Origin of the sequence: Abyssicoccus albus (assembly GCF_003815035.1) — a bacterium.
Taxonomy (GTDB): Bacteria; Bacillota; Bacilli; order Staphylococcales; family Abyssicoccaceae; genus Abyssicoccus; species Abyssicoccus albus.
Genome location: NZ_RKRK01000002.1, coordinates 958482 through 1016152, shown reverse-complemented (window position 1 = coordinate 1016152; position 57671 = coordinate 958482). Strand labels below are relative to the sequence as shown.

Sequence of the window (57671 nt, the reverse complement as noted above, 5' to 3'; positions counted from 1 at the left end):
TTAAATGTGATGTAAGGTGGGTGATAATATGTCAGAGATCAATCTGAATAATAAAGAATATTACAATAATAGAGAATTAAGTTGGTTAGACTTCAACTATCGTGTATTACAAGAAGCAGATGATGAATCTAATCCGTTACTTGAAAGATTAAAATTTATCGCAATAACAAGTTCTAACTTAGATGAATTCTTTATGGTTCGTGTTGCAGGATTGCAGGACCAAGTAAAAGCAGGATTTAATGAGCCAGAAAATAAAGCTCAAATGACACCTACTGAGCAACTTGAACAAATCACAATTCGAAACCAAAGAAACTGTTCTTATCAATATGAATTGTATGATCAGTTAATGGAAGAATTGAAGAGCTATCAGGTTGAAATCAAACGTCCGGATGAATTGTCTGAAGCTCAATTGGAAGAATTGAAGCAATATTTCTTAAATGAAATATTGCCAACATTAACACCACTTGGAATTGACGCTTATCGACCATTCCCAAAACTACAAAACAAAAAGATTAATATCTTTGTCAATTTAGTCCAAGATGGTTTTGAAAAAGAAGCAATCGTCCAAGTGCCGACTGTTTTAAATCGATTTATTAGCGTGAATGATGAGGAAAAGAAAATTTTTGTACTACTTGAAGATACAATTCGCCATTTCATCACGTATTTATTTAGAGGATATGATATTGATAGAACGTTTGCATTTAGAATTACTCGAAATGCTGATTTATCAATACACGAAGAAGGTGCTCAAGACTTATTGATTGAAGTTGAGAGATTCCTTAAAGAGCGTAAAAGTGGTGCTGCGGTTAGACTAGAGATTGATATCCGTGATAACCCGACGATAAATGGTTCGTTCTTAATGAACGAATTAGAAATTCATGAAGGTGATGTGTATCGTTTAAACGGTCCACTTGATTTAACAATGTTATTTGGTTTTACAGGAATGTTATCAAAAGAATTACCTCAATTGACATTCGAACCATTTACGCCATCTGAACCAGAATCATTAAAGGGTCACAATATTTTTGAGAAAGCATTAAAAGAAGACTTATTCTTCCATCACCCATATGAATCATTTAAGCCAATAGTCCAATTCATTCAAGAAGCAGCTAAAGATAAAGAAACGATGGCTATTAAACAAACATTGTATCGTGTAAGTGATGAATCACCGATTATTCAAGCGTTAAAAGAAGCAGCTGAAGCGGGTAAACAAGTCACGGTACTCGTAGAGTTAAAGGCGAGATTCGATGAAGAAAACAATGTTCAATGGGCGAAGACACTAGAAGATGCTGGATGTCATGTGATATACGGTATGAACAATTTAAAGACGCATAGTAAGATTACCTTAGTTGTTAAACGTGTGAACAATAAGTTAGTTCGTTTCATTCATTTAGGTACTGGAAATTATAATGATTCTACAGCTAAACTTTATACTGATATGGGATTAATTACGACACATCCAGGCATTGGTGAAGATGCGATGAATTTCTTTAACTATTTAAGTGGATATTCAACGCGTCCTGATTACAACCATTTATACGTTGCACCATTTGAAATTCGTGATGCATTCGGAGAATTGATTGATCAAGAGATCGAATATCAAAAACAACATGGTAATGGTCGCATCATTGCAAAGATGAATTCATTGACAGATAAGAAGATTATTATGAAGTTGTATGAAGCAAGTCAAGCAGGTGTTAAAGTTGACCTTGTTGTTCGAGGGATATGTTGTTTAAGACCAGGTATTGAAGGCGTTAGTGAGAATATTCGCGTATTAAGTATTGTTGGAAGATTTTTAGAGCATAGTCGAATTTATTACTTCCATCAAAATGGTGAGGGGAATATGTATTTATCAAGTGCAGATATGATGACACGTAATATGATTAAACGTGTTGAAATCTTATTCCCAATCTATGATGAAAGCATTAAATCAAGATTATTAGATATTATGGATATTGAATTAAATGACAATAAGAAAGCGCGAATCCAACAATCAAACGGTGAGTATGTATACGTTGATAATGATCAAGAACCATTATCATCACAACAAGCCTTAATGGATCGTGCTAGACAAGCAAACATCAAAATGAATCCTTATAAAGATTCATTGCTGACTAAAATTAAAGATCGTTTCCGTAAATAATTACTGAAAGAAAAAAACAGGAAGCCCTTACGGGCTTCCTGTTTTTTCAATCGAAAACTAGACATCATATGACTAGTTTAGTCATTCAAGAAATCAATATCTTCTAATGGAATTTCGACAGAAATTAGATCTTCTGTATAAGGGTGAACGAATTCTATTTTATAAGCACACAATGCTAGATTTCTTAAATGAGACTCTGAATACAGTGGATCTCCAATAATCGAATGACCTATCGCTTCTAAATGCACACGAATTTGATGTTGGCGGCCTGTATCTAACTTCAAAATAGGGAACTTACCATTATTATAATCAATGAAATCTACTATATGAGTAATTGCTTGTTGGCCGCGATTAGAAATCCGGCGTTTGTTAGCATGTGTTGAATCTTTCCCGATAGGTAAATCAATCGTTTGTGCTGACAATGATTCGTTGTTATGAACATTGGCAATATAAAATCTAGAAATTAATCGTTGATCTAACATCGTATCAAAAGTGGATTTTACATAAGGATGCTTACACAATATTAATAAACCTTTTGTTTCTTGGTCCAATCGGTGAATCGGTTCTAAGTAGTCGCTATCTATTGTGTTCATCGCATGATTCATTAACGTATTCAGTTCATGTTGTTCGTTTGGATGTGTTTTGACACCACGTTGTTTGACGACTATTGCAACATAATCATCTTCATATACAACATCACAGAAACGAACACTTCTTGCATAATCACTCGATGCATCTATCACGTCTGGTAAAATGAGTTCGCCAGTTTGGTCTATTTTATAGTTAAGTCTAATTGGCTCTCCGTTCAATGTAATTTGTTTGTTCATTCGTAGTAAATGAAGCACTTTTTTTGAGAAGAATTTCGATTGAAGTACTTCGTCAATCGTTTGAGATTGCCAAGATTCTAATAAATTAATTTTAAGCATTTTTAGCCTCTTCTTTAGCTTCTTTTAAGAATTTTTCAAAGTTTTCAACAGAACCTAGATTTCCTGACACACGTTTAACTTCTTTTCCATCTTTGAAGTAGATTAACGTAGGTGTTGCTTCTATTTGATATGTTTGTGCAAACTTTTGGTATTCTAATAAGTTAAACTGCTTGTACTCCATGTCCAAATTATCAATCGCCTTATTCAATACAGGTGTTGCAGCACGACAATATGAACACGTTGGGCTAAAGAAATAAACAAGACCCTCACCATTTTTATAGTTCTCTAAGTCTTTAGGGATAATGATATCTTGATAATTCTCATCTGTGAGTAAATCTTTCGATGGCCCACTTAAATCTTCCTTAGCAATTCCATCATATGGATAATAATCCGTTGATTTTTGATTTATTTGAAAGAAAATAACAACGCCTACAAATGCTACAATAATTAATCCAATAATGCCGTAAAATATTTTGTTACTCATTGTGTTTCTCTCCTTTAATATAAATGATTGAACTTACAAAAATAATAATGAATGCAATTAGTGCAAGAAATGGAATTGTAATAAATCCACCCCATTGAATAAATTGTACAGTACAATCTCCAATTTTGCATTCATGACTACCGCTTAATCCAGGAATATTTTGTAGTGCATAGTGATATGATGATACCAAAATACCTAGGCATGATAAAATAACAGTAGGGTATATTAATGATTTACTGTTCGAGATTATGTGAGACAAACTAATGATGATGATTGGATACATTAGAATTCTTTGATACCAACAAAGCTCACAAGGCAAGTACCCTCTAATCTCAGAGAAATATAGAGAACCAAGCGTCGCAATAAGACTCGTAATAAATATGATTTGAGCCATGAGTTTAGAATTTTGCAAATGATCACCTCAAAAATTTATAATATGTTCTATTATATCATTTAAATTCGAGATAATAAGTATGAAACGAGATGATTTTATGAACGAAATGAATGAATTGAACTTATTAAAGACCATCGCAGAAATGCATAATAATGAAGTCGATATTCATAGAATGTTTTATAAAACGATTAAATTACTCGTTGATCATTCTACATTCGAAACAGCATGGATATTTCTGATTAATGACTCGGGACACCACGAAATGATCACAGAATATAAGTTGCCACAATCACTCAAATGTTTGAGCTGTGATTATATGAATGAAGGTAGTTGTTGGTGTGTTAGGAAGTTTCATAGTGGTGAACTGATGAAAGCAAGTAATATCATTGTTTGTAGTAGAATTGAATTAGCGAATCATGAGCAACGAAATGCAAGTGACGGTATAACGCATCATGCAACCGTCCCTCTCGTTGCTAAAGATCATAATTATGGTGTGTTAAATGTTGCTATACGACATAGGACTGAGTATACACAAGATGAGTTATCATTGCTTGAATCGATTGCATATCAAATCGGTTCAACAATTCAACGTATTCGATTAACTGAGCAGCAAATAGAACATACAAGGCAACAGGAACGCAATCGTCTTGCAAGAGATTTACATGATTCAGTGAAGCAGATGCTTTTTTCGATACATATGATGTCTCATGCGATGAAAAACTCGACAGACATGATAAAAATGCAAGATGCGTTCAAAAATATAGAAGCATCAAGCGAAACAGCTCAAGATGAAATGAAATCATTACTTACGCAATTAAGACCTTCTGTATTAGAGAATGGGCTCATTGAAGCGTGGAGATCATATGGCCAATTATTAAATATTACGATTCGTGTACATGTTGATGGAATTATCCATTTAGATGAATCGGTTGAAATGGAAATGTTAAAAATTGGACAAGAAGTGATCAACAATGTATACAAGCATGCATACGTTGACGTGATGGATATCTTCATAGAACAACAATCAAATCAATTGAACGTGAAGTTTATTGACTCTGGTGTAGGATTTGACACGACGCATGTGTTAAACCATCATTATGGTTTAACGAATATGAAAGAACGTATTCATAAATTGAACGGTAAAATTAATATTGTTTCACAACAGGATGTAGGAACATCAATAAATATAGAAGTTCCAATCTAACATTTGAAAGTATAAAGAAAGAGGGAAAGATATGAATATCGTGATTATTGATGACCATTCAATCGTCAGGCAAGGATTGAAATACTTAATCGAATCTACTGAGAATATGGAAGTCATTGCAGAGTTTTCAAATGGTGAAGAGGCAATAAATTATTTACAATCTACTGTTGAGACAGTTGATGTTATCATTGTCGATCTCGTATTACCAGAGATGAATGGGATACAGATTACACAACAAATCAAATCAACGAACGCTCAAATGAAAGTCATTATATTGACAAGTTATTTAGAGGAGAAGTATATCATTCCAGCGTACCAATCGGGTGCTGATGGTTTTCTATTAAAGGATATTGCACCCAAAAATCTAATCAAAAATATTATCGAGGTCTATAAAGGGGTCAATGTAGTCAGTCAAGAAATTAAAGGGATGGTCAGTGATATTGATGAGTTACCTCATTTGAAAAATCCTTTATCTAACAGAGAGCTCGAAGTGCTTGCGGCGATGAGTCTAGGATTAAACAATCGTGAAATTGGAGAAAAATTATATGTTTCTGAAAAAACGGTCAAAACACATATATCGAATATACTTAGAAAGCTAGATGTATACGATAGAACGCAAGCTGTACTTTATAATCAAAAGTACAGCTTAACGATGAAATAATTAATATTCTGGCTCAATATGAACGATCGTTTCAGCGTTTTGATAATAATCGATCAGTATTGTTTCGATTTGTTCCGTGATGTAATGACTCTCAGTGACATTCAGATGGGGATCTACAGTCACTGTAACATCAATAAAAGTGACCATACCGTGACTTCTCGCTTTAATATCTTTAACATGATATACATCTTTGTGACTATCAACGAGTTGATGCATTTTTTGCAGTTCATCATGGTCAAATCCATCAGTTAATGTTATGGTAGATTCCTTAAATATACCTAAACTCGTTTTCATAATAATAAGACCGATGACCAGCGCTGCAATCGTGTCTAATATGTTGAATCCCAGTGATACACCTATAATACCAATCGCTGCACCAAAGGACACGAGAGCATCACTTAAATTATCGTAACTTGCAGCCTTTAAAGCTGTACTCGATGTTTTTTTCGCAATACGACGATTGATAAAACTTACAATGAGCATGATAATACCAGAAATCAATGCGATAATACTTGCGTTTATATTCGGTACTTGATGCGTGTCATTAATAAAGCTTGTAATGCCATCTATAAGTACTTGAACACTGACCGCAAACATAATGAAGCTTGCGAGTAAACTTGCAACAAACTCTGCACGATAATGGCCATAATTATGTATTTTGTCAGCAGGTTTAATTGAGATGGATAGTCCAATTAAAATTGCAATAGAGGATATTATATCAGTAGAATTATTCAATCCATCAGCAATCAATGCGTTGGAATGAAAAATGTAACCATATATTAATTTGAACACGGTTAAGATTAAATAAGTAAATATACTTAAATAAGCACCAAACTTAGCGTGTTTCACTTTATCTTGAATAGATTCCATACAGCACAATCACCTCAAACAGTATCATAACGTATTTAATCAGGTCGCACAATTTAAAGGAGTAAGATAATGAAAATAATATTAATTATAATATTTATGGCATGTGTCGGTGGTCTGATCGGTGGCGTAACGAATATGATTGCAATTAAAATGCTCTTTAGGCCGTATAAACCAATCTATATTTTTAATAAGAAATTACCATTTACACCTGGTGTCATCCCATCCAGAAGGAATCATTTATCGCAACAACTAGGAGAAATGGTGTCTAGTCATTTATTAACTAAGGATGTATTTCAGTCTAAGTTAAATGCACCATCAACGATTCATTGGATTAGTGAATGGATTGATTCGCAACTCGAAAGATTATTATTATCTGAACGTAGTATTCATGATATTTTGTTAAACTTCCATCCAAAGCCAGATGAATGGTTTAACACGCATATTTTACAAACGATTGATAAACATTTTGTAAAATTGCTAACTGATTATGAAGATAAACCGTTAAAGAATGTCATCCCAACACTATTTAAAGTACGTATAGATGATGGTGTAAGTGAAATAAATCCGTTGATTAGACAGAAGTTAATCGATTATTTAAAATCAAGTCGGGCATTAGATGACTTTACAATGATGATTGACAAGTTCATTCAGACGAAAGGACGATTGGCTCGTAGTATTTATCTCGTCATGACAAAAGAAGATCTTGCAAAAAAAGTCATTTTAGAACTCATAAAGTTAATTAATGATGATGACTTTATTCAAAAGTTAGATGATCAAATTCAATTAACATATAATGAACTACTTGATCACCCGATTGGATATTATGCTGATAAACTTAATTTGTATGATATTTTTAAAGAGGGAAGTGAACATTTATTACATAGTGATCGCGTTCAGTCAATATATCACAAACCACTTAAGGATGTGTCTCAATCATTTGTTTCAACGATAAGAAATGCAGGGACTGACAATATATCAAAACGTATTGTTATCACTGCTTCAACACATTTACCGACGATTGTCGACAATATGGATATAAAGCAAATGGTTAAAGATCAAATCGATAGCTTTGACTTGAATTATATCGAAACGCTTGTGATGGACGTCGCTCGAAATGAACTTAAAATGATTACACGATTAGGATTTATACTCGGGTGTTTTATTGGGATAATTCAAGGGTTAATCGCAATAATGGTATAAAAGACTTAGATATGTTAATGTGTTATTAGACTAATTAATAAAGGAGAATGTCACTATGTCAAACAATATTCATGATAAAGCACATGAAATGAGCAAAATCATTCGCGAGAGTGAGGAGTTCAATAATATTAAAGAAGCGTATAACAATGTAAACGCTGATCCTGAAACGAAAAAAACTTTTGATGATTTCCGTAATATTCAAATGACGTTACAACAAAAACAAATGCAAGGTGAAGAAATCACTGAAGAAGAAGTTCAACAAGCACAAGCTTCTGCTGAACAAATTGAACAAAATGAAACAATTAAAGGATTAATGGAAGCAGAACAACGCATGAGCGTATTAATCCAAGATGTAAACAAAATCATTATGGAACCAATTGAAGAATTATATGGTCTTCAACAAGATGAAGAATAATATATTGGTATAGAACCGTAAGGAGTATAGCATAGGCTATACTCCTTTTTTTCTTGAAAATACGATATAATAAAGTGATAATATATATGTAGATTTTGAAAATTGGAGTGGTTTCATGATTTCGTTTATACATTGTGCAGACTTGCACTTGGATAGTCCATTTAAATCAAAGCATCATTTACCTGAAACAATTTTGAATAAAGTGATGCAAAGTGGCTATGAAAGCTTTCGTAAAATTGTTCAACATGCAATTGATAAAGAAGTTGACTTCATCATTATATCTGGGGATGTATTCGATCAGTTAAATAGAACATTAAAAGCTGAAGTATTCATCCGTGATATGTTCGAACAACTTCAGGACCATGATATATTCGTTTATATGATTCATGGAAATCATGATCCATTAAATGATGGGGTTAAAACAACGCTTCCTGAAAATGTTGTTGTTTTTGATAAAGACGTTGGAAGTTATGAGTTGATTACGAAAAGAAATGAACATGTATTTATTCACGGATTTAGCTATCAAAAAGACATGAGCTATGAAAATAAATTAGATGAATACCCGACGAATCATGAAAACAAAGGGATACATATCGGGATTTTACATGGTACGTACTCTAAAGCAATGGATGTTAAAGAAAGATATACGGAATTCACACTCGAACAGTTAAATGAAAAGCTATATCACTATTGGGCATTAGGCCACATTCATAAACGACAAATGTTGAGTGACTTACCTGAAATTCATTATCCTGGGAATATTCAAGGAAGGCACATTAATGAATCGGGTGAAAAAGGATTTTTATACGTTCAAGGAGATAAAGCAAAGTTAAAAACACGCTTTATCCCTACACAATCAATAGTATGGAACAGAATAACGATCGAAACCGAAGCTGAAACAACTCAACAATTATTCGATGAAATTAAATCATACAAAGATAACCATAGAGAACATTATAGCCAAATGATTTATTTGGAATTAGACCATAAAACAAAAGATGTAGATAATATAGATTTACTTGAAATTAGACAACTCTTGAATGAGAATGAGCTCAGAGAAAAGAATTTTATATGGTTAGAAGATTTAACTTGGAATCATTCGACGAGAATGCATGATATGTTAATCCAAGAGTTTAGATCTACATTTTTAGAGCGTGATGATTTGGTTCAAGAAGCGACACAAGACTTATATCTAAATCCGAAAGCGAATCGTTATTTAAAACAATTAAACGACGTTGATAATGAACAACTGTTGTTAGACGGTGAAGCATACTTAAATTCATTAATGAGAAGGTCATAATCTATGAGAATTAAACAATTAGAAGTATACGGATACGGTAAACTGGAAAGCAAAAGATTTAATATTGATGATGGATTTATACAAATTTATGGTGAAAATGAGGCTGGAAAGTCTACATTACAAAATTTCATCCATTCTATTTTGTTTGGTTTTCCTGCTAAAAATGAAGTGGAGCCTAGAATGGAACCTAGACTTGCTAATAAGTATGGCGGTAAACTAATTGTGGATATAGACGGTCAGACGGTTGAAATTGAACGTGTGAAAGGGAAGTCTCAAGGCGATGTTGTCATCTATTTAGAAGATGGAACGACGCGTGATGAAGCATGGCTCAATAAAAAAATGAATTTTATTAATAAGAGAACGTTCCAAGGCATATTCAGCTTTAATGTTTTAGGTTTACAAGATATTCATAAAAATATGTCAGAAGAACGTCTGCAAAATTATTTATTACAAGCTGGAGCATTAGGTTCTACAGAATATAGTGTCATGTTAGATAAACTTCAACAAGAAAAAGATCGTTTATACAAAAAACAGGGCGTTAAACCGATTTTGAATCAACAAATCGAGGAACTTCAAGAAATGGAAAGTACGGTTAGACAACTTGAAAGTAGTGAATCCGATTATCATCAGTACATTTATGAACGAGATCGCTTAAATAAGCAACTGAGCGAACAACGTGAAATTTATAACCAGATGGATCAATTATATAAACATAAACTTCACGAGAAACAATATCACAAAGAAATTAAAGAGTGGTCAGAACTTGAGACGTTGTTGGATATTGAACCGATAACATTCCCAGAAAAGGGGATAGAGCGATATGAATTATCTAAGCAACAATTGACGCAAGCAAAAAAAGACCGTGAAATGCGTCAAAGTAAGTTAAATGTATTAGAACAAGAATTCAACAGAATTGAACTGGATGACGATGATTATATTCAAAGCGCACGAAGCGTTGTCAAAAATGAAGGAGAAGTCTTGACGTTAGAAGCAGATTATCGACATTTGAAATCTCAAATTAAAGAAAATCAAAAACATTTGAATCGACTCATGATGGATGTTGGATGGAATTCTGTTCCAGAGGATATTGATGATTCAAATATGATGCGTGAAAGAATTATTCAATTGTTACAACAACGTAAATCTAGCATGCAGGAGATTAATTTAATTGAACGTGATATGAAGAGTTTGGAAGAAGATAATGAATTACTAAAGTCTCAATATGACAAGATTACTTCAGATATTGTTTCGGATGAAGCATTACAGAAAGCATATGAATTAAAAGACAAACATATCGAAATGAATGAAAAGAAGAATATGTTTAATGTCATTAAAGCAGAGTATGAAGAAGGTATTGAAAACCAACGTAAATCAAGAAAAAAATACAATATCACGATGATCATATTTACAGTTGTATTTTTAGCATTATCGATTTACTTCTTTACAATACCTAACTTCATGTTCGCCATCATCTTTTTGGTTATTGCTATTCTGCCAATCGTGATGCTCATTTTAAATCGATCTGACGAAGATAGTAAATTTACCGAAGAGTATGAACAACAAATCGAAAGATTGAAACAAGAAATTGATGAGATGATTGAAAAGTATGGTCTTACGTTTGACTTATTCGAAGAAGAAGCAAAAAGAGATAATCTTAAAAGAATATCAGAACAACAATCATCGAATGAGCGTAAATACCGACTATTGGAACAAGAAGAACAAAAAATTGACGCTGCATTAGATCAAACAAATCAATCTTTGTTCGAAATTAAAGATGCGTTAAAGATTGATGATGCAGCTGAAATAGATCAACTTGATGGACTAATCGATGAAATTAGATCGATACGTTTTGTGAATGAAGAAATCAAAGATTTAAATGAAGAACTCACACTGATGAAGCAAAAGATGGCTGGGTTTTATGAAGAAGCGAATAAGCTTTTGCAATCCAATGTATATACTGAATCAAAGTATATGTTCAAAGATTTAAATGAACGCATTCAACGTCAAGAAGTTGGCAAACATCAACAGCAACAACTGTCAGATCAACTAGAACTGTTACAAAGCGAAATAAAAACATTAGAGCACCAAATCGATGAATCCAATGAGCATATCGAATCATTATTTGATTATGTTGATGCTGACGACGAAGAGGAATATTATTCATTGTATAATGCATATAACACATATGAGCAACGAAAATCTAAATATAAATCATTGTCAGAGCAATTGGATAATGAAAACTTTGATTATTATACGAGAAAACATTTAACGACAATTTCTGATCATGATATGAATGAAGAAATTGCTCATTTGGAATTACAACGTAATGAAGTGATGCAGATGATAGAAGATATTCAAATGGATTTATCAGATGTCAAAGCAACAATTAAGAAATATGAAGAAAACGGTGAGCTTTCAAAGTTAAGACATCAATTCGAAATTAAGAAAGCGAAATTCCAATCGCTTGCCCATGACTACATGTCATTAAGTTACTTACAAACACTAATTGACACGCATATTCAACAAATTAAAGATGAACGATTACCACATGTGATTGGGGACGCTACAGAAATTTTCAAAACATTGACAGAGCATCGCTATACAAACGTGTATTACAACGAAGAAGGTATTAGCGTTAAGCATGAGAATGGACAACAGTTCCATCCAATTGAAGTATCACAATCAACGAAAGAGTTATTATATATTGCTTTAAGATTTGCTTTAATTAAATCATTAAAAAATTATTATAACTTTCCAGTTATTATCGATGATGCCTTTGTTCATTTTGATAAGCATCGTAAGAAACTAATTATGAGATATTTACTCAATGAACCATTCGAACAAATATTGTACTTTACGTGCAATCAAGATCTCACGATACCGAAATCACAAACAATTGTATTAGAATCTTAAAATAGGAGGAATTAAATGACACTCATTAAAGATTTGCAACCGACAGACCATGTTGAAGCGTTTTATTTAGTTCATCGTGTTGTCCTTGGTGTTACGAATCAAGGGAAAGAATATATGACGCTATATTTACGTGACAAAACAGGGGAAATCGATGCGAAACTATGGACGATTGAAGCGTCTGATAAAGAGCAGCTACAACCACAAAATATTATCAAAGTGAAAGCTGATATTATTGATTATCGTGGAAAGAAACAAATGAAAATTATACAATATCGGTTAAGTACAACAGAGGATCATCTTTCGTTATCACAATTTGTTGAGACAGCACCGATGTCGCCTGAAGAAATAGAACAAGAAATTATGGACTATATCATAGAAATACAGAATGCACCACTTCAACGCATTACAAGAACATTATTAAGTAAGCATCGTGAAGCATTTTATAAATATCCAGCAGCAAGTAGTTTTCACCATGATTTTGCTGGAGGTCTTAGTTATCACGTTGTGACAATGTTACGCATTGCGAAGTCTTTAAGTGAAATATATCCGAAGTTAAATAAAGGATTACTCTATTCGGGGATTATTTTACATGATATGGGTAAGATTAGAGAATTAACAGGAGCAGTCGCGACACAATATACGCTAGAAGGAAACCTACTAGGACATATTTCAATCATGCATGATGAAATATCGCAAACAGCGTTAGAGTTAGGTTTAGAAGATACTGAAGAAGTATTACTATTAAAGCATATTATCTTAAGTCATCACGGTAAGCTTGAATATGGTTCACCTAAATTGCCTTTAATTCAAGAAGCAGAGATTATACATTTCATAGATAATATTGATGCAAGAATGCAGATGTTTGATAAACATCTTATGAAAGTCAGTGAAGGAGAGTACACTGAACGTATTTTCGGTTTGGAGAACCGTTCATTTTATAAACCAAATATTAGCTCAATCAATTTTGAATAAACATTAAGAAAAACCGAAGACACTTCTTTACGTCTTCGGTTTTTTATAGTTGCCATATTGAAGAGAAGAGAGTGAAACTGGCAACTAATAGCGTTCAATACTTTAAAAAGCGATCAGCACCATGTGGTGTTGATCGCTTTAATGTTAAAATTATTTAGATTCTTCAGCTGAAGGTGCAGCCGGTTGTTGTTCTTGATCAGCTAATATTTTTTCTTCGACAAATTTTTTAATGTCTTCGTTTTTATAATCCACTTTATATTCATCTAACAATTTTTTATAAATATCTTTAACTTTGTTAGGTTCTTCTTGTAACAGTGATTGTCTTAATTGATTTTTCAATTGATCTTTTTGTTTATCGAAGTCATCTTCTTTATCATGCTTAATAATATGATAACCAAAGTCTGTTTTAACTAGTTCATCGTGAATCTTACCTTCTTCAGTATTAAATAAAACTTTTTCAAACTCTTCTACAGTTTGACCTTTAGTCACATATCCTAAACTACCATCTTTTTCTTTAGTTCCAGCATCCATTGTATGTTTCTTAGCTAATTCACCGAATTTTTTAGGGTCTTCCTTCACTTGTTTTAACAAATCTTCAGCTTTCTTTTTAGCTTCTTTATCTGATAAAGCTTCCTTATCTTCAGGTTGCCCTTCAGGTTTTTTCTCATCAGATTTCACTTTGATTAAAATATGTGAAGCTTTTTGAGTTTTTTCTTTGAGTTCTTTATCACTAATTTCAAATTCTTCATCGAAAAGTTGTTGTTGGTATGCTTGTTGTACTTTTTGTGATTTAAAACTATCAACTGTCATTCCTGGGTTTTGTTGTTGCATTAACTGTTCGAATGACTCTTTACCACCGTATTTTTCGATTTCTTTGTCTGCTTCTTCTTCAAGCTCCTTTTTGTCTACTTTGTCTTTATATTTATCTTCTAAAATATCAGATATCGTAATTTGGAATGCTTGTTGAGCCATAGCATCAGAACCCATTTCATCTAAAATGTCTCCTGTAGTTGTTTTACCAGCTTTTGACTCAATGAGTACTTCACCTTTATCGGCTTGTTTACCATCTTTAGAATCACCAGAATCGTTATTACATGCAGCAAGTGTCAATGCACTAGCAGTGATTAAGATGGGTAATGTGCGTCTTTTCATAATGATCGCTCCTTTAAATTGTTATCAAAATTCAATATACCATACTGCCTTATGATGGACAAACAATTCTATATACTTGCAAGAATAATTGTTAATTGAATTTTTGCTTCATTAAAATTTCTAAACCGTGTTTACGTTCATCGATATGTGTTGCATAAGGACAATTAATAATGTGTGCAACATAGATAAAGTCAATCAATGAAATACCTAAATTAATTGAAGCAATAATGATAAAGTAATGCGCAAACATTGGGAATGGAATAATCAACAATATAACCGCAACGGTAAGTATCAAAAAAGGTGTAATCAAAGCCAAAATATATTCAAAAATTAATACTGGACGTTTTACACGAACATTCATAAAGTTGAATAATGATTTTTTGTTATTGAAAGAGATATTTAAATATTTATAATGACGCAATAATGGGAGCGTATGCAATAATTTGTGCAACGGATATATTGCAATGAGTGATATAAAGAAAATTAATGCATTACGATCTGTTAATGGTTCATCAGACAAGAGTAGGAACCCTTCATATAAAACACAAAAGGATAAGAAGGTTAATAGCAAACTAAACAACGTCATTCTTACAAATCCAATTTTGCGTCTTAAGTTTATTGATTGTTCACAAATAAACATTTAAACACCTCCTAAGCCATTTATGTATCACATTATGCGCCGCCTATTACAATAAGTCAATGCTATAATGGTTAATCTTTTTTGAAACAAATAAAAGCTTGAAACCATGTGGTTTCAAGCTTTGATAAAATTTATTTCTTTTTAATATTTGTCATGTCACTCACTTCTTTTTGAATCGTTTCTCCATTTTGTTGAAGACCTTCGACATCTTTTTTAATGTTATTGATATTAGGTTCGATATCTTGCTTAAAATTTTCAATCATTGTTTTAATTTCATCGCCTAATGATTGGAATGTTTCAACTGATTCTTCTTTCGATTGCATGAATGAATCTTTGATACTCAATGCATTGTACTTAATATCATCGATATTTTTCACTGATTTAGTCTTCGTGTTTTTAAGAGACTGTATTGTGTCTTCGCCTGATTTTGGTGCATTCAATATTGATATGGCAGCACCACCCGCAGCACCAATTACAACACCAAGTAGAACGTTAGTCATTTTCATATTATATTCCTCCGTATTCATGTTTAATTGTATATAACTACTACATACCCAATTCTTTCCTAATTAATCTTGAATCATTAACTTTTGGTGTATCTCATCTGATAACAATGGATCTGTATCGGACGGTGTTTCAAATTGTGGGTCGAAACCATCAAATTGTTCAGAATACCTCGGAATCAAATGGAAATGTACATGGAAAACAGATTGCAATGCATACTCACCATTGTTTTGTAATATATTTAATCCATCACAATTTAACGTTTCTTTCAGATGTTTTGCCACTTTAGGGATGGATTGACTAAAGTTTTTCATATCTTCAGCAGATAGGTCATAAATCGTTTCTGCATGAACCTTTGGAATAATTAGTGTGTGACCTAAACTAACAGGTTCAATATCTAGAAATGCATAAGTATACTCATCTTCATAAATTTTTTTAGATGGAATTTCACCATTAATAATTTGACAAAAAATACACATTGTAAAACCACCTTTCATGTTAATCTTATTATGAGTGAAATCATTTCGTATGACAAATGTTTCGGTTATACTTGAAATTATATATTAACTATAAAAGAGGTGTCACAATGAGTTTGTTAAATGTTGAACAATTATCAGGTGGATACAATAGAAAGAAAATTATAGAAGGACTTAATTTCACCATTGAGCGCGGTGACGTTGTTGGACTTATTGGGTTGAATGGTGCAGGGAAGTCCACAACGATAAAACATATTTTAGGTATTTTAACACCGATAGAAGGAACGATTACACTGAATGACCTATCGATTTCAAAAGATTTAAGTGAATATAGAAGTCGCCTCAGCTACATACCAGAAGCACCCGTGTTATATGACGAATTGACGTTAAAAGAACATATTGAAATGACGTGTATGGCGTATAGTATCCCTGTTGATATCGGCATGGAAAGAGCGCAACCACTACTTAAAGTGTTTCGGTTAAGTGATAAGATAGATGTATTGCCGATTCATTTTTCTAAAGGTATGAAGCAGAAAGTGATGATTATCTGTGCATTCATCGTTGAACCTGATATTTACATTATCGATGAACCTTTTATAGGATTAGATCCGTTAGCGATACAAGATTTATTGGATTTGATTAAGAGAGAAAGAGGAATAGATCGTGCAGTACTGATGAGTACTCATATTCTTGCAACGGCTGAGTCTTATTGTAATAAGTTTTTAATTTTACACGAAGGACGACAAGTCGCTTTTGGGACAATCGATGAATTAAGAGCACAATTAAATTTAGCAGGGTATTCTCTTGAAGCAATGTATGCTCATATTGCAAGTGGAGTGGGTCAGTCGTGACAAGTCGTAATTTATATCAACTGCGTAAAAAACAATTTAATAATCAAGCGATGCAATATAATAAATATATTTTCAATAGTCACTTTTTATTGTTCTTATTTATTAGTTTTGGTGCATTTTTATTATGGTATCAACAACTAATACAGAATGGTGAACCTCATCTATATCAACGAATTGCTGTAAGTTTAATCATTGGACTTGTTTCTGTACAATCGATCAGAATGTATTTGAAACGTGCTGACATGTTATATCTACTACCCTATGAACAACATATGTCTGATTATTTCAATAATGCGATCGTCGATTCTATCAAGAAATTAATCGTTAGAAAGATAATCGTTGCACTCATTTTATCTCCGCTCGCGATGTTAGAAGGGTTAACGGGTTATCAGTTTATACTGCTCATAATACTAATCATAATACTGACTACTTTGATGCTCTTAATGAAAGCATTGTTAATTATATCGGGTCATTACAGTGTCGTATTTGACTTGGTTCAAGTGATTGTTGTTAGTACAATTGTATTAAGTTCATTTTATAACACGTTGATATCTATCGTGTTCATTAGCGTGTGTATCATGATATGTTCTACTTTAGTGTATTGGATTAAACATAAAAAGCTGCTCGTTAATTGGGGAGCATTGATTGATTATGAGATGAAGCTTGAAGAATCTTATTATAAGTTTATCAATATGTTTGTCGACGTACCTCATTTAGGTCTCCGTGTTAAAAGAAGACAGTGGTTGGACCCAATCGTTTCGTTATTAACGCCTAGCAATAAGGGCCCTTTGACTATTTTCGAATATGTGTATGTTAGAAGTTTGGTAAGGGGTAAAGAATTACTCTTTATTTGTATTAGATTGATCGTGTTAGCTGTTATTGTAATGTATTTAGTGCGTAATGTTCATGTCGACACGTTAGTTGTGACGCTTTGTGTATATTTAATTGCATTACAACTCATTCAACTGTTTATGCAGCATCGTTACGGTCAATGGATTGAAATATGGCCAATCGATGAAAGAGATCAGATTAGACAATTTAAACGTTTTTATTTTAAAATCATGATGGCAGTTATCATTATCTTATTAGTCGCTTTTGTTATTTTCCATCCTAGTCAGTTTTATTACATCCTCATTCCAATTGGGATTCTAGTGTACACGTATTATGTGACAACGAAGAAACTAGTCGCTCAATATTATGAGCTTTCTGATTAACGAAATAAGACCACTCAATCGAGTGGTCTTATATTTATGATTCAAGATGTTCTTCTTGATTTGGTTTTAATACTTCAACATGTTGACTCATATGGAACAAGTCTGTTCCTTTGAAACGTTTTGCATGGTCATGGTTGAAATACTCATTGAAGAATGCACTTTCTTCGAAAGGCTTCACAAGCTCATCTGATGAAAATGATACTAGAATAATATATGCATCATCATCTAACACTTTAGCAATACGGTAAGCATTCGTTGATTCAATTGTGTCTATATCTTGTTGAACATTTTCCTTAAATGCTGACTCATGATCTGTAGAAACAGGTAAGTAATTGTAATAAATAAAATCTTGATCAGATAAATGACCGTTAGAATGGATCACTTCAGCCGAAGTTGGTGATGTGAATATTGATTCACCATCATTCTCTTGAATTAAACGTGTTCTACCTGTTGCTAGATAAAGCAAAACATCTTCATGCTGTTCCGCAATTTTTGATAAGTATGGGTAAGTCCCACTTGTCAAGTGTAGTTTCATTTTTACGCCTCCAATATATATTGTAATATTCATTATAAATTATGAACATTTTTGTGACTTTTGGCAAATAGAAAACAACTCATTCTATTTAATATGTTAAAATAATAGAGATAAATAGAATGAAGCATGGAGGATTTATGGTGCAAAACTTTAACGATACAATATTAAAAGCAATACGAAATGAACAAACAACGCATACACCATTATGGTTTATGAGACAAGCAGGGAGAAGTCAACCTGAATACCGTGAGATTAAAAAAAAATACTCACTGTTTGAAATTACTCAACAACCTGAATTATGTGCATACGTGACACAATTACCTGTAGAGCAGTACAATACAGATGCGGCCATTCTATATAAAGATATTATGTCCCCGTTAGAAGGTATTGGGGTGGATGTTGAAATTAAATCAGGGATTGGTCCTGTCATCGATCAGCCGATTCAGTCGTTATCGGATGTAGAGAAATTGACACCGTTTAATCCATATGAAGCGGTTCCTTATGTGCTTGATACAATTAAAATTTTGACGACTGAGAAATTGAATGTACCTCTTATCGGATTTGCAGGTGCACCGTTTACACTTGCGAGCTATATGATTGAAGGTGGGCCGTCTAAAAATTATAACAAGACGAAAGGGTTTATGTATAAAGATCCAAAAGCATGGAACTTACTCATGACGAAGTTAAGTGATATGACGATTACTTATTTACGAGCTCAAATTGATGCAGGTGCTAAACTCATTCAATTATTCGATAGTTGGGTCGGTGCGTTAAATGTTCAAGATTATCAGGCATTTATTCAGCCACACATGAAGCGTATCGTATCAGAAGTGAAGGCGACACACCCAGTACCAATCATTATGTTTGGTGTTGGTGCGAGTCATCAAATGATTGAATGGCAAGAGACAGGTATTGATGTTGTCGGTTTAGACTGGAGAACAACAATCGATGAAGCGCGAAATCGTGGTATCGTTCAAACGGTTCAAGGAAATCTAGACCCAGCCATTTTATTAGCACCATGGGATGTCATTGAAGAACGTACGAGAGCCATTTTAGATCAAGGGTTGAAATCGAATCAATACATCTTTAATCTCGGTCATGGGGTATTCCCTGAAGTACAACCAGCTACATTAAAGCGTGTCAGTCAATTCGTTCATGATTATTCTGCACACGTTAAATCAACACAACAATAATTAGACAAGGTAGGTAAACATTATGACTAAAAAAGCACTCCTAGTGATGGCGTATGGTACGCCGTATACAGAAGAAGATATAGAACCATATTACACGCATATTCGTCACGGGCGTAAGCCAAGTGAAGAAGCATTACAAGATTTAAAAGATCGTTACGAAGCAATTGGTGGTATTTCTCCACTGGCGAAAACGACAGAAAATCAAGCACAAGCTTTAGTTGAAGCATTAAATCAACGTACTGGTGAAGAGTATGCATTGTATATTGGGTTAAAGCATATTACGCCGTTCATTGAAGATGCGGTAAAACAAATGCATGAAGATGGCATTGAAGAAGCAGTTTCCATTGTTTTAGCCCCTCATTATTCTAATTTTAGTGTTGGCTCATACAATAAACGTGCGAAAGAAGAGTGTGATCAATACGGTATTCAGTTAAAGTCAGTGGAAAGCTTTTATGAACAACCGAAGTTCAAGCAATATTGGATTGATATCATTAATGAAACGTTACAAAACATTCCAGAAAGTGAGCATGATGAGACAGCATTAATTGTAAGTGCCCATTCATTACCAGAAAAAATTAAGGAACATAATGATCCATATCCAGATCAATTAGAGCAAAATATGCAATATTTACACGAAGAAACAAATAGCCAACATACTCATCTAGGATGGCAATCAGAAGGCAATACGCCAGATCCTTGGTTAGGGCCAGATGTTCAAGATTTAACGAAAGACTTACATGCGTCTCATGGCTACAAGCATTTTATATATGCACCTGTTGGATTTGTGTGTGAACATTTAGAAGTATTATATGATAACGATTATGAGTGTAAGGTTGTCTGTGATGAAGTCGGTGCAACATATCACCGTCCAACAATGCCAAATACGGATGAAAGATTTATTGATGCAATGGTTGATGCAATCATAGCGTTAAAATAACTTATAGAAAGAAGAATGTTTTATGACACGTGTCGCCATTATTGGTGGTGGAATTACAGGGTTGTCAACGGCATATTACTTAAAGCAGTTAGATTCTAATGTTGAAGTTGATTTATACGAAGCATCTGATCGTTTTGGTGGCAAAGTGAAGACATATCGCGATGAAGATTATACGCTTGAACTTGGTCCAGAATCATATTTAGGACGTAAAGTGGTCATGACAGAACTCGCTAAATCATTAGGTTTAGAGAATGAACTTGTCAGAAACCAAGTTGGCCAATCATATATTTATGCGAATAATCGATTACACCCAATGCCAGGGGGATCTATTTTAGGTATCCCAACAGAGATTGTCCCCTTCATGAAGACTGGGTTACTATCACCACAAGCGAAGGTGCGTGCTGGGATGGAGTTGTTCATTCCGAAGACGACTGACCGAGTGGATATATCGTTAGGACAATTTTTTAGACAGAGACTAGGTAATGGTGTGTTAGATAACATTATCGAGCCATTGCTATCAGGTATTTATGGTGGAAACATTGATCGTTTGAGCCTAGAATCAACATTCCCAATGTTTCGTGATCAAGTGATTCAACAAGGAAGCTTGATAAAAGGGATGAAAGAAACGAAGAAAGCACGTCGTGGTCAATCATCTACAGACGGTGGTCAATTCTTACAATTTAAGAGTGGATTAGAATCAATGATTGACGCGCTCGTTGAAGCGGTTGAAGAGATGGGCGTTAATACGCATCTGAACAGTAAAGTTGACTATAATTATGACGGGCAACATCAAGTAATAGTGAACGGTGACGTTGTAGCATACGACAACGTTGTCATCACAACACCGCACCAAGTCTTTAAAAGATGGTTTTCAGATGATGTGATGTTTACTTGGTTTAATCAAATGCCATCAACATCTGTTGCAACAGTGTTATTAGTCTTTGATGAATCACAAGTGCATAATGAACACGAAGGAACAGGCTTTGTCGTTGCGCGAAATAGCGATGTTCACATTACAGCATGCACGTGGACGAATAAGAAATGGCCTCATACGACACCAGAAGGTAAAGTTGTCTTAAGAGCATATATTGGCAAACCAGATGATCCGATTGTTGAACATGCAACAGATGATGAATTAGTTAACATAGCGTTAAGTGATTTGAATGAAGTGATGACAATCGATGGACGTCCAGAACGAAGTTTTGTGACAAAACTTGTCCGAAGCATGCCGCAATATGAAGTTGGACACAAGAGATACATGGACATACTTAAGTCACATATCAATCAGCAATACCCAGGTTTGATTATTACTGGCGCAAGTATTGATGCGGTTGGTTTACCCGATTGCGTAGGATTCGGAAAAGCGAGTGCAGAACAAATATTAACTTAATGTTAAAATATTGTAAAATTTCCATCGGAGTTAACAAATTGTTAACTCCGTGTTGTATTATTAAAGTATACAAAGGAGGAATGTTTTATGATGTTTAACTACACAATTAATTTCAACACGATGTGTGTCATTCCAGCAACGCAAGGTAATATTACGAGACTATGCACTGTCCATGAATTAAATGGAGAGAAAGTAACTGTCGCTGCAACAACTCAAGAGGTCATTCATCACGCATGCGAACATTACAGTTATTCTTATGATGCAAGAAAGCATTTCTCAACCCATTTAATTGATGTGACACATAAACCTCCATTATTAATAGATTTATACGGTAAATTATTATTTTTTCCAACATTATCAGATCGTAATAAGGAAGTTGCATGGTTCAACTTATCCTACATTGAGTCATATCATGAAACATATAACGATACAGTGCTTGTGAAGTTTAAGAATGGTGAAAAAGTAGAATTACCATTGTCTTTACATATTTTTAATAAGCAATATTTACTGGCAACAAAGTTATATTTTAAGTTTAATCAGTACATTAAAAATTTAGATGAATCCTACCAATCCAATTCAGGTCATGATATATCCAAGGCAGGCAATCCTTTTTACCAATTACATCATGACAACTACATGAACTTTTTAGCAGAACGAGATAATCAACGACAATTTCAACTGAAATAATTTTTTGGCTGTTATCCCTTGCAAAATTATATAGAATTGTTATAATAAATATTGTCGTTAAAATAAATAAATAAATAAATTAATCCACAGTAGCTCAGTGGTAGAGCTATCGGCTGTTAACCGATCGGTCGTAGGTTCAAGTCCTACCTGTGGAGCCATGGAGTAGTACTCAAGAGGCTGAAGAGGCGCCCCTGCTAAGGGTGTAGGTCGCTAACGCGGCGCGAGGGTTCAAATCCCTCCTACTCCGTTTTGACTGAATACCGTTATATTACATTTACTTAAAATGTTGATATGACGGTATTTTTAATTGTATTTAATTCTATTTATTTTACCTAGTCACACCTTTTTCACACCTTTTGAGGGTAGGTAGGTTGCAAAATATCACACCTCAACATTCTGAAATTATTATATGTTAGTTTGAAGAGAATATTGCGAAACTACCCACTAATTCACTCAGATAGTGGGTAGAATGAAAGGCAAGTGAAGAAACTACCAACTAAAATGCTAAATTAGTGGGTAGAATGAAAGACAAGTGAAGAAACTACCAACTAAAATGCTAAATTAGTGGGTAGAATGAAAGGCAAGAGAAGAAACTACCAACTAAAACGCTAAATTAGTGGGTAGAATGAAATAAAAGAGAAGAAACTACCAACTAACTCCCTTAGTAATTGATTGAAAGTGATGATTATTCTTTCAGAGTATAAGTACTATTGCGTTTTAACGCATTTGAATTAAAATGTTTCTTTAAGACATTGTAAATTAAATCCTTTGATACAGTAGGGCACCAATTTAATGCTTCTTTAAGGGTGATACCTTTTTGATAAATATAAATCCAATCTTCGATATTGAATTTAACTAGATTTTGAGCTGAAATTTTTAAATTACAGTGAGTACACGTGACATATTTATATCGTCTTCTAATTTTTTCTGATAAATCATTCTTACAATGTGGACAGAGTAATCCAGGCTGTATGGTAAAGTCATCACAACGAATAGGTGGATCAAAGTGTTTTCCTGAGACTTGATTTTGCATAAGCTTTTGAATGTTTAAGGATTCATCTTTACGGTGATTGAATTGTGACAAATCAAAGAGAAGTCGTGATTTTTCATAAGGCATGTATACATGTGGGAGCTGTATAGGACGATGCGGTTTGAAGTCATTATCAACAAAAACCATCCATATATGTAAATAGTTAGGGTTAATGACCTTAGTCAAGATGGATTGGGTTCTAGAAATGTGCAGTATAGGATTATCAATTGTGACGAATTCATTGCTCCATGAAGTATCTGATATTTTGTAATGACCTTTGTAATTTTTTGCATCGATGATAATCACATGGTGACCAATAAAAAGAACAGTGTCTAACTGAATTGTATCTTTATCGATTGTCAAATAAAGATCGTCGTATTTAATGTACGGAGTATCATTTAGCCATTGATCCAATTTACATTCACCGATAAAGCCACGGTGTTTGATACGGTATTCTTTAGTTAAGGAGTCGTCTAATATAGATCGATTTTTTAAAGCATGCAATTACCTTAATTTATCGGACATGCGTCGCATAAAATCACCTCTAAAATGATTATACAAACTAAATGTTAATTGTTTGTTAACTTTTTAAAATACTATACAAATGAATTTAAATGGACTATAATAATAAATGACAAAAACATACCTTGCAAAAGGGGAGTAACTTTAACACTTATGTCGTCATTTCGTAGTGATTTCACTACCGGGATAAGTGAGTATTATACTTAGTGAGACCTTTGCCTGTTGACTATAAATCGCAGGCAAAGGTCTCTTGTTTTTTGTTATAATATAAAATAAGGAGAATGAGTAAAATGCCAGTAGATATTTTGATGCAATATGGTTGGGTATTATTAGTCTTAATTGGTTTAGAAGGGTTACTTGCAGCAGATAATGCCATTGTGTTAGCAATTATGGTAAAGCACTTGCCACCAAAGCAACGTAAGAAAGCGTTATTCTATGGATTGCTAGGTGCATTTATCTTTAGATTTATTTCGCTATTTTTGATTGCGATATTAGTTCATGCGTGGTACATTCAAGCATTAGGAGCATTGTATTTATTATATATTTCAGTGACACATTTATATCACTTCTTTAAAGACGGTGATAAAGAAGATACAACGGATAAAGAAGCTCATGCTAACGAACAAAATAAAGGCTCTGGATTCTGGATGACAGTCCTTAAAATTGAACTTGCAGATATTGCTTTTGCGATTGATTCGATGCTTGCTGCAGTTGCGATCGCAATGACATTACCAGAATTCGGTCCTGAAATGAATGTAAACTTATTTGGATTGTCATTACACGGTATGAATACTGGTCAATTTACAGTGATGTTACTTGGTGGATTAATAGGTGTAGTTATTATGAGATTTGCTGCGAACTGGTTTGTTAAAGTGTTAGCGAAATACCCAGGCCTAGAAGCAGCGGCATTCGCTATTGTTGGATGGGTTGGAATTAAATTAGTGGTACTGACCCTTGCACATAAAGATGTTGGCATTCTACCAGAACAATTCCCACATTCATTACCATGGGAAATCACATTCTGGAGTGTCTTAATTGGATTAATCGTGATCGGTTATCTTACAAGCAAAAAACAAAACAACTAGAAAGAGGCTATGTCTATGAAGTTTGATAAAACAGAAAAAATCATCATCCCTAGAGAAGGTTATAAAAGAAATAAGCGCCTATTCTATGATGAAAATGAACAACTCATAGGCAAACCGCGTCCAACAGAGAAGCAACCAGAAGAACAAGAAAAACAGACAGTTGAAAAACCTCAAAAACAACCATCTGTTAAAAAATCAAAACCTAACAAGAATGTACCGAAGTGGTTATATCTACTCATTCCGTTACTAGGTTTGTTACTGATCGGTGCATTATTGTGGTCACTTTCGAATCCAACATCAACAGATGAGCAACCGAAAGAACAGACAGAAAAGACAACGACTACAGAAGAACCATCAAATAACGTGAAACAATCGTCTGATGACCTGGAAGAAGCTATTCAACACGCTTCGAAGTCGGTTGTATCAGTCATTAACGTTGAGAAACAACAAGAGACGTTCGGTGATGAAGCGAAATCAGCACCTCAAGCAAATCCTGAAAAAGCAGGTGTTGGAAGTGGTGTCATTTACAAGAAAGATGAGCATCACGCATTCATCGTGACAAACCGTCATGTCATTCAAGGTGCAGAAAACTTAGAAGTGACGATATCCAATGGTAAGCGTCATAAAGCAACGTTGAAAGGCCAAGATGAATGGACAGATCTTGCGGTATTAACAATCGATGCTAATGCGATCGATTCCACAATTAAGATGCGTAATAGTGATGAAATTAATGTTGGAGAAACTGCAATTGCAATTGGCTCTCCTCTCGGACAAGCATTCCAGGGTAGTGTGTCGAGAGGGATTGTGTCAGGACTGAACCGAACAGTCCCTGTTGATACGAATAACGATGGTTCGGATGATTGGGAAGCTAACGTATTGCAAACAGATGCTGCAATCAATCCAGGGAACTCTGGAGGTGCGTTAATTGATGAATCAGGTAAACTCATCGGTATTAGCTCTATGAAGATCTCGATGGATAATGTTGAAGGGATGAACTTCGCCATTCCTTCAAATGAAGTACAAAAAGTGGTCGAGCAACTCGAAGAAAACGGAAAGCTTGAACGTATGTACTTAGGTGTTATGTCATCAGACTTATCACATATTCCTGAAGGGACACTTCGTGAAGTGTTGAAATTACCTGAAGATTTAAGAGAAGGAGTACTCGTATCATATGTTGAAGAGTCATCTCATGCCAGTCGAGCAGGATTAAAAGCAAAAGATGTCATTACAGCATTGAACGATGAGCCAATGAAATCTGTACTCCAATTCAAAAAATACCTTTATTATGAAGCGAATCCAAAGGATAAGTTAACGATTACGTATTATCGAGATGGTAAGAAAAATACCGTTACAGTTGATCCGACAGAAGATGAATAAAGTAACGCACTCATTTATTATGAGTGCGTATTTTTTATACATAAAATGTGATAGAATAATTGTATTATCAGTAAGGGGTGAATATTGTTGCGATATATACAGAAGTTATTTAAAGTGTTAACACCTCAGCAAGGTATATTTCTATATTATGCTGTCGCAATGTTCATCGCATTTATGCTACTTAAAAACCCATATATATATGAGAAAGATATACATATCTCTAATATTGATACGCTATTTGTTGCTGTCAGTGCACTGAGTGTGACAGGATTAACACCTGTGAATATCGTTGACACTTATAACCAGTACGGTTATGTAGTGATTATGATTATTATGAATCTTGGTGCTGTTGGGGTCATGAGTATCGGAACGATTGTTTGGCTCATTTTTGGGAAGAAAATCAGTTACAAAGAACGGAAACTCATTATGGTTGACCACAATCAAACCCAAATCTCTGGTGTTGTAAACATGATCATCGAAATTATACAAGTGATACTCATTATTGAGCTTGTTGGTGCCATTATTTTTACAGTGTATTTTTATAATGATACGTACGATATTAGACATTCATTATTACAAGGTATTTTCGCCTCTATTTCAGCGACGACAAACGGTGGATTAGATATTACAGGTCAATCTTTAATACCGTATCAAGATGATTATTTCATACAGTTTGTGACCATGATCTTGATCACAATGGGCGCGATTGGATATCCAGTATTATTAGAAGCGAAACAATTTTTATCGAATAACGATCCGCTTGAACGGTTTAGTTTGAACAGTAAGATTTCAGTCATTACTTATTTTGCGTTGCTACTGATTGGAACGATTGGAATCTTTTTATTGGAGATGTTTCATAGTCAGAAGTTAATGAGTTGGCATGGCAGACTGGTTAATAGTCTGTTCCAAAGTGTAACGACACGAAGTGGTGGACTGACGACAATTGATACGAGCTTACTCAATGAAGCAACACAACTATTTATGAGTGGTCTCATGTTTATCGGTGCATCACCATCGAGTGCAGGGGGAGGAATTCGTACGACGACTTTTGCGCTAATGATTCTATTCATTATTCAATTTAGCCGAGGAAGACAAGCGATTAAAGTATTCAACCGTGAAATTGATCCACAAGATATTCAACGAGCTTTTGCGGTATTGGTTCTTGCAGGAACGATTGTATTTACTTCATTGCTGTTCTGTATTTTATTTGAGAACGGACGTCATGACTTAATTGATTTAATTTTCGAAGTGGCAAGTGCTTTTGGAACATGTGGTTTATCGACAGGTATTACTGGTGAGTTAACGGATGGGACGAAAATCATTATTATGATGATGATGTTTATCGGTCGGGTAGGCTTTATATCATTTATCATTACACTCGGTGGTAAGCAATCTACTGATAAGGTACGATATCCTAAAGAACGTATATTAATTGGATAGGAGTGTTATTTAATGGCTAAAGATGCATTGCAAGCGTTACAATTTAGCATTGTGACGAAGTTCCATGATGTCGATCAATACAATACACTCGCACGAAAAATAAACTGCTTAAATGATAAATTACGAACACTATATGATTATGTCGATGATATTAACTTGATTAATGGGGGTCAGGCCTTTATTAATCCGACATGTTTTGATTTAAAATTTGATTTTAGCCAACTAGAACGTGACCCTCAAATTGAATTGTTAAATCAATTACCTTTCATCTTTCATACGATGGATACAACGGTAATAAGGATGCAGCATGACTATTTAGCGCGAATGATCTCGATGTCAAAGGCACCTTGGCTTCTTGCGAATATTGTACATTGTCGTACGAAAGAAGCATATTATCACTCACCTTATGTGGTTCAAGAAATTGATGGTGTCAAAATTGCATTCATCGGAATTGTCAGTGATATTGCGAAAGGTCCATTGACTGAAAGTGAAGATGATGTGAGAGAAGCAATTGATTCAAAATATGCCATTCAAAAGTGGGTACGTTTTATTCATGAGAGTGAGCAAGTGGACTACCTTGTCGTTATTTATCCGAATCAATTATTCGAAAGCGATTTGACGTATTTAAGTGAAGGTGTTGATCTAATCATTGCGCATGATGAATACTTCGAAGAGCGTTCTATTTCTTCTTCACAAATATTATATAAATTGCCGCAAGATCAAGAATTACATCATTTCAAGTTGAAGTTTAAGAAACATCCGACAACGTATGAATTACTGTCGATTGATGTCGATCATTTTAATATAGAAGAAGGTTAGGTCGAAAGTGACCTAACCTTCTTTCATTTATTCTATAATTTCATAGTTTTTATGATTGACAACAGTCTTTTCGAACATTTCATTTTCGTCGAAATCTTCATTGATTGTAATATCTACAATTACTGAATTATCATTAATCTTTTCGACTTTACCTTTCATACCTTTAAATTTTACAATTTGTCCAACTTCTGCGATGTCTAATTCCTCTTCTATTTGCTCTTTATCCTTCTCTGTCACAATGATCATCCTCTCTTAGCGTACGTTATTCAAGATTATATCAAAATTTGTACTGAATTCAAAGGGGTTTGAGTTTAAGACGTGCATTTTGTCGATATCCTTTAATTGAGGATTCACTTTTATTCATCAACTGACTCATCTGTTGAACAGATAGTCCTTGCAATGCATAGTTTAGCCATGTGTATTCATATTCATTGAGCAGATGATGCGCATCTATCAACCAAAGGGAATCGTCGTCTTCTTTGGAGATTTCTATATGTTTATCTGATAACATATGACGCTCATAATATTTAACAGTTTTGCGTGTATAATCAATCGCCTTAAAATTCAATTGGTATTTAATATATTGATCGAAATCTTTAGTGTCATCATATTTTAATGTGAGTAAATATAAGTCAATAGACAACTGTTGATAGGCATCCTCTGCATCATAATATAATTTATACTTATGAATTAAGTAATGAATATAACGATCATACTGCATTAACACTTCCTCAAAAGGTTTCATATTATAACCTTTCTAAAGAGCGCTCTTTCGTTGTATTCCCATGGGTGATGTAAGCATACTAGAATACAATATAAGACGCATATGACATGTCGTGTTAAATATTACGATAAAATGATGTTATGTAAATTTATTGTAAAAAATAGATATCAACACTAGACATAACATTTATTTAACATATAATTAACTTGTGAAATTCATTTGAATTTAAAGGAGGAGTATGTTTCTTGAACTATCCATTTAGTCCAACATCGATGTATTTAATGACGAATCGAGATATACAGTATAAGACGAAGATTGTTGATGTGATGAATACTGAACACTATACGGAACAATCACCCTATGAGTTGTTAAATCAAATGTTGTTAATTCTTGGGACGAACATTGATTGTCGAAAAAATCAATTGAAGACATATCATGATATACATAAATTTCATCCCATCGTCATTGATGGGATGAGTAGAGAGGCCTATTTTCCAGTGAAGTATTATTCAAGAAGAAATTATGATTATATTAATGCGAAGTATTTTTTTGGAGCGAAGCCATACAAAGATGGAACAATCATTACGTTCAATAACGATGCATCATTAATCGTTGAAGCCCCTTATCGTTTTGTTTTAAAGCAATACGAGCAGACGCTTAGACTCATTGAATATGAATATAAAGTGTTTGAACATCGTGCAATTTATCAAGTGAATCTTAATGATCCGACGAAGCTTTAATTAATGAGTGGATGTACATCGGAATTTCATTGAAAATCTGGTCCACATTGACGGTATAATATGTACCTTCTGAATGAATTACAGGTCCAATATTAAGTAATGGGGCATGCATTGCCTTTAAGTATTCTTTTTTCAGAGCTGGTTTTGTTAATTGACCAGGAATATTATTGTGATAAAATTCATGTTGTTTTAATTTATATTGAAAATCAGCCAAGTTTAATACGAGTGGTTGTTCATTTTGTGGGATCGCTTTGATATTACGATTGAATAATTTATTTGCGCGTTTTTTAATTTTTTTCATCCAACGTTTCACTTCTTTAGTTAATTCCGTCTCAGTTGCCGGAAAGTACGGCTTCAAGAAATACAATACGACTATATGTTTATAACGTTTTGGATAAACTTTCATCAGCATTTTATCAATCAAATTTGGAACAGTATTGGACTTAACGAACTTTTTGTATTTTTCTTTTGAATATTGTTTTATAAAATCATGTTTCAATGTTTCAAAATTAATCATCTGCAGGGAAGTATCTTCATTTAACACTTTTTCTAATTCATTAATGATTTTTTTAGGTTTTGAACGATAATGCATAACTTCTAACAAGAGTTCATCGTCATGAATAGTTGTTTTGACCATGCCATCTTGTTCAAATAATAATGAATCATTTAATAGAGCAACACGCTGCTTCAATCTTTTGATTTGTTTATCTTTCAAGTGATTCGTATGAAGTTTAATATTAATTTTACCCATCGCACCCAGTGCAATTGGTAAGATTTTATCCTTATCGCTTGATTCATTCATTTCACTTGAAATAAATGCTCTATAGTCAAGTTGATATTCAGCCTTTAATTCATATAACAATGCCATTAAGTCACTCATCGAGGCAATTGGTGCGTATGATCTTGGAATTGAAACGAATAATATATTCGTTTCAATCTTTGAAATAATTGCTTGTTCAAGAACAACCATATGAATCATGATGCTAGACGGTGTAAAGCTTGGTACATTATAATAAAACTTACCTTTATTTACTTTGAATTCCATCGTATCGGATAATTGATCATCATAATAATTGAGTAACACGGTTGTATGGTCACTTGAATTTGATTTATATAACGCAGCAACTCCTGTTTGATTGTTTGCAATGTCGAAGTATTGCAATAAGTAGTCATGAGTTTGGAAATAATCCAATTGATATAATTGTTGATAGATTGAATAACTCATACGATGGTTACGCTCAGATTGACAGAGGTCAGTGAACAATTGAGTTCTATGATTAGATTGTTCCCATATAGACTCCATATTTTGCACCTCTCAATGTAAAGATTGTAAAAAATATTAATTAATTGTTAATTTCATTTAAATTATATATGAAATTATGATGATTTTAAAGTGAATTTAAGAAAAGGATGTGAGGCAATGAATCTATTGTGGGTGTCAAATAGTTATAAATCAAAAGATCACCATGAAGGTGCTCCACAATATGCTAAAGTACTTCAACACGAACTCAATGTGAACACATCCATATATACATCGATCGAATATTCTAAAAGCGCACATCATTTACTCAAATCATTGAGTAAACATGGTATTCAAACATCGATCTCAGAACGTATTGATTATAATGGTATAGGTGTTATTCCCTTTTTGAACGAACGATTAAGTCTTCATCAAATTCAACATATAAAGCAAATGGATTTTGTCTTAATTAAAACGGATGTTCCGAAATTTGTTGTGCTGAGAATATTAGATATATGTTTAACTTTCAATATTCCATATGGTATTTTATCAGATAACGAATATTATTTAAGTGAGAAGTATAGGCAAAATGCGTCAATCTATTTACTCCAGCATCAAGATGAAACATTTGATGAACTATTTAATATTGCAATGACCCAAATGAAAGTGCGCTTTAATATTGAAGATAGAGTAACATCACCGAAACCACAGATGAATCCATGGCTTAAAGGATTACTTACTTTAATCCTTGGGGCTGTGATTTTAAGTGTCTCTCTATTCTTTATTAGTATTGTGACGAATCAAATGTTAGAAGCTCAGTATGATCACTCATCAACCAGTGAATCGATTCGTGAAATTGAACCACTCAGCGAAAAAAACGAGCGTATTGAACTTTCATTTGAACCGGATGAGCCATTAGAATGTACAACTGTTGTAGAGTGCGCTGAACTCGGTGATGATTATTTAAACAAATTAAATGATCATGTAGATATGAATCAAGAGTATAATTTATTTGATTTTGGGATGTTCAATACTAAACCCGAGAATGAGCGATATTTATACAGGTGGAAGATTGATTCAGACGGTCAACTCATTGACCGTGAAAATATTAATGCCAAAAAGAGTGAAGACGATTTTAAGAACTATCAGAAGGCATATCATATATTTAAGCAAATTACACCGACACATTATTTTGACATTGTTGATTATTATGGAGCTTTCACAGACGGACCAAATCATTACTTAGCATTCATTGAAACGAGGAATAACGAGATGACGTTGAAATTTGATATACAAGATATGGATCATAAAGTTCAACTCTATCGAACGCTTGTCCATGAAATTGCCCATGTGATTACATTGAACCGTGAAGAATATGTGATGTTATTTAATTGTAATGATGAAGTTGGGACCTATGAATGTTTAAGGAAAGATGCAAGGCTTCAACAATTTTTCGAGCGGTTCTGGACAGACTATGATGACCGTTGGATTAATAACAAACAAAAAAGTGATAAAGAACTCACAGCGTTCTATAATAAATATTCTGATGAATTTATTTCAGAATACGCAGCAACGAATCCGAAAGAAGATTATGCGGTTAGTTTTGAGACGTTTGTATTCTCGAAATACAAAAATAATGCCCGTATTCCGAAAGATTTTCGTATAAACTATTTCTATGATGACGAGGAAATGGTATATTTAAGAATGAAATTATTAAAAAATTTATGGACAATTGAAAGCGAATCATAAGGAGTGCTTAAAGTTGATTTTAAACAACCAAGCCGTAATTTCTTTATTGGACTTTAGCAAGATGAACCAAAGAGTATCGAAGTTAAATAAGGCTGACCCGTTTTCGTTAATAGGGAATCAGAATTTTATGTATATCCAACTTGATACGAGACAAATCATCGTGATGTTCGACGAACATTCAATATATATTGGAGATTTCAAACTGAACTTTGAAAATATCGCAAGATATTTTGTAGATAAGCAATTGGAAGAGACATTTGACGCTGAAATTGAGCTTTCTTTGTTCAAAAAATCAGAAATGACTAAAGAGCAAGTAAGCATTATTAAAGGATATATGTTCCCAAGTGCTAAGCGAAAAAATTACATTATAGATATTGCAATACCCCATGATCAAATTACACAAGAAGTGTTGAATTCATATTCAGATATATTGAAAGTGATTACGAATGTGACGAAGGTATTTAATAAAGAAATGATGGAAGTTGAACAGATTTTAAATAGCGAATCATTGATCCCAACTTACGTTGAATTAAATGGGGAAGCAGAGATTGGATTAATCCCGTTTGTTCATTTACAAGAAATCTACGCTAATCAAGTTGAAGCATCAAAGCAAAATAGTTAAAACTCCTAATTGTATTAGGAGTTTTTTTAGTATATTTTACGGAACTGCGGAATAAAAGAGAGTTATATTCCACAGAATGAAAAGTGTAGAATGTATGAATGAAAACTGCGGAATAAAAGAGAGTTATATTCCACAGATTGAAAAGTGTAGTATGTTTGAATAAAAACAGTGGAATAAAAGAGAGTTATATTCCACAGAATGAAAAGAGTAGAATGTATGAATGAAAGCTGTGGAATAAAAGAGTATTATATTCCGCAGCTTTTTAGAAACCATAAAAAAACTGCTACTGATATTCCTTATATCAGTAGCAGTTTTATTATTGAAATCTTTTTATAACATACGATTTACTAAGGCTTGTACTTCTGTGTATGAATAACCTGCTTTTTCTAGTAAATATCTTCTTTCTGATCCAACTCCAAATTTGCCATTAATGACGTCTCTAGCAATTTGAGTTAAATCAGGATTACTTACAGTTGAATTAACAGGTTCAACCTTCGTTGTGACAGGCTTACCAGTTAAAATTTTATTGACGACTGATTGAACTTCACGATAGTTATACCCAGCTGCAGTCAACTTCGCACGACGCGTTGAACCAACACCCCATTCACCATTGATGACTTGCTTCGCTATCGTCACTAATGATGTTTGAGTTGATGTTGTATCTTTAGGTTGTGAAGGTGTTTGAGTCGTTTGTTTCGGTTTCGTCGGTTTAGGCGCCGGAGTAGTTGGAGTTGTTTCTACAACTGTCTCACCAGCCAAAATACGATTGACGACTGATTGAACTTCACGATAGTTATACCCAGCTTCAGTCAACTTCGCACGACGCGTTGAACCGATACCCCATTCACCGTTGATGACTTGTTTCGCAATGGTCACTAATGACGTTTGAGTTGATGTTGTATTTTTTGGTTGTGAAGGTGTTTGAGTCGGTTGTTTCGGTTTTGTCGGTTTAGCCGTCGGAGTTGTTTCTACAACTGTCTCACCAGCCAAAATACGATTGACGACTGATTGAACTTCACGATAGTTATACCCCACTTCAGTTAACTTCGCACGACGTGTCGAACCGATACCCCATTCACCATTGATGACTTGCTTCGCTATCGTCACTAATGATGTTTGAGTTGATGTTGTATTTTTTGGTTGTGAAGGTGTTTGAGTCGGTTGTTTCGGTTTAGGCGTCGTAGTTGTTGGAGCAGGTTCTACAACTGTCTCACCAGCCAAAATACGATTGACGACTGATTGAACTTCACGATAGTTATACCCAGCTTCAGTTAACTTCGCACGACGCGTTGAACCATCACCCCATTCGCCATTTAGAACTTGTTTAGCGATCGTAACTAAAGATGGTTTTGCTTGAGTTGGTTCAGGTTGTTTCGGTTCCGTTGGAGTAGGTTCTGGAACTGGCTTAGGTGTTGGTTCACTAATAACTTGATCGGAAATTAACTGCTTTAAGTTCAACCATCCATAAGTGTTATCTAATAATCCGTATAAATATGTGTGAGGTCCAACTTTAACTTGCTTTTCTATATTGAATTCACTCGTCGGTGCTTTGTCAAAAATTAGACTCATTTGACGGTCCGTACCGAAAGGTCTATTGAGTAAACCAGGTGCTGTTCCATTCACATTTGCTTTTTTGGCAAAAGGTGTTTCCTCGACAATATTGTAATGCTCTAAGTTTTGAGATTTAACCCATCCTAAATATTGTCCAGATTCACTGTTTTGTAACAGCATATACGTATCAGCATTGTACTTAACTTGACGCTTTACAAAATAAGCCTTATCTTGCATATCTTTAGAAGAATGACGTGTCACATCAGTGACTGAGTTATAGACAACATCTTGGTTTGTATTCATACGAGCCATTTGATTTGTTTGAGATTCTGTATAAGGTAGATTTACGATCGGTTTCGCTTGTTTACTCACTAGAGCATCATATTTTTTAGTCACAAGCTTTACAAGGTCTTGGAAGTTGTAGTTATTACGTTCCAAATAACCATGTGGGTCAACATGGTTTGTGCCACCTAAAAATTGACTCACAGCACGGTGAGACCAAAGTGTTCCAACTTGGTCGTATTCAACTTGATCGACACCTAATTTATATCGATAAAGCATATTTGCTAGGTAAGCCGCATAGTTATTAATCGATTTAACAAATTGTTCACGATTGTTATGTTCAACGAGTTCAACATGCATAAAACGCTCATTTGCAACCGGACCCGCACCCCAAGCTAAATATTCAGTTGGAGCAACCTCGATAATGTGATCTGCATCTACAAATGCATGAACAAAAGCATTGTCTTTATTGCGTGTCATATATCCAATTTCACCATGAATTGTAGAATTTTGGTTTGCTGTTTCGTGCGCTACAATTCCTTCTGGACGTGCATATCCATTGCGGTAATGTGCTTTGTAAGTCCCGTCAATGTATGAATATTCAACAAGTGGCACTTCATTTGCACGTTCAATTTCATCATTTGTTACAGGAGAATTTTGGTCTACTGTTTGTACTTTATTTGCAGTAATGGATGCCATTCGATAAGAAGGCACTTCAGTTGTAGCTTGTTCAGAAGAAGGCGCTTCAGTCGTAGCTGATTCAGTTGAAGGCACTTCAGTTGTAGCTTGTTCAGAAGAAGGCACTTCAGTCGTAGCTTGTTCAGAAGAAGGCGCTTCAGTTGTAGCCTTTTCAGTTGAAGGCGCTTCAGTTGTAGCTTGTTCAGAAGAAGGCGCTTCAATTGTAGCTTGTTCAGAAGAAGGCGCTTCAGTTGTAGCTTGTTCAGTTGAAGGTGCTTCAGTTGTAGCTTGTTCAGAAGAAGGCACTTCAGTCGTAGCTTGTTCAGTTGAAGTCAGTTCATTTGCATCAACTGTATGATATGTAGAGGCAAGCATTGTGACTGCGAGCGTAGGGACAATGATATGTTTGTTTTTCATTCGTGTTTCTCCTTACTTAATTGTATTTACTATATTATTATAAACAGTTCATAGAGCAGATGGAATGGTCATATTGATAATTTACAAAAATTTATTCTTATTGTTATACTCCTGTAAAATAAATACAAATAAATCAAAGAAAAAACTGCAACAGATAACCGATTTATCTGTTGCAGTTTAAAGTTATTGTAGGTCTTTCTTCATCGTTCGATGTTCAATACCAGCATCCAAAAAGACGTCAGAATCAACAACATATCCTAACTTTTCGTAAAACGGAATGGCTTGAACTTGAGCGTCGAGCTCTGACACTTTAAATCCTTTCGTCCGAGCAAATTGTTCAATATAATCAATCAGCATTTGTCCTATCCCTTGATTACGGTGTGACTTGCTCACTGCAACACGACGAATGTGAATGATCTGATCATCAATGACTTCATATAATGCAGTGCCAATGTAATCTTTTGATGTTGTATCTTGTGCGATGAAGTGGATGAACTCATCTTCTTGTCCAGTTAACTCTTCATGGCTTGGAACGTTTTGTTCCATTACGAACACTTCAAATCGAATTCTGACACAGTGACCAAACAATACAAATGTATTGGCTTGCTGAACTTTATTGGACATTTACAACGCCTCTTTCCTATGAATCGCAGTGAACTGCCAGAAAACTTTCATCTGTTCGATGTTGAAATGTGACATTGCTTGTGCGAACCCTGTTGGGTTTGACGTGAGGACACCGTTTGCTTCTAATCCAATCTGTACGATATTTTGATTATAAATCGATAGACTATGGAATACTTCAGAATAATCATCTCCATTAAAAACCCAATCTAACGGTTCGTCATAATCGAATATATTCACGTTGTCGTATATATCTGGTAGTGCTAAAAGATAACATTGGGCCTCAATGTACGGTTTTGTGACGATGTTGGAATAGTATGTCTGCACAAGGTCGAAATTGTCTCGATGCGTATCATTTAAAAAGAAGTAACGTTCTTCAATATTGGGATCTAATCCTTGATCTTTAATTTGTGCTTCGAGTGTATCAAATAAATGATTAATACGTTCGATTTTCTGATTCACTTTCTGTTTCTTCATATGTTTCTCCCTCACTTTCTGGTACAGCTTCAATAGATTCAACAGATTCTTCTTTTGGTTCTTCGTATACTTTTGGTTCAAAGGCTTCTTCTGCTTCTTCTAATGGGAAGTCTTCTTCAATCTCTTCAGGCAATGCTTCAGGCACATATTCATGTTGTTCTGGCGTCACGAAATAATATGGATAGACGTAATCTTGAATACGTATATTAATAAAGTCTAATGGATTTGGCTTATCCATATGGATATCTTTCCGAATTTTCTTAGATAAAGTGTATAAGCTTTCTGGATCTGGCTTATAATAATAGACATTCCCTGGCTGATAATTATCGCCTTCGAGTTGTTCCTTTTTGAAATCAACCGTGTTAAATGCGTAATAACTTGCGAGCGATTGAATTTCTTTAAACGAGAAGTTGTGCTGTGAATTGTCTTGGATAATCTCTAAGATTTCATCCATATTGTCTAATGCACCAGTAGATTTTGCTTTTTCGATAATTTTTTGAACGACATCGACTTGTCTTGCACCACGAGCAAGGTCACCATCATATTTTCTTGAGCGCGCAATGGCGAGAGTCTCTTCACCGTCCAATTGTTGAAAGCCTTCTTCTAACTCTATCCGTCCTTTGTCCATCGAATTCGGTTCATCCATATCGAACGGTACATCATATTCGATACCACCAAGTTCATCGACAATCTCAACAACAGCTTTCATATTGACTCTAGCATAATAATCGACCGGTACATTAAGTAACGACTCAACACTATCCATCGACGCCTCCGGACCACCATAGGCATGGGCATGTGTTATCTTGTCGAAGAAGTTTTGTTCTTTCATAAACGCGAAAGTATCACGTGGGATATTGGTCATTCTTACTTCTTGATCTTCATTATCTAACGTGACCAAAATAATAGAATCTGTTCTAGAACGGTCAATAGATTGATTGTGTGCTTCTTGACGAGATTCACTATAATCAATGCCTAATAGAAGGATATTGATCGAATCTTTCGTCGGCTCAACCTTATTGTCACGTAAATCAGATTTATTACGCTCGATTCCACCGAATGAATTGTCTACAGCAGATCCTGTTGTAAAATATAGATTGGCGAAGTGAACTATGGGTATAATAATGAGTAAGTAGCATATAATATATAATGTGTAGCGGATGGTTTTGTTCATAGTATCCTCCAATAATTCAAACACAGTTAATACGATGATTATATAGATGATTTTATATTTTTTCAAATAATAAAAAACAGCCAAGCATGATTCGATGAATGTTTTTAATGTGATGTTGTGTTAAAATGATTTAATCAAATACATAATATATAAATGATAAGAAGGTTCTATACATGAAAGAATTATTTGAGCTTTTAAAAATCCAATTAAATAATGCAAAACTTATTATTCAATTAGCTAAATATAATCTTAAGATCGAGTATTCAAACCATTATCTCGGTATGTTTTGGAATATCCTACAACCGTTAATGCAAGTTGCGATATATTATGTTGTATTTGGACTAGGACTTAGAGGAAGTACAGCACCAAATGAAGAAATTCCTTTCATTATTCATTTAATAACTGGACTATTCCCATGGTTGTTTATATCTCAAGCGATCAATACAGGTTCAAACGCATTATTATCTCAACTCGATTTAGTGACGAAAATGAAATTTCCATCATCAACATTATTATCGATTAGTTTAACGAATAGTTTCATTAATCTACTCTTCACAACATTGATTATAGTCGCAATTTCAATTTATCAACAATATGTTTCAGTATTTCATTATTTAGAGTTTATATATTTTGTTTTTGCATCGTATGCAATTATATTTGGGATTACTCTTATTATGTCAACATTGATCGTCATGGTAAGAGATTTGAAGAATGTTTTACAAAATATTATTAGAATGGGATTCTTCTTAACACCAATATTTTGGCAAATCGAGACAGTGAATCCTCTATTTCAAAAAATTGTTGCATTAAATCCGTTTGCATATTTGGTAGGTATTTATAGAAATGCATTTATCCATGGCGACAAATTTATATATGGGGCACCAACTGAACATTTATATTTTTGGACATTAACGATAACCTTACTTGTAATTGGAGCAATAATGCATAAAAAATTCAATGCAAAATTAATTGATTATTTATAAAGGAGTCGACATGAATATACTTTTAATCAGTCAAAACTTCTATCCAGAGCTTGGATCTGGTGCGCATAGAATGAAATCTATTTTTAAATTATTGAGTCAACACCATCATGTTGACGTACTGACAACGTATCCAAGCTATCCAAACAAGAAGTTGTTTGATGATCATAGGTTGTACAATGACTATGAGTTAAATCAGTCTGAACATCGACATATATATAGAATGAAAACCAAGTTAAATAAGCAATCTTCGAACTTGTATATTAGGTTATTTTATTATTTTGAATTGATGTTATATGTCCATCGTTTCGTACAAAGAAACGAACATAAATATGACGCAATTTATGTCACATCACCAAATATATTTATGCCTTGGTCGGCGATGTTTTTTCAATCAAAAATTGTTCATAAAAAAATTATCTTAGAAATTAGAGATTTATGGCCAGATAGTGTTAAGGAAGTAGACTTATTTAAAAAAATACCTATATTTGGTTTATTGAAGTTATTAGAGAAAAAGATGTATAAAATAGCAAATAAAATAGTAGTTAATAACAAAGAGTTTATTACTCATATCGAAAATATTGATTCGTCTAAACCGAAAAAAAATACAGTATATATTCCAAATGGATTATTATTTGAAGAACTTAATCAGCAATTACATAAAACAAAAGATGTGATTTATACAGGAAATATAGGGTATGCACAAAATGTTGAACAAATATGTCAGCTATTAAAAGAGCTTAACTCGTTAAAAATTAAGGTTACTCTAGTACCTTATGGAACAAAAGCACAAGTCGTAAGAGAATATGTTAAGATAAATCAATTAGTACATATTGAAATTAAAGGGCAAATGTCTAGAATAAGTGCTCTAAATGAACTGAATAAACACAAATTATCTTTATCGCTTTTGAAAGAAACTGATACGTTTGAACGAGTACTACCTGGGAAAATCATAGATTCATTATCACAGAGTACTCCGGTCATTACAAATCTAAAAGGGATTAATGGCGAGATGATTTCAAAGAATGAGTTAGGAATATTGACGCATGGTAAATCGATGAAAGAAATTGCATTGGAAGTTGAAGAATTATTGAAGGATACTGAACGACTTGAATCGATGCAACGAAATTCATATCAGTATGTTGAAGAATATTTTGTTTGGGAAAATAATTTTCACTTATTTAACCAATTTGTTACTGGAGAAATGGATAGGAGGAAGTTATGACATATTTATTAATAGCGAATGCTTACCCTAATAAAAATAGAATTTATTCTAATGCATTTGTTCATAGACGAGTGAAAGCATATATGGATCAAGGAATCGATGTAGAAGTTGTCGTGATGTCCACAAAGGTCACTCTAGATGAATATTATGATGGAGTTAAAATTAAATATTTAGATGAATATCAACTGGCCAATTTAATGAATAGTAAACAATATGAAGGGATTTTAATTCACTTTATAAACCTCAAAATGTACTATGCTCTAAAACAACTCACATATAATCCACGGATTATTATATGGTTACATGGATTTGAAGCTGAACCTTGGTATAGTAGATACTACAATTATTTAAGTAGTCACAAAACATTATTAACACAATTAGATCGTAAAGATACGCATTTTGAAGATCAAAAAAACATGTTACGTGATCTATTTACACACAAAACATTAGATATAACATTTATTTACGTCTCAGAATCATTCAAAAAGAAATACGTTGATCCATATGTAGGGATTGAACCGAAAAAATATGAAATCATTCCAAATATAATTGATAAAGATTTATTTCCATACCGTAAAAAGATTAAAGAAGATCGATTTAAAATTTGTAATATTAGACCATATACTGCTAAAAACTATGCAAATGATATCACTAGAGACGTCATTTTATATCTCAGTAAGAAACGGATTTTCAAAAAGCTAGAGTTTAATTTATATGGAGATGGGCCTTTATTCGATCAAATCACAATGCCTTTAAAGCAATTTGATAATGTTCATTTACATAAAGGATTTGTTCCACAAAATGAAATACCTTATATTCACGCTCAGCATGGAATTTATTTAGGTCCAACACGCCATGATTCACAAGGTGTTTCTCTCGGAGAGGCAATGAGCAGTGGATTAGTTCCTATCTCTAATGATATTGGAGCAATAAAAGAATACATTGAACCTAATAAAGCAGGTATTGTTGTGCCGCGAGATGATGTCAAAGAGATGGCCAACGCTATTGTATATTTAGTGAAGCACCATAAAGAGTTTCTTGCAATGAGTGAATACGCACATGAAAGCATACAATCAAAAGCAGGTAAACATATTGTGATTAATAAAGAAGTTGAGGTGATTAATGGTGGAAAATAATCAAAAAATTGATTGGGAATTTGCATATAAAGAGTTAGAATCACAAATAGAATTTATGATGTTAGAAACAAAAGAACTATTAGAAAATAATCCAGCAACGCTAAGAATTAATAATGTAAAAGTTGATCAAAATCCTCCTTATACTGGTCTTATTGTGAATGCAACAGGAGATAATATGAGATATGCATGTTATTTATACAATGCCAAAAATAATAAAGAACTAAAAAAAGTGATGTATCAATTATCAAATACTTTTATCTTTGATTTACCGATTGGTCAATATAAAGCTAAGATTTTTGTTAAAGAAATGAATAAAAATCAAAGAAAAACTTCTATGGATATAAACTTTAAAGTTAAAAAGGCTTAAAAGGAGTGTATCGAATGACCCCCTATAAACTAACACGAATTGAAGATATTACCGATCAAAATATTGAATTTAATGTCGCAATTAAAGGTGAATTAAACAATGAGTTACAAAATCAGTTGTTTGAAGATATATCAAAATCGATTCAAAATGATGAATGTGAACGAATGACTTTAACATTTAACCTAGAGGATGCGCTAAATCAATATAGACTTGATTGGAGTAATATTTTTAGCAACGTTTTTAAGTTAGGTTTTGTAAAGTTTAAATTAGTCTGCAATTATGGAATCGTTCAATCAAATGTTGAAGAGTTGATTAAGTACAGACCTATCATTCAAAACTATCCTCATGAAGAGAGATATGAAATTATCTACATTGACAAAAAAATTAATGAAGATATTATAATTAACAATAAAAAATTATTACAAGTCGAACCAATTACATCGAAAATTTCAGATTCGAATCCATTGGAACAAGCCATTTTTTCTAGAATGATGAATGATATGCAAGCCGATTATATTGAAATGGAAAAAGACTATAATCATTTAAAGCAAAACTCAACAACTCAAGAAAATATAAATGTCATGACGGACCCTAAAGAAAGTGATGCGTATAAACGACTATTAAAGCAATATAATCAAACAAAAGAACGACTGGATAATTTAAGGAATTCTAGATTAGGAAGATTACAATTAAAATATTGGGAACGTAAAAGTTAAAGGGGGGATTTGATGTCTAACGTAAAATTCAAATTTGAACTTGGTGTGAGTGGTCAAGATGCTTCATCCAGTGCAATTTCTAAACTGATTAATCCTTCAAATACCAATACGAAACAAGGATTATCAATGATCATCCCAATTTGTGATGAACAAAATGTACAAATGATCATACAAAACATAGAAAAAATACGGAAACTAAACCCTTCAATTCAATGTATATTTATATGTCATCGGTATGAAGCTTATAATGAATTGACTACTCATTTATCTCAGTCTGTACATATTGTAACGATGGTAGAAAGTAATTCTATACATCATATCTTCAACAAAGGGCTTGATTTAATAAGTAGAACACATGCAATGCTAATTGATACCGATGAGTATATCGACTTCGATTCATTATCAAATGAATTAGCATCGTTAGATTCGAATACTGTCTATCCTTTAACGCATTTTAAAGTGGAGGACAAACGACAACTCATCGATAATAAATCGAATCAAATGTTGGAAAATACGTATTTTAATTCTATATTTGATTCATTTATAAAAGAAGAAATCAAAGAACAAGAAGTGTCAAATGTTAATCCGGCTGCATTGAATCATGATGTTTCTTCTCAAAGTGAAATTGAAGAAACAAGTCATGACTCATCAGAAGCATTTGTGCATCCTTATTTAAATAAAATCGTCACAACATTAGAAGACGAAAAATCCGTGAATCATAAAGCTGAGAAAGGAATTTACCCAAAGGAATTAATTTTTGAGCGTCTTCTTAAATTGACAGGGATAATTATTCCGAGCAAGATGTTTAGCATGTTTAAACTTTCAGATGCTCAAGATATAGAGGTGTCTAAAAGGTTATTTGCAGTAGAAGTTTTAACAGCCAGTCATTACACTGTAGACTTAAATAGTCATTGTGGAAATGTGATAAGTACTAATAAAAAATATTTTAATGATTTTACATCAAGGCCTACATCTCAAAGCGCTTTATATTACTTAAAGCAATTGAATAATATTCTTAATGTACGTCAATCATTCGAAGTGACACAATTTATTCAATACGAAGCGGATAAAGTCATATTATATTTAAAGAACTTAATAGAACAAAAAACAAACGATGATCAAGAAATAATAGCTACACTTAAATCATATAATAATTTGAGTTATTCTACTTTAAATAAAGGTGAGGCGAAAGAGCTTGTGATAGCGTATTGCTTCCCACCTTATATCGATACATCAGGTAATGTAATGGCTAAACGTATTGCTGAAAGTGGAGAAATCGTTGATATTATCTCTAATAAAATGGATAGAATTAGAAAAAAAGATGATAAATTGATAAAATTGGCTGATAATTATATTGATACACAATTTGAAATAAATGCACCACAGGCATTTAGTAGTTGGGGGAGTATTTCTCAATTTACAGCAAAAGGGCTAGATCAGTATAATACATTTAAACATAAGTACAGTGCATTATATTCAAGAGCGATGTTTCCAGCATCTCATTTCTTAGCTTTTGAAATTAAGCGTGATAATCCAAATATAACATGGACAGCGGAGTTTTCTGATCCATTGCATACGGATGTTTCATCCAATTTACGTTATGCACCGATTGATGATTTATCGTACGTGGAGTCCGTAAAATCTATCATGCCAAACGGTTACCAGGAGCTTGTCGATGATAACGTGTTTAATGTATGTGAATTAATATCATTTGCATTTGCTGATCGATTAATCTTTACAAACGATCATCAATTAGAATATATGATTGAGAGATTTGATCCTACCATTCAGCAATCTATTAGAGATAGAGCGATTGTTACACCACATCCAACACCTTCTAAAGAAAGTTATGAGATGGTTCAATCTTATTATTCAGTAGCACCACGAATGATCAACTTAGCATACTTTGGTAACTTTTATGATACGAGAGGATTTAGGGAGATAGAGCTTGTTTGTAAGTATTTAGTTGAAGCTGGGGTTAATAACTTCATGATACATGTCTTTACAAATGTAAATAGTAAAGTAATAGGCTTTAGAAATAACTCAACATTTAAGAAAAATATTAAATTGAATCCATTTGTAGACTATTTTGAGTTCTTAAATTTAACGAATAAAATGGATGCATTATTGATTTTTGATGCGCATACAATAGGAATTAAAGAAATGAACCCGTACTTGCCATCGAAATTAAGTGATTATATTGGCAGTAAGGCTTTGACATGGGCTTTTGTAGAAGAAGGTAGTATCCTTTCTAAGCAGCAATATGATAACTTATATATTACGAATATGAATGAATTTAGTGAATATGCAAACACGTTTAAACGAATGAATGAAAAATGGCAAAAGAGTTTATATAAGGTAGGTATGATTCTTTGTAACAAATAAAGAAAACACCATGAAAGATAAATCAAATTATCTTTCATGGTGTTTTTTATTGTTCCAATAATTTCATAATATCTTTTTTAAATATAGGGCCCATAGATTCAGAATATGTGTTTGAAATATGAGCTTTATCATGATAAATAATAATTCCCCCAATAATTGGTGAATATTTATTGTTAATCATAAAGTATTGTGTATAATCAACAAAATGAACATTGTGTGGAATGTTAACGTGTTGTTTCCATGGTGGAGTGTCAGATAATGATGGATACTTGTTCATTGCTTCTTTTGTTTGTTCTATACCATTTTTTTCTATCATTTCTGGTATACTAAATTTGAATCTAGGTGTATCTCTTGTAGCTAAAATATCAATATTTTTTTCATCGAACTTTTTAAAGTAATCAATCATTCCTTCTGAAATATAATCACTGTTATCATTCTTTGTAACAGTACCTAATGTAACAACTAAATCTGGATTGTATTCAATAATTTTATTAAAGGCATCTTTTTTCCAAACATTACATGTTGGATCTTCATCTTGTTCTGAAGTTAGACGACATCCTGATTTAGTGATATTTATGAGCCTAATATTTTCACTTTTTGCAAATGATTTAATTGCACCTAGGTGATGAGCTGTGTGCGAAGCACCTGCAAGAACTACAGTATATTTATATGTTTTAGTATCTCCATATTCACCTATTAACACTTCAGCTGCATCTACATTTTGGTTTACACCATCAAAATAACTAACAGGTCTATCATTGGGGGCTTTTGCTAGGTTAGGAATAAAATCGTCATAACTTTTATAGGTATCAGTTAAAACTGACTTTGCACCAAGATAATTATCATTTTTATTTGTGTGATTTTCGTTTAATTTAAAGTATGAAAATATTAAAAATATTATCATTGATATTATTGTTATAATAAATAAAATAATGAGATTTTTCTTACCATTAATAGAATTTCTATTTCTAATAGGTTTTTCAATATATTTAGTCATATAATAGCTCAGTATTATTGATAAAAATATGATGATAAAACCATGTAAAATAGGAACATTATTTCCCATTTTATAATGGTAAAAAGAAAGAATTACCCAGTGCCATAAGTATATACCAAAGGAAATACCACCTAATTTAACCATTATAGGATGACTCAGTAGATTTTCGACTCCAAATCTACTGTATTTATTTCCTGATATTAAAATAAAAGTTGTACAAATCATTGGGAATAGTGCAATATATCCAGGAAATTTTGATGATACTTCAAATATTATACCTGTACTAATAATACCTAGTAGTCCAATCCAACCTAAAATATTCCCGAAGTAATTATGTATATTAATTTTAGATAAATTCACACATAGTAATCCGCCTAATGCAAATTGCCAAACCCTAGCGAATGGATTGAAATATGCTACCGGCTGATTTACAGACGTTTGATATATTGAAAAGCAAAGTGACAAAATAAAAATAGATATTAATACTATATTTAATACTTTAACAAAATTATATTTATATTTATTATATGTAAAAAGTAAAATAGTAAATAAAAAGAACCAAAAGACATAGAATTGACCTTGAATTGACATCGCCCAAAAATGTTCAAATGGGGTTTTTACTTGTTCCGAATCAAGGTAATCTGTATTACTTAGTGCTAATTGCCAATTTTCAAAAAATAACAATGTGCTTATAGCTTCTTTCATGGTTTGTTTGATTAAAAAATCAGGTAATAAAATGATAGATAAAATGATAGTTGTTATAACTATTGTAGCTAACCCTGGGAATAACCTTTTAAATAAATTTGAAAAATATTGTTTACCATCGAATTCACCAAATTTATTAATTTTTGAGACTATAGATGTAGTAATAAGAAACCCAGAAATAATAAAGAAAACATCTACTCCTCCTGAAACTCTAGATAACCATATATGATAAATAGCAACAAGCAATGCAGCTATAATTCTTAATCCTTCTATTTCAGGTCTATATTTTTTCTCGATTTGTATTGTTTCTTTCATTAAAATCATCCTCAAATATATTTTACAAATAACTAAAGTATACATGATTTAGTTATAATTTTGAATGCATTATTTAAATTTATATATGAATTGCAGTTTAATTGGTATAATAAAATAAGTCGTGATAAACTATTGATTATTATTCAATGGGTAGGAGTAAGGAAAATGAGCACAAATAATTCAATAAATAACCAATACAAAGTGGTTGTAGATAATGTGAGTAAAACGTTTCCTGTGAACCAATCAAAAAGTGATAAGACGAAATCTTTTTTTAAGTTTTGGCAAAGTGAAGAAGAAAAGGTATATTATGCGCTGCGGAATATTTCATTCAAAGTTGAGCCAGGTGATAGCGTAGGTGTGGTTGGTTTAAATGGTGCGGGTAAGTCTACATTATCAAACTTACTAGCAGAAGCAACGCAGCCGACGACAGGTGATATTCAAATCAACGGCAAGAGTTCCTTAATCGCGATCTCAGCGGGGTTGAATAATGAATTGACTGGTGAAGAAAATATTTATATGAAATGCTTGATGCATGGTTTAACTGAAGATGAGATTAAAGATCGATATGAAGATATCGTAAATTTCTCAGAACTTGGCGATTTTATATATCAACCGATTAAGTCTTATTCTAGCGGAATGAGGTCACGCTTAGGCTTTGCGATTGCTGTTCATACTGATCCTGATGTATTAATTGTAGATGAGGCGTTATCAGTAGGTGATGATACGTTTAGTAATAAGTGTATTGAGCGAATGAAAGAATTCCAAAAAGAAGGTAAGACAATATTTTTCGTCAGTCATTCGATTGGTCAAATTAAAAAAATGTGTAATAAAGCATTATGGCTCCATTATGGAGAGTTAAGAGATTATGGTGACTGCACGCCTGTGATTGGATTATATGCGCGCTTTGTTAGAGGTTATAATAACAACCCGAAAGAGAAACAATTAAGGTATAAAAAAGCGATGACAGATGGTCAAATAGACGAACCTGTAAAAATTGATAAAAGTTTTAACAAGAATTCTTTGTTCAATGCAGTGCAAATATTTTTTTTTGTTATATTAACGTTTATAACTGTCTTATTACAGCTTGATGTGATTCACCTTTAATAGATTAATAGAATTTAGGGGGGATGATATGGTTGAAGATTTGAATCGTAATGATGTTGATGAAAAAGCAAAGTACCTTATGTTAGAGAAAGAATATTTACAGGAAATTATTGAATTGAAAGAGAAGAATGAGTTTTATAAAAATAAGGCAATAAAATTTGAAAAAGAAAATAACAAAATAAAGAAGGATCTAATGGTTAGAGTTTGGCTCAAAGTTAAACGAGTGTTAGGTAAAATTTTGAGAAAAATTAAAAGGTGAAGTTATGAATTACAGAAAAAGATTGAATGAGGTCAATGAAGCTTTAGAAAGACTATCGAGAGATGAGAATCTAGAAGATATCAATAATGATGAATTCTTATCAATAGACCAAAAGAAATTACCTAAAGGATTATCTCTAATTATTCCAGTCTATAAAGGCATAGGGTTATTGGATGGTCTGATTGATTGTTTAATCGAACAACAAATACAGTCTCAAAATGTCGAAGTCATATTTATTTTAAATGGTGATCAGTATTCTGTAGATGAAGATGAAGAATTCATTCGCACAAAGTGCCAGCAAGACGGCAATTTAGCAACGAGATACAAGGTGTTATTCAGCAATCCTGGTGCATCAACTGCGCGGAATGTTGGTATTGATTATGCTCATTATTCTCATGTGTCATTTCTAGATTGTGATGATTTCATTCATCGGAATTATATAAAAAGATCATTAGAATTAATTAATAAATGCAATGATGATACAATCATTATTACTCATATATATAACGTTGAGCAACAAAATAGATTAATGTATAGATTAAACAACGATGAAGGCCAAAATGTCATCCAAAAAGATATTCAGCGATTCGTAGGTCAAAAGACTACAGATTATTTATCATTATCAAAAGTATTGTCTATGAATGGCGCAAAGATTATTCCATTATCAATGATAAAATCTTCTAAATTAAGATTTCATGATGAACTAAATAGCGGTGAAGATGTTGTATTTATGATGGAGCTTGTTGTCAAAAATAAGCCGACATTATATATTTGTAACCGATCAGATGACCTAATTTATTATCGAGTGATCCAGGACCATTCAGTGAGTAGGAGAGAATTATCTTTTGAATTTAATGTAACAGAACGCCGAATGGTGATCCATAGACTTGGTAAATTATTGAACATAATAGATGATACCGATTTAAGATATTTCATCAAAAACCGTATGAATGCACAAGCTTCATTTATTAATGTCTACCTAAAAGAGAATCCAGAAGACAAACATCGGGTTATTACTGATGTTGAAGACTTAAAACAAGAGTATTTGCCATTTGAATATATTAATAAAGGTTTAGCAAATACTTTGTACATAGGATATTGTTTTCCTCCATTTGTTGATACAAGTGGAATTGTTCTTGCCAAGAGAATACGTGAACGAAAAGAAATCGTTGATGTCATAAGTCATGACATGTATAAAGTACGTGATATTGACTTTAACTTGAATAAAATTGCAAGACCCTATATTGCAAATCACATGATCTTAGAAGGTTCTACTTCATTCAGACAATGGGATGATATTGAAGGGTTTGTCAATCGAGGCTTGGCTAAAGTGAAACAAAATAAAAAGAAATATAAAAAGATCTACTCAAGAATTCTCTGGCCTGCAAGTCATTTTCTAGCATACATATTAAAAGAGCAACAAAAAAATATCATATGGAGCGCAGAATTTTCGGATCCAAGTTTATATGATACCGAGCATCATATAAGGTATTCAAAAGTGACAAATCAAAACTTCATAAAATCTCTCAAAAAAAATGTACCTCGTTCTTGGACAAGCTATATTGATGATAATATGTTTAATCTTGCAGAACTGATCGCATTTATTTATGCAGATCAATTAGTCTTTACGAATATTAATCAGAAAGAATTAATGCTAAATAGGATTAAGGAAAGTGATCTAAGACATAAAATCGAACAAAAATCTATAGTTCAAGGGCAGCCAATCACCGAAAAAGAGTTGTACTCAGTGAGTGATATACATTTCCCATTGGACAATGATTATGAGCATATTGCTTATTTCGGGGCGTTTTACAAAAATAGATCATTAGAGCAATTAATTAATAACATTTATGAACATAGAGCGTATTTGAATATTAATAAAAAAATTAAGCTACATGTATTTACAAATCAATCAGAACTTCATAGTTTAGACGAAGAAAATATCAACGGTATGCTTATAAGTATATATTCTTATAAAAATTATTTTGACTTTTTATCACTTTTAAAACAATTTAATCGATTAATCTTAACGGATACACTTACATCTGACTTTTATGATAAAAACCCTTATTTACCGAGTAAACTTAGTGACTATTTAAATTCAAACACAAAAATCATTGCATTTGTAGAACAAGGTAGTCCGTTAGACGAAATGAATGATCAACGTATTCAAAAAATAAAGATGAGGTCAAAATAAATTGATTTAAATATATTAATTGTGGGTATGATAATATTTAGTTATAATAGTATAAATCATTACAATAAAACTTAAGTAGTAATTAATTTATCAATTAAATAATTGCGAAAAAATATATAATATTTTAAGAAAGAATGGAGCAAATAAAATGAAATTAACAACAATCGGATTAGGATATATAGGTTTACCGACGTCAATCATGTTTGCAAAGCATGGTGTTGACGTATTAGGTGTAGATATTAATCAGAAAGCTGTCGATACATTGAATGGTGGACAGATTCATATTGAAGAGCCTGGTTTACAAGAGGCTTATGAAGAAGTGCTTGAAGCAGGTCGTTTTAAAGCATCTACGAAAGTAGAAGAAGCGGATGTTTATATTATCGCTGTGCCAACTCCAAATAAGGATGATGAGTATAAATCATGTGATATTTCAATGGTGATGGATGGTGTGAAATCAATTGTTCCGTTCTTAAAGGATGGCGATACAGTGATTGTAGAATCTACAATTGCACCGCGTACGATGGATGATCACGTGAAACCTTATTTAGAAGGTGAAGGGTTTGTTGCAGGAGAGAATATCTATTTAGTACATTGTCCTGAACGTGTATTACCAGGTCAAATCATGCATGAGTTAATCTATAACAACCGTATTATCGGTGGTGTAACGCCTGCATGTGTTGAAGCGGGTAAGAAAGTTTACGGAACATTCGTTCAAGGTGAGATGATTGAAACGAATGCGAAGACTGCTGAAATGAGTAAGTTGATGGAAAATACGTATCGTGATGTAAATATTGCTTTAGCAAATGAACTTGCAAAAATTTGTAATCGATTAGATATCAATGTTCATGATGTGATTGAAATGGCAAATAAGCATCCACGTGTGAACGTACATAAACCAGGTCCAGGTGTTGGAGGACATTGTTTAGCAGTAGATCCATACTTCATTATTGCTGAAGCGCCTGAAGAAGCGAAGTTAATTGCGTTAAGCCGTGAAATTAACAATTCAATGCCGGAGTATGTTGTAGAGAAGACGAAGGAAATGCTGAATGAAACAGACACGAATAAAGTGACGGTCTTCGGATTAACGTATAAAGGGGATGTCGATGATATTCGTGAATCACCAGCATTTGATATATATGAATTATTACGCAAAGAGCCGAATGTAGATGTAGTTGCGTATGACCCACATGTAAAGCTTGACTGGGTTGAACATGATGTTCATAAAGCGGTTGAAGATAGTTCACTCGTATTAATCTTAAGTGATCACTCACAATTCAAAGATTTAACAGATGAAGACTTCAAGACAATGAAGAATAAGATTATTTTTGATACGAAGAATATCGTTCAAAATGAATTGACTGACACGCAATATTATAACTTTGGCAATGTACAGAAGTTTACGAAATAACATAAGAAGTTATCTACAATATGTAACACACGATACATCGGATGTATTGTGTGTTCTTTTAATATACATAATATAAATGATTTAACCAACAGCAGGTCTGTTGTATACTATAAGAAATCGATACAGAAAATGAGGGACAATGATGAAAAAAGTCACACAATTTGTTTGGAATAACTTCAAAAATGATGCGAGGTTGCATAGAGAGTGTAGTGCATTAAGTGAAGTTGGATATGATGTACATATGGTAGCGCTCAAAGATCCGAAGTTTCCTGATTTACCTTCATTGGAAATAAGAAACAAAGATCAACAGAGTGAATACAATGTGCATCGAATTAATTTCTATCCTTGGTTATTAGAAGCGTATAGACAAGATAAGACGACATTCTTAATTGTTGTCGGTGGCGTGACGAGTGTGGTATCTGTCGCATTGTTCTACCGAAGCATCATGCTGTTATCGACATTTTTAATGTTGCTTATTGCAAGTGTTGCCTCATTTAAGAAGCGTTTCATTAGAAAGTGGTTCATCAATCTAGACCGTTCGATTCGTATGGCGTTTACTGGATATAAGATGAATGCTGATATTTATCAGTCAAATGACTTGAATACGTTAATTCAAGGGGTGATTTGTTCGAAGTTTAGACTAAAGCCTAGACCGTTAATTTATGACTCTCACGAAGTTCAAACCGATCGTACAGGTTATAACAAGAATATTGTTAAAGTGATGGAGTCTAACTTACTACGGTTTGTCGATGTAATGATGGTTGAAAACCATACGCGTGCTGCACATAACGAGGAACTGTATGGATTCTATCCGTATACGCTCTATAATTACTCTGAGTATTACAATATTGAAGATAAAGAAGCGATTGATATCCATGCTGAAGTTGGAATTGATGAAGATGAGAAGATCTTGTTATACCAAGGGGGTCTTCAAGCCGGTCGTGGATTGCATAATTTGATCAATGCAATGCCGTACGTTGATGAGGGGATACTTGTCTTTATCGGAGATGGTAAGTTAAAGGATGAGTTAAAGCAACAAGTTGTTGATATGGGATTACAACAGAAGGTTAAATTTATCGGACGGGTTGATTATAAAGATTTAGCACGATATACGAAGAATGCGTATGTTGGATTTCAAGTGTTACAAAATATATGCTTCAACCATTACTCTGCCTCAAGTAATAAGTTATTTGAGTACTTAATGGCAGATGTCCCTGTCATTGCAAGTGATTTACCGGAAATCCGTAAAGTGTTCAATCAATATAATGTTGGTGAACTTGTAAATCCTGATGATCCACAGTCGATTGCTCAGGCGATTAATAAGATTGTTCAAGATGAAACAATGCACGCAAGTTATGTTGAAGGGGCGAAACAAGCAAAGCATGTGTACAATTGGAACAATGAGAAAGAGAAGTTATATGATGTGTATCGTCATGCTGAAGATGTACACGTTAAGTCATTCATCAGTGCACTACAATAAGTAGTGCACTGTTTTATTATGTAATTAACAATATTACAATTGTAAATTTAACGTAAAAATCAAATAAAAAATACAAAAGGTGCAACGAAATTTGCTATACTAGTTGAAGTGCAAATTAGACAAGTGTATGATAAATACGAATGATTGAAATTTGATTAAAATAACAAAATGTATGTGTTATAAGCTATTTTGGAGGAATGAACATGACAGAGACGATTAATATTGAGCAATTGTGGCAAATTTTAAAGAAAAACTTGCTCATGATTTTATCATTAGCCGCAGTATTTGCAATTGGATCAGCGTTAATTACATATTTTTTGATTACGCCTAAGTACCAAGCATCTACTCAAATCTTAGTAAATCAAAAAGAACAACAAGGACAAATACAAGTCCAAGAGGTACAAACAAACTTACAATTGATTAATACATATAATGAAATTATTAAAACGCCAGCAATTTTAGATAAAGTGATTGATAACTTAAAATTAGAAGGTGAGTCAGCAGACTTAGCATCTAAAGTGAATGTCACGAACCAACAACAATCACAAGTCATTAATGTAACGGTGACAGATGTGGAACAAGCTGAAGCGGTTAAGATTGTTAATGAAATTTCAAAGGTTTTTCAAGATGAAATTGAAAACATTATGAACGTTGACAACGTATCAATCTTAACGAAAGCGGAAAAAAGTGAGAACCCAACACCAGTCAGTCCGAAACCACTTGTGAATATTGCTATTGCATTTATTCTTGGGGCGTTATTAGGGCTTGCCATCGCATTCTTAAGAGAATTTTTAGATAAGAGTGTTAAGAATGAAGAGGATGTTGCTCAACATATTGGATTGCCAGTGCTTGGAAGTATTCCGGCATTTAAACAAAAATAAGTAATTAAAAAAACTCATTTGAAATTGAACTTTCGAAATTAAGACAAAGATTCTACTGAATTTATGTAAAAGGGGCATGTTTATGTTATCGAGAAGCAATAAGAAATCAAAAAAGAATAATAATAGTAAGCGTCAGCTCATTACTCATACAGAACCGAAATCACCAATCAGTGAACAATATCGTACGATCCGTACGAACTTAAGTTACTCATCGGTAGATAAGAAGATGCAAGTCATCTTAATTACGAGTGCAGACCCATCAGCAGGGAAGTCAACGACAGCTGCAAATATTGCCGTTGCGTATAGTCAGTCAGGTAATCGTACATTACTCATTGACGGTGACATGCGTAAACCAACGGTGCATCATACATTCGAATTGCCGAATCAACAAGGATTATCGAATGCGATCGTTAATGATGAAATGAGTGTATACTCAATGATTCATGAAAGTATGATCCCAAGTCTCTATGTCTTAACAGCAGGACCTGTTCCACCAAACCCAAGTGAATTGATTGCGTCACAAAAAATGGAACATATGATTGAAGAATTTCGCACAGAGTTTGATACGATCATTATCGATACACCACCAGTTCTTGCGGTAACAGATGCGACTGTATTTTCAAATTATACAGATGGGACGCTGATGGTCATCAATGCCCAAGATAATAACCGTAATAGTATTAATAAAGCGAAGAATAATTTAGAGAAAGCGAATGCGAACATTCTTGGAATTATTATGAATAATGTGAAGAATAAAGCAAGCGATGATTATTATTACTATAAATATTATGGATAAACCGAATAGGGGAAACCCTGCTCGGTTTTTTCTGTAAATATTACATTAAAATATGATGGAAATAGTAATGATAAGTTAATATAAATCATTTGAATGGTATAATATGTAATGCATCTGGGGTAAATAATCTATTAAACAAAGGGGAGATATAAATGATTGATATACATAACCACCTTGTAATTGGTGTCGATGACGGTGCAGCAACAGAAGAAGATGCAATAAACCTGATGAAACAGGCGGTATCACAAGGAATTAAAGGGATTATCGCGACACCACATCACCGAGTATTTGATTGGTATACAGAAGCAGAAGATGTAAGAAGATATGTCAATGCGTTGAATCAAGTTGCAGAAAAAAACCAAATCGACATCACAATCTATCCAGGCCAAGAGATTCATGCGTATGGAGAAGTGTTAGATAATATTCAATCTGGACTAGATATGGGATTGAATGATAGTAAGTACTTATTGATTGAACTACCAAGTGCAGAAGTGCCATTCTATATTGATCAATTGTTCTACAATATTCAAATGAAAGGGTATATCCCAGTCATTGCCCACCCAGAGCGAAATAAAGAGATTTCACAAAGACCTTCAAAATTAACTGACCTTGTTGAGAAGGGCGCATTGGCACAAATTACAGCAGGGAGTATTACCGGAGTACAAGGTGAACGGATTCAGAAGTTATCGATAGAGATGCTAAGAACGAACCATGCACATTTTGTTGCGAGTGATGCCCATCATGTAGAGCGTAGACCGTTTCTAATGAGAGAGGCATTAGATGTATTAAAGCAAGAAGGATTGCATGATGTAGTTGATAGAGTGTTATACAATGCAGAACAAGTAATTCAAAACGGGACGATCAGAACATTGCCGGTTGAACAGATGAGTGAAGCAGTGTCTAATCGTAAGAAGAAGAAAAAGAAGCGATTTGGGTTGTTTTAAAAGAGATAGGTCATGTAATGGTTAAGAGATTATTTTTTCTATTCATATTACCAATATCACTCTAAAATTTCTTTGCTTATTAGAAAGTGTGAAATTTGGTAATGAAGATTAAATGACCATTGATTACAATTATAGCAATGTTAAGTAAATGAGTTTACTTTGTCTTT

Annotated in this window: 53 protein-coding genes and 2 tRNA genes; 37 read left to right on the top strand and 18 right to left on the bottom strand. The window is 33.3% G+C overall.

All coding sequences use genetic code 11. The annotated features are described in order from the left end of the window. Positions 1-16 precede the first annotated feature (16 nt). A complete protein-coding gene (locus EDD62_RS04935; RefSeq protein ID WP_407922654.1) occupies positions 17-2143 on the top strand; it encodes an RNA degradosome polyphosphate kinase in 2127 nt (708 codons plus the stop codon). A gap of 77 nt (positions 2144-2220) precedes the next feature. Here the strand turns inward: EDD62_RS04935 and EDD62_RS04930 are convergent, their stop codons facing one another. Genes EDD62_RS04930 through EDD62_RS04920 form a run of 3 tightly spaced genes read right to left on the bottom strand, consistent with a single transcriptional unit; the run spans position 2221 to position 3965 of the window. Further along, positions 2221-3069, bottom strand: a complete 849-nt coding sequence (locus tag EDD62_RS04930) for an RluA family pseudouridine synthase (RefSeq protein ID WP_123807756.1) — start codon at positions 3067-3069, stop codon at positions 2221-2223. After that, complete coding sequence (locus tag EDD62_RS04925; RefSeq protein ID WP_123807755.1) at positions 3062-3553, bottom strand: thioredoxin family protein; 492 nt, start codon at positions 3551-3553, stop codon at positions 3062-3064. The genes EDD62_RS04930 and EDD62_RS04925 overlap by 8 nt, the downstream gene beginning before the upstream one ends. Then, the gene (locus EDD62_RS04920) at positions 3546-3965 is read right to left on the bottom strand and encodes a disulfide oxidoreductase (protein ID WP_249037330.1); all 420 of its coding nucleotides are present in this window, start codon (positions 3963-3965) and stop codon (positions 3546-3548) included. The genes EDD62_RS04925 and EDD62_RS04920 overlap by 8 nt, the downstream gene beginning before the upstream one ends. 61 nt (positions 3966-4026) lie before the next feature. Here EDD62_RS04920 and EDD62_RS04915 point away from each other — a divergent pair, with 61 nt between their 5' ends. Both EDD62_RS04915 and EDD62_RS04910 read left to right on the top strand, forming a co-directional pair. Beyond that, complete coding sequence (locus EDD62_RS04915) at positions 4027-5151, top strand: GAF domain-containing sensor histidine kinase (RefSeq protein WP_083705822.1); 1125 nt, start codon at positions 4027-4029, stop codon at positions 5149-5151. Positions 5152-5182: 31 nt separating this feature from the next. Continuing rightward, a complete protein-coding gene (locus tag EDD62_RS04910) occupies positions 5183-5812 on the top strand; it encodes a response regulator transcription factor (protein ID WP_077139928.1) in 630 nt (209 codons plus the stop codon). Here the strand turns inward: EDD62_RS04910 and EDD62_RS04905 are convergent, their stop codons facing one another. After that, positions 5813-6682 (bottom strand): cation diffusion facilitator family transporter, encoded by an 870-nt coding sequence (locus EDD62_RS04905; RefSeq protein WP_077139929.1) that lies wholly within the window; start codon positions 6680-6682, stop codon positions 5813-5815. Positions 6683-6751: 69 nt separating this feature from the next. Between EDD62_RS04905 and EDD62_RS04900 the strand changes: the two genes are divergently transcribed. From EDD62_RS04900 to yhaM, 5 genes are all read left to right on the top strand, one after another. Beyond that, positions 6752-7882 carry a DUF445 domain-containing protein gene (locus EDD62_RS04900; protein WP_123807754.1) on the top strand — a complete coding sequence of 377 codons (1131 nt, stop codon included), beginning with the start codon at positions 6752-6754 and terminating at the stop codon, positions 7880-7882. Positions 7883-7937: 55 nt separating this feature from the next. Then, positions 7938-8297, top strand: a complete 360-nt coding sequence (locus tag EDD62_RS04895) for a YlbF/YmcA family competence regulator (RefSeq protein ID WP_077139931.1) — start codon at positions 7938-7940, stop codon at positions 8295-8297. A gap of 115 nt (positions 8298-8412) precedes the next feature. Further along, positions 8413-9597, top strand: a complete 1185-nt coding sequence (locus tag EDD62_RS04890; protein WP_077139932.1) for a metallophosphoesterase family protein — start codon at positions 8413-8415, stop codon at positions 9595-9597. Between the two features lie 3 nt (positions 9598-9600). Further along, a complete protein-coding gene (locus tag EDD62_RS04885) occupies positions 9601-12510 on the top strand; it encodes an ATP-binding protein (protein WP_123807753.1) in 2910 nt (969 codons plus the stop codon). A 15-nt stretch (positions 12511-12525) separates the two neighbouring features. Beyond that, a complete protein-coding gene (gene yhaM, locus EDD62_RS04880; protein WP_123807752.1) occupies positions 12526-13482 on the top strand; it encodes a 3'-5' exoribonuclease YhaM in 957 nt (318 codons plus the stop codon). A gap of 150 nt (positions 13483-13632) precedes the next feature. On the opposite strand, the gene EDD62_RS04875 is transcribed toward yhaM, so the two are convergent. The 4 genes from EDD62_RS04875 to EDD62_RS04860 all read right to left on the bottom strand — a co-directional run bounded on the left by EDD62_RS04875 (position 13633) and on the right by EDD62_RS04860 (position 16257). Further along, positions 13633-14634, bottom strand: coding sequence for a foldase protein PrsA (locus tag EDD62_RS04875; RefSeq protein ID WP_123807751.1), 1002 nt, complete (start codon positions 14632-14634; stop codon positions 13633-13635). Between the two features lie 91 nt (positions 14635-14725). After that, positions 14726-15274, bottom strand: coding sequence for a DUF3267 domain-containing protein (locus tag EDD62_RS04870; RefSeq protein ID WP_123807750.1), 549 nt, complete (start codon positions 15272-15274; stop codon positions 14726-14728). 131 nt (positions 15275-15405) lie between these two features. Then, positions 15406-15780 (bottom strand): YtxH domain-containing protein, encoded by a 375-nt coding sequence (locus EDD62_RS04865; RefSeq protein ID WP_170152777.1) that lies wholly within the window; start codon positions 15778-15780, stop codon positions 15406-15408. A 63-nt stretch (positions 15781-15843) separates the two neighbouring features. Further along, positions 15844-16257, bottom strand: coding sequence for an HIT family protein (locus tag EDD62_RS04860; RefSeq protein ID WP_123807748.1), 414 nt, complete (start codon positions 16255-16257; stop codon positions 15844-15846). A 107-nt stretch (positions 16258-16364) separates the two neighbouring features. On the opposite strand from EDD62_RS04860, the gene EDD62_RS04855 reads away from it, so the two are divergent. Further along, positions 16365-17105, top strand: coding sequence for an ABC transporter ATP-binding protein (locus EDD62_RS04855; RefSeq protein WP_123807747.1), 741 nt, complete (start codon positions 16365-16367; stop codon positions 17103-17105). Beyond that, a complete protein-coding gene (locus EDD62_RS04850) occupies positions 17102-18319 on the top strand; it encodes an ABC transporter permease (protein ID WP_123807746.1) in 1218 nt (405 codons plus the stop codon). Before EDD62_RS04855 ends, EDD62_RS04850 begins: the two co-directional genes overlap by 4 nt. Before the next feature lie 34 nt (positions 18320-18353). Here EDD62_RS04850 and EDD62_RS04845 read toward each other — a convergent pair whose 3' ends face one another. Continuing rightward, positions 18354-18854: a hypothetical protein gene (locus EDD62_RS04845; protein ID WP_123807745.1), complete on the bottom strand. Its 501-nt coding sequence runs from the start codon at positions 18852-18854 to the stop codon at positions 18354-18356. A 137-nt stretch (positions 18855-18991) separates the two neighbouring features. Here EDD62_RS04845 and hemE point away from each other — a divergent pair, with 137 nt between their 5' ends. From hemE to EDD62_RS04815, 6 genes are all read left to right on the top strand, one after another. Next, positions 18992-20047: a uroporphyrinogen decarboxylase gene (gene hemE / locus EDD62_RS04840; protein WP_123807744.1), complete on the top strand. Its 1056-nt coding sequence runs from the start codon at positions 18992-18994 to the stop codon at positions 20045-20047. 22 nt (positions 20048-20069) lie between these two features. Then, on the top strand, positions 20070-20984 hold the full coding sequence (gene hemH / locus EDD62_RS04835; RefSeq protein ID WP_123807743.1) for a ferrochelatase: 915 nt from the start codon (positions 20070-20072) through the stop codon (positions 20982-20984). A 22-nt stretch (positions 20985-21006) separates the two neighbouring features. Then, complete coding sequence (hemY, locus tag EDD62_RS04830) at positions 21007-22374, top strand: protoporphyrinogen oxidase (protein ID WP_077139944.1); 1368 nt, start codon at positions 21007-21009, stop codon at positions 22372-22374. A gap of 87 nt (positions 22375-22461) precedes the next feature. After that, entirely contained in the window at positions 22462-23061 is a 600-nt protein-coding gene (locus tag EDD62_RS04825) for a competence protein ComK (protein ID WP_123807742.1), read from the top strand. Positions 23062-23144: 83 nt separating this feature from the next. Continuing rightward, a tRNA-Asn gene (locus EDD62_RS04820) sits at positions 23145-23219 on the top strand. A gap of 1 nt (position 23220) precedes the next feature. Further along, a tRNA-Ser gene (locus tag EDD62_RS04815) sits at positions 23221-23308 on the top strand. A gap of 438 nt (positions 23309-23746) precedes the next feature. Here EDD62_RS04815 and EDD62_RS04810 read toward each other — a convergent pair. After that, positions 23747-24595 carry a nuclease-related domain-containing protein gene (locus tag EDD62_RS04810; RefSeq protein ID WP_123807741.1) on the bottom strand — a complete coding sequence of 283 codons (849 nt, stop codon included), beginning with the start codon at positions 24593-24595 and terminating at the stop codon, positions 23747-23749. 308 nt (positions 24596-24903) lie between these two features. Here EDD62_RS04810 and EDD62_RS04805 point away from each other — a divergent pair, with 308 nt between their 5' ends. The 4 genes from EDD62_RS04805 to EDD62_RS04790 all read left to right on the top strand — a co-directional run bounded on the left by EDD62_RS04805 (position 24904) and on the right by EDD62_RS04790 (position 29334). After that, on the top strand, positions 24904-25698 hold the full coding sequence (locus EDD62_RS04805; RefSeq protein WP_123807799.1) for a TerC family protein: 795 nt from the start codon (positions 24904-24906) through the stop codon (positions 25696-25698). A gap of 15 nt (positions 25699-25713) precedes the next feature. After that, on the top strand, positions 25714-27075 hold the full coding sequence (locus tag EDD62_RS04800; RefSeq protein ID WP_170152776.1) for a S1C family serine protease: 1362 nt from the start codon (positions 25714-25716) through the stop codon (positions 27073-27075). A gap of 87 nt (positions 27076-27162) precedes the next feature. Continuing rightward, positions 27163-28515: a TrkH family potassium uptake protein gene (locus EDD62_RS04795; RefSeq protein WP_282957917.1), complete on the top strand. Its 1353-nt coding sequence runs from the start codon at positions 27163-27165 to the stop codon at positions 28513-28515. A 12-nt stretch (positions 28516-28527) separates the two neighbouring features. Further along, positions 28528-29334, top strand: coding sequence for a bifunctional UDP-sugar hydrolase/5'-nucleotidase (locus EDD62_RS04790; protein ID WP_123807739.1), 807 nt, complete (start codon positions 28528-28530; stop codon positions 29332-29334). Between the two features lie 27 nt (positions 29335-29361). Here EDD62_RS04790 and EDD62_RS04785 read toward each other — a convergent pair whose 3' ends face one another. Both EDD62_RS04785 and EDD62_RS04780 read right to left on the bottom strand, forming a co-directional pair. Next, on the bottom strand, positions 29362-29547 hold the full coding sequence (locus EDD62_RS04785; protein ID WP_225971398.1) for a YkvS family protein: 186 nt from the start codon (positions 29545-29547) through the stop codon (positions 29362-29364). Between the two features lie 82 nt (positions 29548-29629). Next, positions 29630-30079 (bottom strand): sigma-70 family RNA polymerase sigma factor, encoded by a 450-nt coding sequence (locus EDD62_RS04780; RefSeq protein WP_123807737.1) that lies wholly within the window; start codon positions 30077-30079, stop codon positions 29630-29632. 224 nt (positions 30080-30303) lie between these two features. Here EDD62_RS04780 and EDD62_RS04775 point away from each other — a divergent pair, with 224 nt between their 5' ends. Further along, positions 30304-30798, top strand: coding sequence for a competence protein ComK (locus EDD62_RS04775; protein ID WP_123807736.1), 495 nt, complete (start codon positions 30304-30306; stop codon positions 30796-30798). Here EDD62_RS04775 and EDD62_RS04770 read toward each other — a convergent pair. Continuing rightward, the gene (locus tag EDD62_RS04770; RefSeq protein WP_123807735.1) at positions 30776-32101 is read right to left on the bottom strand and encodes a zinc-binding metallopeptidase family protein; all 1326 of its coding nucleotides are present in this window, start codon (positions 32099-32101) and stop codon (positions 30776-30778) included. The genes EDD62_RS04775 and EDD62_RS04770 overlap by 23 nt on opposite strands. Positions 32102-32218: 117 nt before the next feature. On the opposite strand from EDD62_RS04770, the gene EDD62_RS04765 reads away from it, so the two are divergent. Next, positions 32219-33787: a hypothetical protein gene (locus EDD62_RS04765; RefSeq protein WP_123807734.1), complete on the top strand. Its 1569-nt coding sequence runs from the start codon at positions 32219-32221 to the stop codon at positions 33785-33787. Positions 33788-33800: 13 nt separating this feature from the next. Further along, positions 33801-34409 carry a hypothetical protein gene (locus EDD62_RS04760; RefSeq protein WP_123807733.1) on the top strand — a complete coding sequence of 203 codons (609 nt, stop codon included), beginning with the start codon at positions 33801-33803 and terminating at the stop codon, positions 34407-34409. 330 nt (positions 34410-34739) lie between these two features. On the opposite strand, the gene EDD62_RS04755 is transcribed toward EDD62_RS04760, so the two are convergent. The 4 genes from EDD62_RS04755 to EDD62_RS04740 form a co-directional block, all read right to left on the bottom strand. Then, the gene (locus EDD62_RS04755; protein WP_123807732.1) at positions 34740-37337 is read right to left on the bottom strand and encodes an N-acetylmuramoyl-L-alanine amidase; all 2598 of its coding nucleotides are present in this window, start codon (positions 37335-37337) and stop codon (positions 34740-34742) included. A gap of 183 nt (positions 37338-37520) precedes the next feature. Then, entirely contained in the window at positions 37521-37961 is a 441-nt protein-coding gene (locus EDD62_RS04750) for a GNAT family N-acetyltransferase (protein WP_123807731.1), read from the bottom strand. Then, the gene (locus EDD62_RS04745) at positions 37962-38435 is read right to left on the bottom strand and encodes a DUF2538 family protein (protein ID WP_123807730.1); all 474 of its coding nucleotides are present in this window, start codon (positions 38433-38435) and stop codon (positions 37962-37964) included. Further along, positions 38395-39609: an LCP family protein gene (locus tag EDD62_RS04740; protein ID WP_123807729.1), complete on the bottom strand. Its 1215-nt coding sequence runs from the start codon at positions 39607-39609 to the stop codon at positions 38395-38397. Before EDD62_RS04740 ends, EDD62_RS04745 begins: the two co-directional genes overlap by 41 nt. Before the next feature lie 173 nt (positions 39610-39782). Between EDD62_RS04740 and EDD62_RS04735 the strand changes: the two genes are divergently transcribed. Genes EDD62_RS04735 through EDD62_RS04710 form a run of 6 tightly spaced genes read left to right on the top strand, consistent with a single transcriptional unit; the run spans position 39783 to position 46418 of the window. After that, complete coding sequence (locus EDD62_RS04735) at positions 39783-40592, top strand: ABC transporter permease (protein WP_077139961.1); 810 nt, start codon at positions 39783-39785, stop codon at positions 40590-40592. Positions 40593-40602: 10 nt separating this feature from the next. Continuing rightward, on the top strand, positions 40603-41814 hold the full coding sequence (locus EDD62_RS04730) for a glycosyltransferase family 4 protein (RefSeq protein WP_077139962.1): 1212 nt from the start codon (positions 40603-40605) through the stop codon (positions 41812-41814). Then, a complete protein-coding gene (locus tag EDD62_RS04725; RefSeq protein ID WP_077139963.1) occupies positions 41811-42950 on the top strand; it encodes a glycosyltransferase family 4 protein in 1140 nt (379 codons plus the stop codon). Before EDD62_RS04730 ends, EDD62_RS04725 begins: the two co-directional genes overlap by 4 nt. Then, on the top strand, positions 42940-43317 hold the full coding sequence (locus EDD62_RS04720; RefSeq protein WP_077139964.1) for a hypothetical protein: 378 nt from the start codon (positions 42940-42942) through the stop codon (positions 43315-43317). Before EDD62_RS04725 ends, EDD62_RS04720 begins: the two co-directional genes overlap by 11 nt. Positions 43318-43331: 14 nt before the next feature. Beyond that, entirely contained in the window at positions 43332-44033 is a 702-nt protein-coding gene (locus EDD62_RS04715) for a hypothetical protein (RefSeq protein ID WP_077139965.1), read from the top strand. 12 nt (positions 44034-44045) lie between these two features. Next, positions 44046-46418 (top strand): hypothetical protein, encoded by a 2373-nt coding sequence (locus tag EDD62_RS04710; RefSeq protein ID WP_123807728.1) that lies wholly within the window; start codon positions 44046-44048, stop codon positions 46416-46418. A 46-nt stretch (positions 46419-46464) separates the two neighbouring features. Here the strand turns inward: EDD62_RS04710 and EDD62_RS04705 are convergent, their stop codons facing one another. Further along, positions 46465-48435, bottom strand: coding sequence for an acyltransferase family protein (locus EDD62_RS04705; RefSeq protein ID WP_077139967.1), 1971 nt, complete (start codon positions 48433-48435; stop codon positions 46465-46467). A gap of 165 nt (positions 48436-48600) precedes the next feature. Here EDD62_RS04705 and EDD62_RS04700 point away from each other — a divergent pair, with 165 nt between their 5' ends. The 8 genes from EDD62_RS04700 (at position 48601) to EDD62_RS04665 (ending at position 57504) form a co-directional block, all read left to right on the top strand. Beyond that, positions 48601-49539 (top strand): ABC transporter ATP-binding protein, encoded by a 939-nt coding sequence (locus EDD62_RS04700; RefSeq protein WP_123807727.1) that lies wholly within the window; start codon positions 48601-48603, stop codon positions 49537-49539. 28 nt (positions 49540-49567) lie between these two features. Further along, positions 49568-49798 carry a hypothetical protein gene (locus EDD62_RS04695; RefSeq protein WP_077139969.1) on the top strand — a complete coding sequence of 77 codons (231 nt, stop codon included), beginning with the start codon at positions 49568-49570 and terminating at the stop codon, positions 49796-49798. 4 nt (positions 49799-49802) lie between these two features. Beyond that, on the top strand, positions 49803-51995 hold the full coding sequence (locus EDD62_RS04690) for a glycosyltransferase family 2 protein (RefSeq protein WP_077139970.1): 2193 nt from the start codon (positions 49803-49805) through the stop codon (positions 51993-51995). A gap of 148 nt (positions 51996-52143) precedes the next feature. Continuing rightward, a complete protein-coding gene (locus EDD62_RS04685; RefSeq protein ID WP_123807726.1) occupies positions 52144-53403 on the top strand; it encodes a nucleotide sugar dehydrogenase in 1260 nt (419 codons plus the stop codon). Between the two features lie 142 nt (positions 53404-53545). Then, positions 53546-54883, top strand: a complete 1338-nt coding sequence (locus EDD62_RS04680) for a glycosyltransferase (protein WP_123807725.1) — start codon at positions 53546-53548, stop codon at positions 54881-54883. Between the two features lie 203 nt (positions 54884-55086). After that, entirely contained in the window at positions 55087-55764 is a 678-nt protein-coding gene (locus tag EDD62_RS04675) for a YveK family protein (protein WP_123807724.1), read from the top strand. An 82-nt stretch (positions 55765-55846) separates the two neighbouring features. Continuing rightward, positions 55847-56560, top strand: a complete 714-nt coding sequence (locus EDD62_RS04670) for a CpsD/CapB family tyrosine-protein kinase (RefSeq protein WP_123807723.1) — start codon at positions 55847-55849, stop codon at positions 56558-56560. Positions 56561-56712: 152 nt separating this feature from the next. Then, positions 56713-57504 (top strand): tyrosine-protein phosphatase, encoded by a 792-nt coding sequence (locus EDD62_RS04665; RefSeq protein WP_123807722.1) that lies wholly within the window; start codon positions 56713-56715, stop codon positions 57502-57504. Positions 57505-57671 lie beyond the last annotated feature (167 nt).

Excerpts from the sequence above, each read along its gene's own strand:
- EDD62_RS04930 (WP_123807756.1), bottom strand. The coding sequence starts at position 3,069 with ATGCTTAAAATTAATTTATTAGAATCTTGGCAATCTCAAACGATTGAC.
- EDD62_RS04925 (WP_123807755.1), bottom strand. The coding sequence starts at position 3,553 with ATGAGTAACAAAATATTTTACGGCATTATTGGATTAATTATTGTAGCA.
- EDD62_RS04915 (WP_083705822.1), top strand. The coding sequence starts at position 4,027 with ATGAAACGAGATGATTTTATGAACGAAATGAATGAATTGAACTTATTA.
- EDD62_RS04910 (WP_077139928.1), top strand. The coding sequence starts at position 5,183 with ATGAATATCGTGATTATTGATGACCATTCAATCGTCAGGCAAGGATTG.
- EDD62_RS04905 (WP_077139929.1), bottom strand. The coding sequence starts at position 6,682 with ATGGAATCTATTCAAGATAAAGTGAAACACGCTAAGTTTGGTGCTTAT.
- EDD62_RS04900 (WP_123807754.1), top strand. The coding sequence starts at position 6,752 with ATGAAAATAATATTAATTATAATATTTATGGCATGTGTCGGTGGTCTG.
- EDD62_RS04895 (WP_077139931.1), top strand. The coding sequence starts at position 7,938 with ATGTCAAACAATATTCATGATAAAGCACATGAAATGAGCAAAATCATT.
- EDD62_RS04890 (WP_077139932.1), top strand. The coding sequence starts at position 8,413 with ATGATTTCGTTTATACATTGTGCAGACTTGCACTTGGATAGTCCATTT.
- EDD62_RS04885 (WP_123807753.1), top strand. The coding sequence starts at position 9,601 with ATGAGAATTAAACAATTAGAAGTATACGGATACGGTAAACTGGAAAGC.
- yhaM (WP_123807752.1), top strand. The coding sequence starts at position 12,526 with ATGACACTCATTAAAGATTTGCAACCGACAGACCATGTTGAAGCGTTT.
- EDD62_RS04875 (WP_123807751.1), bottom strand. The coding sequence starts at position 14,634 with ATGAAAAGACGCACATTACCCATCTTAATCACTGCTAGTGCATTGACA.
- EDD62_RS04870 (WP_123807750.1), bottom strand. The coding sequence starts at position 15,274 with ATGTTTATTTGTGAACAATCAATAAACTTAAGACGCAAAATTGGATTT.
- EDD62_RS04865 (WP_170152777.1), bottom strand. The coding sequence starts at position 15,780 with ATGAAAATGACTAACGTTCTACTTGGTGTTGTAATTGGTGCTGCGGGT.
- EDD62_RS04860 (WP_123807748.1), bottom strand. The coding sequence starts at position 16,257 with ATGTGTATTTTTTGTCAAATTATTAATGGTGAAATTCCATCTAAAAAA.
- EDD62_RS04855 (WP_123807747.1), top strand. The coding sequence starts at position 16,365 with ATGAGTTTGTTAAATGTTGAACAATTATCAGGTGGATACAATAGAAAG.
- EDD62_RS04845 (WP_123807745.1), bottom strand. The coding sequence starts at position 18,854 with ATGAAACTACACTTGACAAGTGGGACTTACCCATACTTATCAAAAATT.
- hemE (WP_123807744.1), top strand. The coding sequence starts at position 18,992 with ATGGTGCAAAACTTTAACGATACAATATTAAAAGCAATACGAAATGAA.
- hemH (WP_123807743.1), top strand. The coding sequence starts at position 20,070 with ATGACTAAAAAAGCACTCCTAGTGATGGCGTATGGTACGCCGTATACA.
- hemY (WP_077139944.1), top strand. The coding sequence starts at position 21,007 with ATGACACGTGTCGCCATTATTGGTGGTGGAATTACAGGGTTGTCAACG.
- EDD62_RS04825 (WP_123807742.1), top strand. The coding sequence starts at position 22,462 with ATGATGTTTAACTACACAATTAATTTCAACACGATGTGTGTCATTCCA.
- EDD62_RS04805 (WP_123807799.1), top strand. The coding sequence starts at position 24,904 with ATGCCAGTAGATATTTTGATGCAATATGGTTGGGTATTATTAGTCTTA.
- EDD62_RS04800 (WP_170152776.1), top strand. The coding sequence starts at position 25,714 with ATGAAGTTTGATAAAACAGAAAAAATCATCATCCCTAGAGAAGGTTAT.
- EDD62_RS04790 (WP_123807739.1), top strand. The coding sequence starts at position 28,528 with ATGGCTAAAGATGCATTGCAAGCGTTACAATTTAGCATTGTGACGAAG.
- EDD62_RS04780 (WP_123807737.1), bottom strand. The coding sequence starts at position 30,079 with ATGAAACCTTTTGAGGAAGTGTTAATGCAGTATGATCGTTATATTCAT.
- EDD62_RS04770 (WP_123807735.1), bottom strand. The coding sequence starts at position 32,101 with ATGGAGTCTATATGGGAACAATCTAATCATAGAACTCAATTGTTCACT.
- EDD62_RS04765 (WP_123807734.1), top strand. The coding sequence starts at position 32,219 with ATGAATCTATTGTGGGTGTCAAATAGTTATAAATCAAAAGATCACCAT.
- EDD62_RS04755 (WP_123807732.1), bottom strand. The coding sequence starts at position 37,337 with ATGAAAAACAAACATATCATTGTCCCTACGCTCGCAGTCACAATGCTT.
- EDD62_RS04750 (WP_123807731.1), bottom strand. The coding sequence starts at position 37,961 with ATGTCCAATAAAGTTCAGCAAGCCAATACATTTGTATTGTTTGGTCAC.
- EDD62_RS04745 (WP_123807730.1), bottom strand. The coding sequence starts at position 38,435 with ATGAAGAAACAGAAAGTGAATCAGAAAATCGAACGTATTAATCATTTA.
- EDD62_RS04740 (WP_123807729.1), bottom strand. The coding sequence starts at position 39,609 with ATGAACAAAACCATCCGCTACACATTATATATTATATGCTACTTACTC.
- EDD62_RS04735 (WP_077139961.1), top strand. The coding sequence starts at position 39,783 with ATGAAAGAATTATTTGAGCTTTTAAAAATCCAATTAAATAATGCAAAA.
- EDD62_RS04730 (WP_077139962.1), top strand. The coding sequence starts at position 40,603 with ATGAATATACTTTTAATCAGTCAAAACTTCTATCCAGAGCTTGGATCT.
- EDD62_RS04725 (WP_077139963.1), top strand. The coding sequence starts at position 41,811 with ATGACATATTTATTAATAGCGAATGCTTACCCTAATAAAAATAGAATT.
- EDD62_RS04715 (WP_077139965.1), top strand. The coding sequence starts at position 43,332 with ATGACCCCCTATAAACTAACACGAATTGAAGATATTACCGATCAAAAT.
- EDD62_RS04710 (WP_123807728.1), top strand. The coding sequence starts at position 44,046 with ATGTCTAACGTAAAATTCAAATTTGAACTTGGTGTGAGTGGTCAAGAT.
- EDD62_RS04705 (WP_077139967.1), bottom strand. The coding sequence starts at position 48,435 with ATGAAAGAAACAATACAAATCGAGAAAAAATATAGACCTGAAATAGAA.
- EDD62_RS04700 (WP_123807727.1), top strand. The coding sequence starts at position 48,601 with ATGAGCACAAATAATTCAATAAATAACCAATACAAAGTGGTTGTAGAT.
- EDD62_RS04695 (WP_077139969.1), top strand. The coding sequence starts at position 49,568 with ATGGTTGAAGATTTGAATCGTAATGATGTTGATGAAAAAGCAAAGTAC.
- EDD62_RS04690 (WP_077139970.1), top strand. The coding sequence starts at position 49,803 with ATGAATTACAGAAAAAGATTGAATGAGGTCAATGAAGCTTTAGAAAGA.
- EDD62_RS04685 (WP_123807726.1), top strand. The coding sequence starts at position 52,144 with ATGAAATTAACAACAATCGGATTAGGATATATAGGTTTACCGACGTCA.
- EDD62_RS04680 (WP_123807725.1), top strand. The coding sequence starts at position 53,546 with ATGAAAAAAGTCACACAATTTGTTTGGAATAACTTCAAAAATGATGCG.
- EDD62_RS04675 (WP_123807724.1), top strand. The coding sequence starts at position 55,087 with ATGACAGAGACGATTAATATTGAGCAATTGTGGCAAATTTTAAAGAAA.
- EDD62_RS04670 (WP_123807723.1), top strand. The coding sequence starts at position 55,847 with ATGTTATCGAGAAGCAATAAGAAATCAAAAAAGAATAATAATAGTAAG.
- EDD62_RS04665 (WP_123807722.1), top strand. The coding sequence starts at position 56,713 with ATGATTGATATACATAACCACCTTGTAATTGGTGTCGATGACGGTGCA.